The organism is Shewanella sp. SM87 (assembly GCF_025653705.1).
GTDB lineage: Bacteria > Pseudomonadota > Gammaproteobacteria > Enterobacterales > Shewanellaceae > Shewanella > Shewanella oncorhynchi.
In genome coordinates this window covers 173,015-230,685 of sequence record NZ_JAKKSC010000005.1, presented here as the reverse complement: position 1 = coordinate 230,685, position 57,671 = coordinate 173,015, and the positions used below count along the sequence as shown (strand labels likewise).

Annotated in this window: 44 protein-coding genes (1 of these 44 cut by a window edge); 17 read left to right on the top strand and 27 right to left on the bottom strand. The window is 45.3% G+C overall.

Annotation, left to right across the window (positions count from 1 at the left end; genetic code table 11):
* Positions 1-136, bottom strand: part of the annotated coding region (locus L5M11_RS06255; RefSeq protein WP_263191658.1) for a GGDEF domain-containing protein (this coding region is incomplete at its 3' end). 693 nt of the annotated region lie to the left of the window's left edge; 136 of its 829 annotated nt are in view.
* Positions 137-1,193: 1,057 nt separating this feature from the next.
* Here L5M11_RS06255 and hisG point away from each other — a divergent pair.
* The 12 genes from hisG (at position 1,194) to L5M11_RS06195 (ending at position 15,419) form a co-directional block, all read left to right on the top strand.
* Positions 1,194-2,093, top strand: a complete 900-nt coding sequence (hisG, locus tag L5M11_RS06250; RefSeq protein ID WP_041408375.1) for an ATP phosphoribosyltransferase — start codon at positions 1,194-1,196, stop codon at positions 2,091-2,093.
* A gap of 3 nt (positions 2,094-2,096) precedes the next feature.
* Complete coding sequence (gene hisD, locus L5M11_RS06245) at positions 2,097-3,419, top strand: histidinol dehydrogenase (protein ID WP_263191656.1); 1,323 nt, start codon at positions 2,097-2,099, stop codon at positions 3,417-3,419.
* Positions 3,420-3,494: 75 nt separating this feature from the next.
* Positions 3,495-4,697 carry a histidinol-phosphate transaminase gene (gene hisC, locus L5M11_RS06240; RefSeq protein WP_263186877.1) on the top strand — a complete coding sequence of 401 codons (1,203 nt, stop codon included), beginning with the start codon at positions 3,495-3,497 and terminating at the stop codon, positions 4,695-4,697.
* A 101-nt stretch (positions 4,698-4,798) separates the two neighbouring features.
* Positions 4,799-5,890 (top strand): bifunctional histidinol-phosphatase/imidazoleglycerol-phosphate dehydratase HisB, encoded by a 1,092-nt coding sequence (gene hisB, locus L5M11_RS06235; RefSeq protein ID WP_263186878.1) that lies wholly within the window; start codon positions 4,799-4,801, stop codon positions 5,888-5,890.
* Positions 5,891-5,921: 31 nt separating this feature from the next.
* A complete protein-coding gene (gene hisH / locus L5M11_RS06230) occupies positions 5,922-6,716 on the top strand; it encodes an imidazole glycerol phosphate synthase subunit HisH (protein ID WP_263186879.1) in 795 nt (264 codons plus the stop codon).
* A 70-nt stretch (positions 6,717-6,786) separates the two neighbouring features.
* The gene (gene hisA / locus L5M11_RS06225) at positions 6,787-7,524 is read left to right on the top strand and encodes a 1-(5-phosphoribosyl)-5-[(5-phosphoribosylamino)methylideneamino]imidazole-4-carboxamide isomerase (protein ID WP_263191653.1); all 738 of its coding nucleotides are present in this window, start codon (positions 6,787-6,789) and stop codon (positions 7,522-7,524) included.
* A complete protein-coding gene (hisF, locus tag L5M11_RS06220; protein ID WP_263191652.1) occupies positions 7,506-8,279 on the top strand; it encodes an imidazole glycerol phosphate synthase subunit HisF in 774 nt (257 codons plus the stop codon). Before hisA ends, hisF begins: the two co-directional genes overlap by 19 nt.
* A 127-nt stretch (positions 8,280-8,406) precedes the next feature.
* On the top strand, positions 8,407-9,048 hold the full coding sequence (gene hisIE / locus L5M11_RS06215) for a bifunctional phosphoribosyl-AMP cyclohydrolase/phosphoribosyl-ATP diphosphatase HisIE (protein WP_263181522.1): 642 nt from the start codon (positions 8,407-8,409) through the stop codon (positions 9,046-9,048).
* Positions 9,049-9,843: 795 nt separating this feature from the next.
* Entirely contained in the window at positions 9,844-11,031 is a 1,188-nt protein-coding gene (locus L5M11_RS06210) for an aromatic amino acid transport family protein (RefSeq protein ID WP_219252537.1), read from the top strand.
* Between the two features lie 346 nt (positions 11,032-11,377).
* Positions 11,378-14,827 (top strand): YdbH domain-containing protein, encoded by a 3,450-nt coding sequence (locus tag L5M11_RS06205; protein WP_263191651.1) that lies wholly within the window; start codon positions 11,378-11,380, stop codon positions 14,825-14,827.
* Between the two features lie 13 nt (positions 14,828-14,840).
* Positions 14,841-15,059 carry a YnbE family lipoprotein gene (locus L5M11_RS06200; protein WP_028759774.1) on the top strand — a complete coding sequence of 73 codons (219 nt, stop codon included), beginning with the start codon at positions 14,841-14,843 and terminating at the stop codon, positions 15,057-15,059.
* 24 nt (positions 15,060-15,083) lie between these two features.
* Complete coding sequence (locus L5M11_RS06195) at positions 15,084-15,419, top strand: YdbL family protein (RefSeq protein ID WP_263186886.1); 336 nt, start codon at positions 15,084-15,086, stop codon at positions 15,417-15,419.
* 426 nt (positions 15,420-15,845) lie between these two features.
* Here L5M11_RS06195 and L5M11_RS06190 read toward each other — a convergent pair whose 3' ends face one another.
* The 16 genes from L5M11_RS06190 to L5M11_RS06115 form a co-directional block, all read right to left on the bottom strand.
* Positions 15,846-16,865 carry a hypothetical protein gene (locus tag L5M11_RS06190; protein WP_263191648.1) on the bottom strand — a complete coding sequence of 340 codons (1,020 nt, stop codon included), beginning with the start codon at positions 16,863-16,865 and terminating at the stop codon, positions 15,846-15,848.
* Between the two features lie 288 nt (positions 16,866-17,153).
* Complete coding sequence (locus L5M11_RS06185) at positions 17,154-17,843, bottom strand: RloB family protein (RefSeq protein ID WP_263191646.1); 690 nt, start codon at positions 17,841-17,843, stop codon at positions 17,154-17,156.
* A gap of 2 nt (positions 17,844-17,845) precedes the next feature.
* The gene (locus L5M11_RS06180; protein ID WP_259562902.1) at positions 17,846-19,105 is read right to left on the bottom strand and encodes an AAA family ATPase; all 1,260 of its coding nucleotides are present in this window, start codon (positions 19,103-19,105) and stop codon (positions 17,846-17,848) included.
* An 867-nt stretch (positions 19,106-19,972) separates the two neighbouring features.
* Positions 19,973-20,506, bottom strand: coding sequence for a cell division protein ZapC (locus L5M11_RS06175; RefSeq protein ID WP_106650701.1), 534 nt, complete (start codon positions 20,504-20,506; stop codon positions 19,973-19,975).
* A gap of 200 nt (positions 20,507-20,706) precedes the next feature.
* Positions 20,707-21,726 carry a quinone-dependent dihydroorotate dehydrogenase gene (gene pyrD / locus L5M11_RS06170; protein ID WP_263191644.1) on the bottom strand — a complete coding sequence of 340 codons (1,020 nt, stop codon included), beginning with the start codon at positions 21,724-21,726 and terminating at the stop codon, positions 20,707-20,709.
* Positions 21,727-21,789: 63 nt separating this feature from the next.
* Positions 21,790-26,634 carry an NAD-glutamate dehydrogenase gene (locus L5M11_RS06165; protein WP_263191643.1) on the bottom strand — a complete coding sequence of 1,615 codons (4,845 nt, stop codon included), beginning with the start codon at positions 26,632-26,634 and terminating at the stop codon, positions 21,790-21,792.
* Between the two features lie 264 nt (positions 26,635-26,898).
* Positions 26,899-29,214, bottom strand: a complete 2,316-nt coding sequence (locus tag L5M11_RS06160; protein ID WP_113940560.1) for an efflux RND transporter permease subunit — start codon at positions 29,212-29,214, stop codon at positions 26,899-26,901.
* Between the two features lie 36 nt (positions 29,215-29,250).
* Entirely contained in the window at positions 29,251-30,267 is a 1,017-nt protein-coding gene (locus tag L5M11_RS06155; protein WP_263185379.1) for a WD40/YVTN/BNR-like repeat-containing protein, read from the bottom strand.
* 54 nt (positions 30,268-30,321) lie between these two features.
* Positions 30,322-31,686, bottom strand: a complete 1,365-nt coding sequence (locus L5M11_RS06150) for a DUF1329 domain-containing protein (protein ID WP_105252650.1) — start codon at positions 31,684-31,686, stop codon at positions 30,322-30,324.
* 13 nt (positions 31,687-31,699) lie between these two features.
* Positions 31,700-33,742, bottom strand: coding sequence for a DUF1302 domain-containing protein (locus tag L5M11_RS06145; RefSeq protein ID WP_105252651.1), 2,043 nt, complete (start codon positions 33,740-33,742; stop codon positions 31,700-31,702).
* Between the two features lie 338 nt (positions 33,743-34,080).
* Positions 34,081-34,296 (bottom strand): DUF2835 domain-containing protein, encoded by a 216-nt coding sequence (locus tag L5M11_RS06140; RefSeq protein ID WP_028759764.1) that lies wholly within the window; start codon positions 34,294-34,296, stop codon positions 34,081-34,083.
* Between the two features lie 46 nt (positions 34,297-34,342).
* A complete protein-coding gene (pepN, locus tag L5M11_RS06135) occupies positions 34,343-36,892 on the bottom strand; it encodes an aminopeptidase N (RefSeq protein ID WP_263185380.1) in 2,550 nt (849 codons plus the stop codon).
* An 84-nt stretch (positions 36,893-36,976) separates the two neighbouring features.
* Positions 36,977-39,022, bottom strand: coding sequence for a carboxy terminal-processing peptidase (gene prc, locus L5M11_RS06130; protein WP_028759762.1), 2,046 nt, complete (start codon positions 39,020-39,022; stop codon positions 36,977-36,979).
* Positions 39,023-39,050: 28 nt separating this feature from the next.
* Positions 39,051-39,680, bottom strand: coding sequence for an RNA chaperone ProQ (gene proQ, locus L5M11_RS06125; RefSeq protein ID WP_028759761.1), 630 nt, complete (start codon positions 39,678-39,680; stop codon positions 39,051-39,053).
* Positions 39,681-39,960: 280 nt separating this feature from the next.
* The gene (locus tag L5M11_RS06120) at positions 39,961-40,419 is read right to left on the bottom strand and encodes a GAF domain-containing protein (RefSeq protein WP_263191641.1); all 459 of its coding nucleotides are present in this window, start codon (positions 40,417-40,419) and stop codon (positions 39,961-39,963) included.
* Positions 40,420-40,436: 17 nt separating this feature from the next.
* Entirely contained in the window at positions 40,437-40,736 is a 300-nt protein-coding gene (locus L5M11_RS06115) for a YebG family protein (protein WP_105252655.1), read from the bottom strand.
* Positions 40,737-40,943: 207 nt separating this feature from the next.
* Here L5M11_RS06115 and L5M11_RS06110 point away from each other — a divergent pair, with 207 nt between their 5' ends.
* From L5M11_RS06110 to L5M11_RS06100, 3 genes are read left to right on the top strand one after another with little or no spacing between them, the layout of a single operon-like run.
* Complete coding sequence (locus L5M11_RS06110; RefSeq protein ID WP_263185381.1) at positions 40,944-41,576, top strand: paraquat-inducible protein A; 633 nt, start codon at positions 40,944-40,946, stop codon at positions 41,574-41,576.
* A gap of 1 nt (position 41,577) precedes the next feature.
* Complete coding sequence (locus tag L5M11_RS06105; protein WP_028759757.1) at positions 41,578-42,195, top strand: paraquat-inducible protein A; 618 nt, start codon at positions 41,578-41,580, stop codon at positions 42,193-42,195.
* Complete coding sequence (locus L5M11_RS06100; RefSeq protein WP_263185382.1) at positions 42,182-44,821, top strand: PqiB family protein; 2,640 nt, start codon at positions 42,182-42,184, stop codon at positions 44,819-44,821. Before L5M11_RS06105 ends, L5M11_RS06100 begins: the two co-directional genes overlap by 14 nt.
* Before the next feature lie 140 nt (positions 44,822-44,961).
* Here the strand turns inward: L5M11_RS06100 and L5M11_RS06095 are convergent, their stop codons facing one another.
* Entirely contained in the window at positions 44,962-46,188 is a 1,227-nt protein-coding gene (locus L5M11_RS06095; protein ID WP_263185383.1) for a nucleoside recognition domain-containing protein, read from the bottom strand.
* Positions 46,189-46,412: 224 nt separating this feature from the next.
* On the opposite strand from L5M11_RS06095, the gene rsmF reads away from it, so the two are divergent.
* Positions 46,413-47,858, top strand: coding sequence for a 16S rRNA (cytosine(1407)-C(5))-methyltransferase RsmF (rsmF, locus tag L5M11_RS06090; RefSeq protein ID WP_263191640.1), 1,446 nt, complete (start codon positions 46,413-46,415; stop codon positions 47,856-47,858).
* A 241-nt stretch (positions 47,859-48,099) separates the two neighbouring features.
* On the opposite strand, the gene L5M11_RS06085 is transcribed toward rsmF, so the two are convergent.
* From L5M11_RS06085 to apbC, 9 genes are all read right to left on the bottom strand, one after another.
* Positions 48,100-48,888: a TatD family hydrolase gene (locus tag L5M11_RS06085; protein WP_263191639.1), complete on the bottom strand. Its 789-nt coding sequence runs from the start codon at positions 48,886-48,888 to the stop codon at positions 48,100-48,102.
* Positions 48,889-49,021: 133 nt separating this feature from the next.
* Positions 49,022-49,348, bottom strand: a complete 327-nt coding sequence (locus L5M11_RS06080) for a PilZ domain-containing protein (protein ID WP_028759752.1) — start codon at positions 49,346-49,348, stop codon at positions 49,022-49,024.
* Between the two features lie 6 nt (positions 49,349-49,354).
* Positions 49,355-50,311, bottom strand: coding sequence for a DNA polymerase III subunit delta' (gene holB / locus L5M11_RS06075; RefSeq protein ID WP_113940548.1), 957 nt, complete (start codon positions 50,309-50,311; stop codon positions 49,355-49,357).
* A complete protein-coding gene (gene tmk / locus L5M11_RS06070; RefSeq protein WP_028759750.1) occupies positions 50,305-50,931 on the bottom strand; it encodes a dTMP kinase in 627 nt (208 codons plus the stop codon). Before tmk ends, holB begins: the two co-directional genes overlap by 7 nt.
* A gap of 22 nt (positions 50,932-50,953) precedes the next feature.
* A complete protein-coding gene (gene mltG, locus L5M11_RS06065) occupies positions 50,954-51,991 on the bottom strand; it encodes an endolytic transglycosylase MltG (RefSeq protein ID WP_263191637.1) in 1,038 nt (345 codons plus the stop codon).
* Positions 51,988-52,797, bottom strand: coding sequence for an aminodeoxychorismate lyase (gene pabC / locus L5M11_RS06060; RefSeq protein WP_263191634.1), 810 nt, complete (start codon positions 52,795-52,797; stop codon positions 51,988-51,990). The genes mltG and pabC overlap by 4 nt, the downstream gene beginning before the upstream one ends.
* Before the next feature lie 5 nt (positions 52,798-52,802).
* On the bottom strand, positions 52,803-53,384 hold the full coding sequence (gene dcd, locus L5M11_RS06055) for a dCTP deaminase (protein ID WP_028759747.1): 582 nt from the start codon (positions 53,382-53,384) through the stop codon (positions 52,803-52,805).
* A 31-nt stretch (positions 53,385-53,415) separates the two neighbouring features.
* Positions 53,416-54,054 carry a uridine kinase gene (gene udk / locus L5M11_RS06050; protein WP_028759746.1) on the bottom strand — a complete coding sequence of 213 codons (639 nt, stop codon included), beginning with the start codon at positions 54,052-54,054 and terminating at the stop codon, positions 53,416-53,418.
* Between the two features lie 11 nt (positions 54,055-54,065).
* A complete protein-coding gene (gene apbC / locus L5M11_RS06045) occupies positions 54,066-55,181 on the bottom strand; it encodes an iron-sulfur cluster carrier protein ApbC (RefSeq protein ID WP_263185389.1) in 1,116 nt (371 codons plus the stop codon).
* A 160-nt stretch (positions 55,182-55,341) separates the two neighbouring features.
* Between apbC and metG the strand changes: the two genes are divergently transcribed.
* A complete protein-coding gene (gene metG / locus L5M11_RS06040; RefSeq protein ID WP_263162756.1) occupies positions 55,342-57,411 on the top strand; it encodes a methionine--tRNA ligase in 2,070 nt (689 codons plus the stop codon).
* The last annotated feature ends 260 nt before the right edge of the window (positions 57,412-57,671 follow it).

Sequence of the window (57,671 nt, the reverse complement as noted above, 5' to 3'; positions counted from 1 at the left end):
AACCAAACATTTTCGCAAAGGTATGGTTATAAAAGATAAAATGATTGTGCTTGTCCAAAACAGCGAGGCCATTCTCGCTTAGCCGTAARGCTTCGGTTAAAAAGGGGTAAACAGACTCAAGAGATTCTTTTTCCATCGATTATTCCTAGCAATGACGCTTTTAGAGAAGATCTCCGACATGTTTAGATTAGCAGCGTTCTACACTAATCACAGCGTCTTTGTCTTTACCCCCATATTACCGCAACGGGATTGGCTCTACCGCGATATAAATCCCACACATTCGGCAAATAAGCTTTAAAAATCAGATCCAATACTTTGATAATTTACGATTTTACGGCCAATTTACTGAGTTACAGTGGCGCGCGCATTTTTCACCAGAGGTATACGACAAAACATTAGATGCAGTCATGAAGCTTGAGCCCTGAAGAAGTTAGCCATGTTCATAAACTTAGAAACCCTAGGTTTCTACTCAACGTATCGGAGAGTAAATACCATCATGCTAAGCATGTGTGAGTCGTATCAGCAAACGCTAGATCCAAATAATTGAAGTGATAAGCTCTCAATAGTTGAAGTAAAATGTCAGCCTGTGTAATTTTCAAATACACTTTTATCCACTTTCAACATCCCACCAACAAAAATGCTCAATAACTTTATTTAACGATAACCCTCTGCCTTTCACAAAAACGCATAAATATTCTCATTTAATTCAAATTGGCTGTTGCAAAGGCTCATAAAAGCGGTTAGTTTAAATCCACTAATACGGATAGACGTCCGTAACAACGCATTCAAGGCTTAACTGTATTTCGACTGCACTTTATTTCGAACAGTTGGGCCAATAACGTTAAATACCGAGAGAGTAAAATGAGCCCACTACTGAACGCTATCCACCACCATCACCACCATATGCGGTAGCCTTCGGACGCTCACTGCCGGAGGACTATATCCTTCTGGCGGACTGATTCAAGATGATCATAAACCCCTGGAAGGAATTCCGGGGGTTTTTGCATTTAGGCGTTAATTTGGGTTTTAATTTACATAAGCAACTTTAGATATTTAATAAATTATCAATACGTTAGCTAGAGCACTTAGCTAGATTCCTTAGCTAGGACCCGTTGAATAGCAAGGCGTATTAAACCGATTGAACAACACTTTTTGAATCTTTTAATTTTGATACTTTTGAGCGAGATAACACTATGACCGAATCGAACCGTTTACGCATCGCCATCCAAAAATCTGGCCGTCTTTCTACTGACTCTCAGCAACTGCTAAAAAGCTGTGGTGTTAAATTTTCCATTAATGAACAACGCCTTATCGCTCATGCCGACAATATGCCTATCGATTTACTGCGCGTTCGTGATGACGATATCCCAGGATTGGTGATGGACGGCGTGGTTGATATGGGGATCATCGGTGAAAACGTACTCGAAGAAGAACAAATCGAGCGTCAAACCCTGAACAAACCCGCAGATTGTCTCAAACTGCGTCAGTTAGATTTCGGATCATGTCGCCTCTCGTTAGCCGTACCGACAGAATTCAGTTACGCCGATGCCTCCTCGTTAGAAGGATTACGCATTGCCACTTCTTACCCGAACCTGCTGCGCCGTTTTATGCAACAAAAAGGCATAACTTATCGCGACTGTATGTTAAAAGGTTCGGTTGAAGTCGCCCCACGCGCTGGCCTTGCCGATGGGATTTGTGATCTCGTGTCGACAGGCGCTACCTTAGAGGCCAACGGCTTATACGAAACCGAAGTGATTTACCGCTCAATGGCCTGCATCATTCAATCGACCCAAACCCAATCGCCGACTAAACAAGCACTCATCGACAAAATTCTGTCCCGCGTCAACGGCGTTATCCGCGCCCGTGAGAGCAAGTACATACTGCTACACGCGCCAACCGAAACCTTAGATCAGATCGTCGCCCTGCTGCCCGGCGCTGAAAACCCAACCGTATTACCATTAAATGATGATACTAACCGCGTTGCTATCCACGCCGTCAGTACCGAAGATTTGTTCTGGGATACCATGGAACAGTTGACCGCACTCGGTGCCAGCTCGATTCTGGTGATGCCAATCGAAAAAATGATGGGGTGATCTATGGAAATCCTAACTTGGTCCACCTTATCAACCGCCGAGCAAAAAACGGCGCTGAAACGCTCGCCTTTAATTGGTGACAGCGGCTTAGAGCAAAGCGTTCGCGCCATTATCGATGCGGTGGCGACGCGGGGTGATGCCGCCATTGCCGAATTTAATCAAAAGTTTGATGGCTTCAATAGCGCGACCAAAGATTTAAATGGACAAGGAAGTGGTGAGCTGCGCATGGGTGAAGCCGAGATTACTGCAGCAAGCGCACGAGTATCACCAGAGCTGAAAGCGGCGATAGCCAAAGCCATGGCGAATATAGATGTGTTTCACAGCGCCCAGCAATTTCGCCCGATTGATATGGAGACCGAGGCGGGAGTACGCTGCGAGCTACGTAGCGAACCGATTGAAAAAGTGGGTTTATATATCCCCGGTGGCAGCGCACCATTAATTTCTACCGTGATGATGCTTGCCCTCCCCGCCAAGATCGCCGGCTGCGAACAAAGAGTATTGGTCAGCCCACCGCCGATCAACGATGCCATTATCTATGCAGCCAATGCCTGCGGGATCACTGAAATCTATCAAGTGGGCGGCGCACAAGCCATTGCGGCACTGGCCTTTGGCACAGAAACGATTCCGGCGGTCGATAAGATTTTTGGCCCAGGTAATCGCTATGTTACTGAAGCTAAACGTTTAGTGTCACAAGATGGTCGCTGCACTGTGTGTATCGATATGCCGGCTGGTCCTTCTGAGGTGTTGGTGATTGCCGATAGCGACGCGAATTGCGAATTTATCGCCGCCGATTTGCTTTCACAAGCTGAGCACGGCCCTGATTCACAAGTGATTTTAGTGACGGATTCGCAAGCTATCGCGGACGGCGTGAATGACGCACTGACAAGACAACTCGCCGTCCTGCCGCGTTGTGATATCGCGGCAACGGCGCTATTGAGCAGTCGTACTTTGGTTGTGGACGATATGCTGCAAGCCGCGCAGGTTTCTAATCAATATGGGCCTGAGCACTTAATCATTCAAACGCGCTTTCCCCGTGAGTTGCTGAAAAACATTCGCGCCGCTGGCTCGGTATTTTTAGGCGCCTATACGCCTGAATCAGTTGGTGATTATGCCAGTGGCACCAACCACGTGCTGCCGACTTACGGTTACAGCCGCGCCGTGTCGAGCCTGTCATTAGCCGATTTTAGCCGCCGCTTTACCGTGCAGGAACTCAGTGCTAAGGGCTTAATCGGATTGGGGCAAGCGGTCATGAAGTTAGCCAGTAACGAATTGCTCGATGCGCACAAAAATGCCGTCGCAGTACGTTTAGCTAGCCTAGAGAAATGATCCGCTTAAACCTTAAGTGAACAACTCTTAAGTGATTAGTCCTTAAGTCTATAAAAATAGAGCTGAGTGAAGAAAATGAGCCAAATGATCAGCATGGAAAAGACAGCAGAACCCACAGTATTAACGGCATCAAAGTTAGCACCATCAACGTTAGCGCAATCGGCGTCGCTAAATTTAGCCGAGCGCCTAGCGCGCCCTGAGTTACTGGATTTAACGCCCTACCAAAGTGCCCGCAGACTGGGCGGTCGTGGTGATATTTGGATCAATGCCAACGAATCCCCCTTCAATAATGTCGATACGGCAGCACTCGATTTATCGAAATTGAATCGTTACCCAGAATGCCAACCGCCGCAGCTTATCAATGCCTACAGCGAATACAGCGGCGTGAGCACCAGCAAGATAGTCGCCAGCCGCGGCGCCGATGAAGCGATTGAACTGTTAATTCGCGCCTTTTGTATACCAGGCGTCGACAGCATTGCCTGCTTTGGCCCGACGTACGGCATGTATGCCATCAGCGCGAACACCTTTAATGTAGGCGTTAAAGCGTTAAATCTCAGCGCGGAATATGGCTTGCCGACAAGCTATGCCGAGGACGTTCGCGGCGCAAAACTGGTGTTTATCTGCAATCCCAATAATCCGACCGGGACTGTGATCGACAAAGCCATTATCGAGCAAGCAATCAAAGCCCTGCCCGACGCGCTTGTAGTGATCGATGAGGCCTATATTGAGTTTTGCCCTGAATACAGTGTGGCGGATTTGCTGGAAAGCTATCCGAATCTGGTGGTACTGCGCACCCTGTCAAAAGCCTTTGCTCTCGCCGGAGCACGCTGTGGTTTTATGCTGGCAAATGAGGCCGTAGTCGACATCATTATACGCGTAATTGCGCCCTATCCTGTGCCGCTACCCGTGAGTGAAATCGCCACCCAAGCGCTATCAAGCGCTGGCGTTGCGCGGATGAAAGTGCAAGTTGCACAATTAAATGAGCAAGGCGCCAGGCTCACCGCGGCGATCAGCGCTTATTGTTCAAAATCGAATAGTTCAGATTCGCGCGCCCGCGTGCTTAAGCCTAACGGCAATTATGTGCTGGCTGAATTTGATGATGTCGCCAAGGTCGCGGCGTTACTGCAAGGCAGCGGCGTTGTCGCCCGCGCCTACAAAGACCCAAGGCTTGCCAAGGCTATCCGCTTTAGCTTTAGTTCAAAGGCGGATACCGATGTGTTAGTGAATTTATTTGAATCGCAACACACTGAGCAGTCACCAGAAACGAATAATAAGTAACTGAACATAAAAACTAATAAAACCAATAAAAAGCGAATGCAACGCTGAAAGTTAAATCAGCTTAAGCATTAGCTAAACGAATTGAATTTAAAGGTAGAGCCATGAACCCACAATTTGTCCCGAACGTTGCACAAAAAATTCTGTTTATCGACCGCGATGGCACCTTGATTGAAGAGCCCATCACCGACAAACAGGTCGATAGTCTAGCGAAATTAGTGTTCGAGCCACAGGTGATCCCAGCTTTGCTACGTCTGCAAAAGGCAGGATTTCGTTTAGTCATGGTCAGCAATCAAGACGGCCTTGGCACACCGTCTTTCCCGCAGGAAGATTTCGATGCGCCCCACAATATGATGATGCAAATCCTCAAAAGCCAAGGGGTGAACTTCGAAGATGTGGTGATTTGCCCACACTTTAACGATGAAAATTGCAGCTGCCGTAAACCTAAGCTTGGGCTAGTAAAAGACTACCTCACCCAAGGCTGCATCAATTTCACCCAATCAGCTGTAATTGGTGATCGCGAAACCGATGTGGAACTCGGCAATGCCATGGGCATTAAAAGCCTGAAATATCAACGCGAAACTTTGGGCTGGAATGCCATCGCTGATGCGCTGCTCAATAAAGGCCGCACAGCCACGGTCGTACGTACCACCAAAGAAACCGACATTCGTGTGACTGTTGATCTCGACAGCCCCGTTAAAGGCAACATCGACACAGGCATTGGCTTTTTCGACCACATGCTCGATCAAATTGCTACCCACGGTAATTTTAGAATGGATGTGAAAGTCGATGGCGATCTGGAAATCGACGATCACCACAGCATCGAAGACACGGCACTAGCCATAGGTGATGCCCTGCGCCAAGCGCTCGGTGACAAACGCGGCATTGCCCGTTTCGGCTTTAGCCTGCCGATGGACGAAGCTAAGGGTGAGTGTCTGCTGGATATCTCTGGCCGCCCTTTTATCAAGTTCTCGGCCGATTTTGAGCGCGAGCATGTGGGCGAAATGGCCACTGAAATGGTGCCGCACTTCTTCCGCTCCTTTGCCGATGGCCTGCGCTGTACGCTGCATGTGTCGACGCAGGGCGATAACGATCACCACAAGGTTGAAGCCCTGTTTAAAGTGCTCGGCCGCGCGCTACGCCAAGCAGTTAAAGTTGAAGGCGATATTCTGCCATCGAGCAAAGGCGTGCTTTAAGGCATCAGCATAAATCGTTTAAGAGGTTAGGATGCAACAAGACACTCTATTAACAGCTGGCCAGCAATTAACAGCAAATGAATCATCAGATGCTGAAACCGTCATCATAGATACGGGCTGTGCCAATTTAAACTCAGTACGTTTCGCCTTCGAGCGTTTAGGCGCTAAGGTGTTGGTCACAGACGATAAAGCCAAAATCAAAGCGGCAAAACGTGTGGTGCTGCCAGGTGTGGGCACAGCGGGTGCCGCCATGGCATCCTTGCATGAAAAAGGCTTGGTCGAACTCATTCAAGGCCTGACTCAACCTTTGCTGGGCGTGTGCCTTGGAATGCAAATGTTGGCAGCGATTTCTAAGGAGCGCGGCGGAAAAGGTCAAGATTGCGAGTGCTTAGGCATAATCCCCACCGACATTTGCGAGCTGGATACTGAACTACTCAAAGCTGAAGGCTTGCCTTTACCGCACATGGGCTGGAACCAACTTAAGCTAACAACAAACTCACAAGGCGCCAACAGCCCTAGCGTTCACCCACTGTTTGCGGGCATTGAAGATGGCAGTTATGTTTATTTCGTCCACAGTTACCGCGCGCCGTTGAGTGAATTTACCTTAGCCCAATGTTCCTATGGTGAAGGCTTTAGCGCCGCCATCGGCAAAGGCAACTTTATGGGCGTGCAGTTCCACCCCGAAAAAAGTGCCGCCGTGGGCGCGCAAATTCTGTGTAACTTTTTACTGATGGACGAGTTGCAAATGAACGAAGCGCTGATGAACGAAGCGCAGCAAGGCAGCTCTGCTAATGGCCAAGCGGGTTTAAAGAAGGCTGACCAATGAATAAATTACTCATTAAAAAACTAGTTATTAATAAATTACTTATAAATAAATCAATTAAGGATCTGAGCTTATGATTATTCCTGCGATTGATTTAATTGATGGCAATGTCGTCCGCCTTTATCAAGGCGATTACGGCCAGCAGACCACCTTTGATTTAAGTCCTTTGGCGCAGCTGCAATCCTACGAGGCTCAAGGCGCTAACTGGTTGCATATCGTTGATTTAACAGGCGCGAAAGATCCCGCTAAACGCCAAACTCGCCTTATCAGTGAACTCGTGGCGGGACTAAACGCTAACATTCAAGTGGGCGGCGGCATTCGTACAGAAGAGCAAGTCACTGAATTATTAGCTATCGGCGTAAAACGTGTGGTGATTGGCTCGCTGGCGGTGAAAGAACCTGAGTTAGTTAAACAATGGTTTATCAAGTACGGCAGCGAGGCAATTTGCCTCGCTCTTGATGTGAATATCAACCAGAGCGGTGAGAAAATGGTCGCCGTATCCGGTTGGCAAAGTGGCGGCGGTAAGAGTTTAGAATCCCTTGTAGAAACCTTTAGCGCTGTCGGCTTAAAGCACGCGCTAGTGACTGACATTAGCCGTGACGGCACCTTAACGGGCGCAAATACCGCGCTTTATCAAGAAATTGCTGCAAGTTATCCCGATATCGATTGGCAAGCCTCCGGCGGTATTGCGACCCTTGATGATGTTGCCGCCGTGCGTGATAGCGGTGCTGCGGGCATCATTATAGGCAAAGCCTTGCTTATCAATCAGTTTAACATGGTGGAGGCAATCCAATGCTGGCCAAACGACTAGTCCCCTGTTTAGATGTGAAAGACGGTAAAGTAGTGAAAGGCGTACAGTTTCGTAACCACGAAATTGTCGGTGATATCGTGCCCTTAGCCGCGCGTTATGCCGAAGAAGGCGCCGATGAGCTGGTGTTTTATGACATTACCGCCAGCGCCCACGAACGTGTGGTCGATAAATCTTGGGTGAGCCGCGTGGCGGAGCAGATTGATATTCCCTTCTGCGTGGCAGGTGGCATTAAAACCATTAGCCAAGCCCGTGAATTATTAGCCTTTGGGGCGGATAAGATTTCGATTAACTCGCCCGCCTTAACCGATCCGAGTTTGATCTCACGCCTGCAGGACGAGTTCGGCCGCCAGTGTATCGTGATTGGCATCGACTCCTTTTTCGATGACACCAGCAACAGCTATAAGGTAAAGCAATTTACTGGCGATGAAGCGGCGACTAAGGATACGGCGTGGTTCACCCAAGACTGGGTTGAAGAAGTGCAAAAAAGAGGTTGTGGTGAAATAGTGCTCAATGTGATGAACCAAGACGGCGTGCGCGGCGGCTATGATATCAAGCAGTTAAGTCTTGTTCGCGCCATCTGCGACGTGCCTTTAATTGCCTCGGGCGGCGCTGGGACTATGGCACATTTCCGCGATGTATTTATTGAAGCCAAGGTCGATGCGGCGCTGGCAGCGAGCGTATTCCACAAGGCGATTATCAACATTGGTGCGTTAAAAGCCTATTTAGCGGCCGAAGGCATTGCGATTAGGCGCTAGCTATTGCAATTAGACGCTCGCGGTCAATCGTTTATAGCGAGCTAATGCGCCTGCCGCTACAGTAAGAGCATGAGCAAGCAACCCGAATATGCCGCTAAAAAGCATCAATAAATTAAGAGTGAATACTATGTCAACGCAAACAAACACTAAGTCAGATTTTAGCGAGCTGGATTGGGACAAACAGGATGGACTTATTCCTGCCGTGATCCAAAATCACTTATCGGGCAAGGTATTAATGCTCGGTTATATGGATAAGGCCGCGCTGGAAAAAACCTTAAGCACAGGTGATGTGACCTTTTTCAGCCGCTCAAAACAGCGCTTGTGGACTAAGGGTGAAACCTCGGGCAATACCTTAAAGTTGGTGGCCATCGATAAAGACTGCGATAACGACAGCCTGTTAGTGCAAGTGATCCCCAACGGCCCAACCTGCCACAAAGGCACCGAAAGTTGCTGGTTAGATGACAATGCGCATCCATTTTTGAACAACCTCGCCAGCTTAATCACCTCGCGCAAAGGGCAAAGTGCCGATTCCAGCTATACAGCGTCTTTGTTTGCGCGCGGCACGAAACGTATCGCCCAAAAGGTCGGGGAAGAAGGTCTTGAAACCGCCCTTGCCGCTGCGACCCACGATAAAGAAGAGCTGGTTAACGAAGCCTCAGATCTTATCTATCACTTGCTGGTATTGCTTGAAGATCAAAACTTAAGCCTCAGTGACATCACAGCAAACTTGCTGGCAAGACATGAAAAGGCGCTGCAGAACAAAGCATAATCTGCTTACTGATTCTGATTTCACACTAGTCACTGACATCTAGAAATGCCGCACACTTGAGCCAAGTCTGCGGCATTTTTTATTGCGCGATTCCCTCAAGTGCCATTGCCGCAATGTGAACAATGAATATCTTGCGCCTTAATCCTGTGACAAAAAATAATCAAAATACTGTTGTAATGGTTGACAAGTACATTTCAGTTCCCTATGGTTACCTCCGTTGCCGTTAGGTTATTAAGGCAAAGCATCAAAACACTTATCCGTTTTTACTCAACACACGCTAAGGCAAGTTTTATGTGTTTCACACCCTTTTATTATCCCTATCTGTAGCCGCAATGGATATACCCAAGCTACCTGAAGATACGAGTTTCAGAGCGCCTAGGGGGCTTCAATTCAAGGCGCATCAATGACAGAATGTCGACCACCTTTTGAATTGATGCAACACGGGAGTGGAGTACCCTAGACGCTCCGTCCCGGCGGGTTTTAACGCACTTTATGCGGTGTTGGTTATTTTTAACTTAGCCCGCTAGGTCTGCAAATAACCGCCTTGCCTAAAGTGCGTTAAACTCCCGCTGAATCCTGCATCTTCAGGTTGTTTGGGTATAAAATAGGCACCTTGCCTGACCTTCCATTGTGGCCATATCCTTTCGGATCCGCTGAGCGCCACTGTCTCATTTGCTTAAATTATTTTGTGCTTGAATCATTTCATTATTGAATCGCATCAAAATACTTTAAGGCAGTTGCTTTAGGATCAAGTCTTTATCTCTTTTTCTTGCAACACGCTTTTGAGATCATGTTATGACACAGAATAAAATTTTCGGCAGTTTACTGCTTATCGCAGGCACCACAATCGGCGCGGGTATGCTGGCTTTACCTATCGCTTCGGCGGGACTCGGTTTTGGCACGTCATCCGCCATTATGCTCATCCTATGGGCGCTGATGGCCTACACGGCACTGCTTATGGTGGAAATCCATCAATTCGCCCCCAGCGATGCCAGCCTTAATCACTTAGCGCAGCGCTTATTAGGTCGTAAGGGCCAGTTGATCGCCAATAGCGCCCTGATGTTTTTACTGTACGCCCTCTGCGCCGCCTACATTGCTGGCGGCGGCGAGCAAGTGAACCAAAAACTGAGCACTTGGCTAGGACTAAATTTGCCACCGCAGGCGGGTGCCATCCTATTCACCCTGCTGGTTGGCGCCATTGTGGGCATGGGAACCCACTGTGTGGATCTCATCAATCGCGGTTTATTTGCCCTTAAGCTATTAGCATTATTGCTTATGTTGGCCTTGTTACTGCCGCAGGTTGAAAGCCCACATTTACTCGAGCTTCCACTTAACCAAGGGCTGATTATCACGGCTATCCCGGTAATATTTACCTCCTTTGGTTTCCACGGTTCGATTCCCTCAGTGGTGCGCTACTTGGGCGTTGAGGTCAAAGCCCTGCGCAGGATCATGTTGTTTGGCTCGGCTTTGCCATTAGTGATTTACCTTTTGTGGCAACTGGGCAGTCAAGGCGTATTGAGCCAAAGTCAATTGCTCGAAAACCAGAGTTTATCGAGTTTTATCAATCAACTGGCGAGCGTACTACACAGCGAATACTTAAGTAGTGCTATTAGTCTATTTGCCGATCTCGCCCTTGCGACCTCGTTTTTAGGGGTGAGTTTAGGTTTGTTCGATTTTATGGCCTCAAGCTTAAGGCAAGAAGATAATGCAACAGGTCGAAGCTTAACCGCGGCTATCACCTTTTTACCGCCCTTAGGTTTTGCCCTCTTCTACCCTCAAGGTTTTATCACAGCGCTGGGTTACGCGGCGATTGCGCTGGTGATCCTCGCCATCTTTTTACCTGTGGCCATGGTGTGGACACAACGCCAGATGCGAGACGCTGCCAATATGCCGACAGGTTACCGAGTTGCGGGCGGCAAGTTAGCCTTAATGCTCGCCACACTTTGCGGAATTGTGGTGATCGCCGCCCAGATATTTAGCTAGCCGCAATTAACTCACCAAGAGTGAGTGAACTAAAAGTTAGCTAGCCCGAATAAAAGATGAAGTACAAGAGCCTGTAAAACCTCAACTATTGACAGCAGGCGCTTGTCTATTCAATGATCCTTTCACATTAGTCAGCTAAGCCCTTGAGTGTTAAACTGCCTCAAGTGCTCGTGCGCGATATAAGAGCTCCGATGCGATAACTCCGGAGCAACAGCCCCGAATCAAACGCTCCGAAGTAACCGAACAAAGTAAAAGTGCCAATGAAATATACACATTCGTGTATTTTTGCACTGCTAAGGCACGAGTTTGATCAGGGCTCAGTCAATAAGGATAAATATCAAACCCAATGCCAATCCACAACAAGCCAAGCCGTGGCAATGCCTCTGATAGCAAGGCACCTCAACACGAGGCAACGCAGATATCCGCTGGCCCTCGCAGTGGTGCTTTAGGTTCTGGAACGGATACTCATGTTGCTGCACAAAATCGCCGTAAATTCCCCCTAAAAAAAACCTTATGGCCGACCAGCTTAACGGGCATCTTGGCGGGCGTGGCGTTAACTGTTTGGATTGTGAATACTCAGGCTGAAAAACTGATTATGCAGGCGGCAAATTTTGCCCTCACAGGTATGGACAGCGAACTGATTAACATTGAATTAGGGCAAAGTCAGTTAGAACATTGGCGAATTACCTCTGCCAATCTGAGGGTACATGATAGCCATATCAGACTTAATGATTTGAATATTCAGCTAAAACTTGACTGGCCACAGAGTTTTGCCGAACTTAAACAGTTCAGCCAAGCCTCTTACCTCACTCAAAAAATCACCCAAATATCCACAGGTGATATTGAGGTCGAGTTAGGGCAATCACTATTTTTACCCAATCGAAATGCCATTGATGAACAAGGCCCCGCATTGGCCTTAGATATCAAATCATTACCACTCATCGATATCGGAAAAACCAGTCTTATTCTCAACTCCCACCATCTCAACACCCATAATGATTTACCCGCCTATCGTTTGGTAATGGGTAAGTTGAGCCTTAACGGCGCAGGGGAAATCAACAGCGAGTTTAGCCACGAAGGTGAAAGCATCGCCAAGCTCAAAGCCACACTCGCAGCCCAACAGTGGCAACTGGCAAGTCAAATTGCACTCGCGCCGCTGCTTGCGAGCTTGCATCAAATAAGCCTGAGGCAAGCGCAGGACAGTGTACTGAGTCCGTTAACTGAGCTTGATAAAGAGTGGCAAGCGTTAGCGATTGATCTACAAGGTCAATTGGTGTCCAACAGCAGTATCACTTTAACCTCAGGCGAACTTATCAGTGAGCATCAATTAATCGATCCAAAGCTGACCTTTAATCAACTAGCTGCACTAGAGCTTGCGCCTAAACCCGAGCTTGCACCTAAGTCTGAGTTAGCATTTAAAATTGCCGGACATTTAGCTGAACTTGACCTAAAACTAGAGCCCTTTAGCTTAGCGCTGAGTCCAAATACAGAGCAGCAACAGCGATTGATGCAGCTACTCGATAAGTCGCTGGCTAAGCCTTTAACTCAACCTTCGTCTCAATCTTTAACCCATCCGGCAGCCAAGACTGCTTCAGAGCAAGTGCCTGATCCGCTAGCGAGTCAAATCGCTAAGCTACTATCGGGGCTCAAAAGTACAGATACACCTGTGGGGATCGCACTGACATTGCCTGAAGCCCTGCACTATCCGCTGACTCAAATTCCGCAAGATGTGCACTTAGCTAATCCCCTTGCGATTAAACTTCCTCGAGTGAAGCTTAAGACCTTAGGCAGTAAGCTAGATACCCAAGTCGATTTGGCCAATGTTGAAATAACAAAATCAACCAAAGCACTGGCCTTCAAAACAGATTGGCGCCTTAATACGAGGCAAACAGGCTCAATGCAATTATCTGAATTGTGGGCAAATCCGCCGCATGACTTTAGCTGGAATAATAGTCAGTTAACGACAGCAGGCACATTTAACTTAGTTCAGACGCCAAGTTCAACCGATTGGCAATTCATCACTGCCACTACCGAGTCGACTGAACTGACTCAATCAACAAAACAAAATACTGGCAACACGCTACAGTTCGCCGTGGGTGAGCTTAAGCGTATTAGCATGCAAAATAAAAATGCGGCTAAACATGCAGAGTTTAGCCTTGGTAGTATCGCGATAAATGCCCTCGCGCCGCTGAACATAAGCTCGCAGCAAAGCACTCATACTCAGAGTTCTGGTATTCAAAACGCTAGCATTCAGAAAGTCAGTCCAGCGCAAAGCTCAGTGCCCACATCTGATACCGCAAACAGGTTAACCCTTGCCATACCACCTTTAACCTTAGCACTGGAGCAACTGTATTTTTCGCAGACCAAACAGACTTTAGTGACAGATGATGTAGTCACTGAGGCTAATGCTGATAAAAATGCTAGCACTAGCATCATAACGAAAACCGATATGAATGCGGGCAGTTTCTCGATTGCATTACAAAAAAACATGTCATTTGAGCTTAAACCCGATATCGAAGCGCTGTTCGATTCACTACTCGCTACCACTTGGCGTAATCAACTCGCATGGCAAGCCAGTCAGCTAAATATCGAAAAACAGCTCAGCAGCAAAGGCCGCAGCCGCAAAGAAACCGTACTCAAGCTGGACAAGTTAACGCTGGTACAAAGCTTAGATTGGAAAAATAATACGCTCTTTGGTGATGAGCACTGGCAAGTGGGCACGGTTGAGCTGCAAAGCCAACACAAGCTGAACCTTGCCACCGCGAGCAAACCTCTAGTGCTGACGGGGCAATGGGTTGTCGACACTAGCATGACCGAGGCGCTAGCCTTGCTCAATCAAACCCAACCCTTACCATCTGAGCTTAATGTCACAGGTAATAACCAATTACAGGCGCAGTTTAACCTAACGCAAAGACGCGATCAGACCCAATTTGCCATGCAAATAACTCAATCGATGACAGAACTTGAAGGCTTTTATAAAGACATCATTTTTGAAGGGGGAAAACTGCAAGCGCAATGTGAGTTCACTTGGGGGCAATCTTATAAAAAAGAGTCTCATAACAAGCCGCAGGACAAAGGCTATTTTAGCAGCCTCAGTAAGCTCAATTGCCCGCAGACGCTGATGACCTTTAACTTATTTGATCCTGGCTTTCCACTGACCGATATCGAAGTGGAAGCCGATATCGCCCTTGGCAAAGATGCCGAGAAATTGCCCGACAATTGGATACAACAACTCACAGGCTTAAGTGACACCGATGTTTCCATGACCGCCAAAGGCAAAGTGCTCAGCGGACAGTTTCTGCTGCCAGAATTTAGTCTTAAATTGCAGGATAAATCCCATGCCTATCTGCTGCTGCAGGCCATGAGTCTGGAAGAGGTCCTGCGCATTCAACCACAAATTGGCATCTATGCCGACGGCATATTCGATGGCGTATTGCCCGTCGATTTAATCAACGGCAAAGTGTCGATCACTGGCGGGCAATTAGCCGCGCGCGCACCCGGCGGCCTCATCGCTATCTCAGGCAACCCCGCCGTTGAGCAGATGCGCCAATCCCAACCGTATCTAGACTTTGTCTTTTCCACGTTAGAACACTTACAATATAGCCAATTATCAAGCAGCTTTGATATGGACCAAGCCGGTGATGCTAAACTGCTCGTCGAAGTAAAAGGCCGCGGTGAAGGGATTGAACGCCCTATCCACTTGAATTACTCCCACGAAGAGAACATGCTGCAATTATTTAGAAGTCTGCAAATTGGTAATGACTTGCAGGACAGAATCGAAAAATCAGTGAAGTAACAAGGAAACCTCAGTGAAGATAATTCAATTACAACAAATTAGCATAGGTACCCGAAGCGCGCTTATCGCATTGGTAGCCCTAGCCTCATTGCAGGGCTGTACGCCCACAGTCAAAATAGAACCGCCGGATAAACCTATCGTTATCAATCTCAATGTGAAAATTGAACATGAGATACGGATCAAAGTAGATAAGGAATTAGACCAACTCCTGTCAGACGATAAGCTGTTCTAATTAAATAAGAATTGAGGAATCACCATGAAATCAATCCGACTAAAAACAAAGTTATTATTGCTATTAACCCTCAGCTTTTTAAGCCTAAGTGCCTTTGCCATGTCACTTCAAGAAGCTAAGTCACAGGGCTATTTAGGCGAACAAGCCAACGGCTACTTAGGATTAGTGCAAGCCAATCCCGAAGCCAAAGCCGTAATGGACGACGTGAATAACAAACGCCGCGCCCACTACGAAACCATCGCCAAGAAGAACAAACTCTCCCCAGCCGACGTTGCTAAACTCGCTGGCGAAAAAGCCATAGCCGCCACAGATAAAGGCAACTATGTGCAAGATGCCAAAGGTAAATGGACTAAAAAGTAGTCCGCTTTCTAAAGCTCTAGCGCGTAAAAGCAAAACGAATAAACATAAACAAAACGCCTGCAATTGCAGGCGTTTTCATTGGTGGTCGATAAAGGGAATGATTTGCTGGCCAATACCTTTGAACGAGGATCTAGATTTTAGATTGTTTGATGGAGTTTGGTTAAGCACTGTCATTCCAGTGACTCGCCGTCCTGTTACCCCAAATCAACAAAGGGAATCAGTAAGATACTGATTCCCTTTGCTTTAATTTGGCGAGAGAGAGAGTCGAACCCTCGATTCACAATTCATTCTAACAAATCCTATAAAATCATAGTGTTATGCACCTTAATTTTTCAGATTGTACCAGCTTTTTGTACCACTTGAAACACCGAAGGAGTACGACGGGTAAGTCGACTCCTGATAAAACATCTAAATTATAGTATGAAGTTACACAGAATCATGAATGTGTCCAGAGAACAAAAACTCGCTATTACCAATAACTTTGATAAACTTCTTATCCGATTTTTCGTCGAAAACCCAAACGGAAAACTGTTTATCAACTTTCTGGCATATATTCTCAAGGTAAACTCTTAAATCATCAGGAAGTTGATTAACAACAAACCACCTTTCTAATAAATCAAAAGAGTCAATCCCATGGTTAAAGCTATAGTCTAGAAGTTGACCATATGCATATCTTGCTTTGGAGCGAGAACCTGCGGTGTCGTTAAGATATAAATATTTAAGCTCTAAAATTACACTTGTATGACCAGATTCTTTAATCAAAATGTCTGGCCTTATAAGTTGCTCTTCAAGAGATGTCTCGGAAACTATTTGGCAGTTAGAAAGATTCTGTTGTAAAAATTTAACTAATGGCTTTTGTAGCTGAGACTTTTCATTGAGCCATTTTATATGGTCTTGACTTCCTGTCGCACACACCGCATCAGGAGACTGCTCTTCACCATTATGTGCTTTAGAGCTTGATAGAGCAGCACCTGTTAACGCGATATCGTTAGCACCAGTACCAGTCACTATCTTAATAAACTTAGCCTCGTCTCTTTGACCAATGAGGAATTGCTTCCATATATTTATTTCTGAGTCTGTTATGCTCGCAAGGCTTACAAGTTTATCAACTGAAAAAATAACATCTTTTTCCGTGAGTGCCCTCATAGTTTTAGCTTTACGCTTATCAGTCCCATATTTTACAGTCGCATCTTCACCTTTTTGACGAGGATTAATCGAGAGCATAGCTCTGTTCTTTCCAACATCTGTCTTAGATTTCCGTCCAAGTCGAATCCTCAGATTTTCTTTGCTCCATAGTTTCTCCAAATTTGTAACAATGACATCAACATCAGGAAAAACAGAACGTAAGGTAACAACTAACTTTTCAAAAACGATAGCTTCCTCTTTTGTTAATAGCTCCTCAGCAACCCACCAATCCAAGTTATTTCCCTGCTTATATTTGAACATAGCGTATCACATCCTTAAAATTTAACGGTCTCTAGTAGCAATAGAGACATTAAAAATAACCATAAAATCAGCTAAATTGTACGTTCATCCTTTGTGATAAACACAATTCTCATACATCCGCCCCCACTGCAAACAACCAATTGAATTTAAAAATAATTCATACTCTTAACTTCGCAAGTTAAGATATTATAGTGAATACGGCACATGTTGAGTTAACCTCTCGAATTTACTGATTCTTAACTATGCCTGATGATATTCATAAAACACAGTATGTAGCCCAAAAATCCGTTATCTCTTATGCATACTTTTATGTTGCTCAATAATGAAATCTATAAGGTTGTCGAAATCAGTCTTAGGTGAAAAAGAATAATTTTCATCACAATATATCCTCAACCGCTTAGCATTATCTAACGCCTTGTTTATTGATTGTGGAGTATTACGAAAAGCAGAGAGTGCATTTTTCTCATAATCAGGCAATAACTTCTTTAAATCATCAACCACCAAATTTGCAGCAGACTTCCGGCCGGACTTCTCGTACAACTTAGTAGTGAATCTAAAATGAAGAATTAGCCAAATTTCAAAACAAGGATCGCTAGGTATTGCGATGAAAACCTTCTTTTTTAATTTATTGTTAACCATGTCAATTTTTTTTATCGCGTTAAAAAAACTTGCATGGTCATCTCGATCGAAAACACAAAATACTTGGTCAAAATCGGGTTTGCATGACTCTTCTTCCTCATCAAAACGCTTTTGGGCATGCTCTACTATGTTCAGTGGAGATTGTCCTAATCCAACTATAGAGACGTTGGCGGTTGACAACCTATAGTGGTTAACTACATCTTTTATATAGCGATAACCAGAAACCGTATCTTCACAAACAATCAAAAACTTCTTGTATGAATCTTTTTGTGTAGAAGCTCTTTTCGTTTGAGCTTTAGACTTTGCCTTAAGCTTATGGAAAATGTCATCTGAACCCATAACTAAATGCCCAAAGAAATGAAAGGTAATGCCCCATACGAACCTGATAAATAGCGTTCCTCGAGATTTTCATAACCTTTCCTTGGTTTATTAAAATTACTTAATGAGTAAAACTCACTCTGATTTCCATCTTTTTGCATGAACCAAATTTGATCTCTTCTAAATACATCCTGATTTAGAATTGACGTTTCGTGAGTAGTGAAAACTAACTGAGCATTGTTTGGATTGTTTTTTGGGTTCTGAAAAAGCTTAACCATGTGTTTAACTAGCAACGGATGTAAATTTGAGTTCAACTCATCAACAAATAAAACATTTCCGCACGCTAAAGCATCAAGCCAAGGCCCTGCAAATGAGAAAAAACGTTGAGTTCCGTCTGATTCCTCATTGAGATCAAATTCAACGGTTTTGCCATCATCATCTAAGCGTAAAAACTTAGTCGAGAATAAGGTTTCACCTTTCATCTTCTCGATAATTGTCTTTTTTAACTCTTTAGGCATATCGCTTGGGAGATTGTTCTCATCAAACTCCTCTTTTTCAATGAGAATGTCTTCAATTGAAATATCAACATCTCTCAACAACTTAAGGATATGATTTTTTTCATCAAGTTTGTCACACTGATAAGCTGAAAAACCGACTCCCCATCCATGAATTCCTGCAATTGCCAATTCTGAATTAAACCACTCAAAAATAGGTTTCAGTTGTTCACTATTAAGTTGGACTGCTGTAGATAAAAATAATGAGTTCTTCTTGGTTGAGTTTACCCACGTTTGCTTTTCACCTGTAAGATTACGCCCTAGGTCCCACTGATATTGTTCGCCATCCCAAGCTCTTAGAAACCATTTTTGAGGTTTTTTCTTCGGGAAGGCAAATAGCCATTCTGTAACAATTCTGTTTTCAACATAACTAAAACCATATAAATATCTGATATTGTTACATATTAACTCAAGCTCGAACTCGGTTTCAGCATTTTTAGTTTCTGCGGAAAGTCGATACGGGTTGTATGGAAGATGTTCATCTACTTGCCATTGAGCAGATTTAGTGATGATAGTCATCATTGTGGACAAGCCAGAAATCATATTAGATTTTCCGCTAGCATTTGCACCGTAGATTGCAGCAGTATTAAGAAGGCGTTGCGAGTCAAACTCAGCTTTCCACTCGAATAGATTAGAGTCTGCCATATCAGTATAGGCCTCTGCTCTCATATCAAGAGTTTGTGCTGAACGAATAGAAGCAAAATTCTTAATAGTGAATTTTACTAACATTTTAATTGTCCTGTTCATTATCCATTTACCTGATGACTATTACACCCAAGGTACGGTTATGTCCAGTTATTTGTCAAAATTCGTCAAATATGCGCTAAAGATTACACTTTAACAGCCCGAGTATTCTTCTTTGATAATACTCAAATACGTTTTCCCTGAGTAGACCCCTTTAGTTGATAGTAACCAGAAGTCGTTCGTATCTAATATTTACAGGTTAAGGAAGACGGGACGGTCGAGCATCCACGGACGGCTTGAACAACCTCCATGCTTAACTGCCAGTTCGCCTTCCATGGCTCTCGTTCATGAACTTAGAACCCCTCACGAGTCGACGAGTGAATGCCATGGCAAATCGCTTTACAACCAAAAGACCACACAACCACAACTATTTTTGCTTTTAGCACTCCGCAAATGACACCAAAAAATCAAAGCAAATCACCGTTAAACGTAGTATCTAATCTTTTGAACCTCCAGACTACGCAAATGCCAAAAAGGTGCGCCATGGTGATTGGCGAGACGGCCGTCCGCCCCATGGACGGGGCGGTCGAGCATCCAAGGACGGACTGGCTGCGAGTCGTCGAGTGAATGCCATGGCAAACCAGACTGTGTAGTGAGCTTGGTGGCAAAAGCTGAACCGAATTAAGAGTAGCAAGGATCACGAGTTAACATTCAGTGGCATTTAATAGCAAGGAGTTGGAAATTAATATGGAGATAGAAAAAGATTTTCTTGGGAAAAATACTATCGATAGCACATCAGCGCCATAGGGATTTGAGCAAATAATCAGCTAGTGGTGTCTATCAAAAACAATAGTAATTGATGCCTAATAGTAAATATTAAAAATCAACAATGACTATTGATCTACAACCCCATTATGCCGCAACCACGTGGCGCTGCGCACGCAGTGGGTGTAAGCGATTATGCATCACTTTGATGGTTTCAAACTGCGCCATAGTTTTCGCGCCAGACAAAACACATTCGGGTGACAATAACATCACTAGCGCGGACTGTAGGGTATTTTCAACCACGAGGGCGAGCACTCTTTGCTTTTGGCATTTTAGCTCAAAGACTTTACCTACATCGCTATAAACACAGACATCACTGGTATCAAAAAACCATGATTTAGGCATTTGCGGTGTCAGCATAAAATGGGCTGCGGTGGCATTGAGGGCAATTTGAACAATAGCGGCATCGGATAAAGACAGGGTTTTAGGTAATCTATCGAGTAAGTTCATATAGAATTTGGCGTGCGCAATATTAAACTCCATGCTTGATAAGGCATCTGGAATGAGTAATTTTGCTTTATAAGACGTCAGAAATTCTATCTCGGAACCTAACGATACGCCTAATACACCATACGAATCGTTATATTTCCATTGCCAATCTTTTTGCGGCATTAATAACATAACGGTGACCCAATATTTGAACACTGGGACATAATAGTAGATATTTTATCCAATATCAAAATAAAAATAATAAAATACAAATTATTTAACAGTTACTTAGTCGATCTATTGTAAGATCTTAACAGCGATCTATGGATCATTTTAGATCGCTGTTAAAGAATAAGATCTTATTTTAGATCGTTATATTAATCCTAAGATCATTATTTCAAGCGGTATGCATTCACTATTTCTTTAATTAACTTCGGACCTTGATAAATAAAACCTGAATAAATCTGAATCATAGTGGCGCCCGCATCAAATTTGGCTAAGGCATCTTCAGCGCTATTAATACCGCCCACACCGATGATCGGGATCTGCCCTTTCAAACAAATCGCCAATTGCTTAATCACTTTAGTAGACAGCTCAGTTAAGGGTTTGCCACTTAAGCCGCCGCTTTCATTGGCGTTGGCAAGACCGCTAACACCATCACGTGTTAAAGTAGTATTGGTCGCAATTGCGCCATCAAATTTGTTTTTAATCAAAGCTTGCGCGATATTTTCAATTTCTTCGATGGTTAAATCTGGAGCAATTTTAAGCGCGATGGGCACGTATTTTTTATGCTTTTCGGCCAGCTCAAGTTGCTTGGTTTTAATTGCGCTCAATAATTCATCTAATAGATCGCCATATTGTAGCGATCGTAATCCTGGGGTATTGGGTGATGAAATATTCACCGCAATATAAGCCGCATGGAGATAAACTTTATCCATGCAGATCAAATAATCGTCTTTACCTTGTTCTACTGGCGTGTCTTTATTTTTGCCAATATTGACGCCAACCATGATATTGGTCTTTTTAGCGATCAAATTTTTGACCAGATTATCGACACCCTTATTATTAAACCCCATGCGATTAATGATGCCTTTGGCAGGCTTTAATCTAAATAGACGGGGTAAATCGTTACCAGGCTGTGGTCTTGGGGTAACTGTACCCACTTCAATATGACCAAATCCCATCGCATGAAAGGCATCAATCGATTCGCCGTCCTTGTCCATACCGGCAGCGAGTCCCACTGGGTTAGGAAAGGTCAACCCCATAAAGCTGACAGGAGCGGGTGCAATCGTTTGTCCATATAGACATGTTAACGGGCTATTGGCGGTCACTTTTAAACTGCCTATAGCAAGATGGTGAGCTCGCTCAGGATCCATCTGAAACATGACTTTCTGTGCGATTTTATAAAACATGTACTTTCCTCGACCTAAAAAAAGCCCCGGCGATCGCCAGGGCTTCTGATTGTTATAATAAGTTTACTTTTGGCCTTCGCAATGAAGGATCAGAAGGTTAAGTTCACGTAGGGCGACAGAGAACTTAGCAAACTCATGGATTTGCGACGTTTTAAAGTCAGCTAGCATATGGAACCATCTTTCCAATAAGCCTTGATTTATCTCAATCCACTGAGAAATCACACTTTCGGCATCACAGGTTGCACTGCAGGTTCTTAAGACCACTGAACTCAATGCACGTTGTTGCCAATCTAACTCTTCCCTAAAGGCGGCACGAGCCAGTGCTTGCCAATGGTTCGCTACAGGTTGAGCGCTGATCTGTTCTAAGAACCAGTGCAGCTCAACGCGGGCGCCGAGTTTGAAGTAAGTTTCAGCCACTAATGCCACTGTCTTATCTTCTGTTTGCGCAATTTGGGCAATGTCTAAGGCAGAGAACAAGGTGCTCATGTTAGCCACAATCGTTGCCACAGCTTGTGGTACGTTTTCTTTGACCAAGGCATTGATCTCAGATTGGATACCTTTAGCTTCTTCTTCGACCAGATATAAATGAACATTATCTTTAATTTGTTCAAATACCGGTTTGAAGAAGGCAACGGTTTGTTCGATGCTCCAAGAGCGGTTACGGTGACGGAGGAACCAGCGGCTAGCACGACGCATATTGCGGCGTAACTGATGCAGCATTTCACCTTGAACCACAGCCGGAACTATGCCGTTTAAGTCAGTGATCGATTTAGTTAATTCAGCTAAACCAAATACTTCGCGAGCCATAGTGTAACAAATTGCCGCGTCGGCAACTGAGGCACCAGTCTCATCTTGCATACGTTGAACAAAATTCAAACCCATGTCGTTGACGAGTTCATTGGCGAGTGAGGTCGCAATGATTTCGCCACGCAGTGGATGGGTTGCCATTTTGTCGCTGTATTTTTCCTGAAGTTTTTTCGGGAAATACGCGATAAGCAGTTGGCTTAACAAAGTATCTTCAGTGATTTCTGGCGTCACTAATTGCTCTTTCAGCACCATTTTTGCATAGGCAACCAGTACTGATAGCTCTGGACGCGTTAATGCACGACCACTGGCTAAACGTTCAGCTAGCTCATCGTCAGACGGTAAGAACTCTAACGCTCTGTCTAACTTGCCTTCTTTTTCCAGGTACTGGATAAAGCGGATCTGCTCTTTTAACTGCTCAGCACCACGCACTTGGGTGACGGAGATAGTGCGAGTTTGATCTTTACAGTCTTGTAGTACGATTTGGCCGACTTCTTCAGTCATTTCTTCCAGTAAACGGTTACGCTGCTTAAGCGTCAGCTCACCTTCAGTCACCATAGCGTTCAGCAAAATCTTGATGTTCACTTCGTTGTCTGAACAGTCCACACCACCAACGTTATCCACGAAGTCAGTGTTGATGCGACCGCCATTAGACGCATATTCAATACGACCTAACTGAGTACAACCTAAGTTACCACCCTCGCCGACTATCTTAGCGCGTAGTTCGCCACCGTTGACACGTAGAGCATCGTTGGCACGATCGCCGACTTCAGCATGGGTTTCGCGTGCAGATTTCACATAGGTACCGATACCGCCGTTCCAGATCAAATCAACTGGCATTTTCAGCAGTTCTTTCATCAGCTCAGTTGGGGTCATAGAGGTTTTCTCTGTGGCCAACATTTGCTTAATTTCTGCCGATAATGGAATTGATTTAGATGAACGTAGGAAAATACCGCCACCTTTAGAAATCAACTTGCTGTTGTAATCTTCCCAGCTTGAACGTGGCAGAGCGAATAAACGCGCCCGTTCATCATAACTTAATGCCGTATCCGGATTTGGATCGATAAAGATATGCATGTGGTTAAAGGCTGCAACCAGTTTAGTGTGCTTAGACAACAACATACCGTTACCGAATACGTCGCCCGCCATGTCACCTATACCTAAACAGGTAAAGTCTGTGGTTTGGCAATCAATACCGACTTCGCGGAAATGACGCTTAACAGATTCCCAGCCGCCTTTGGCCGTGATACCCATTTTCTTATGGTCATAACCGTTACTGCCACCTGATGCGAATGCATCACCGAGCCAAAAGCGGTATTCGAGGGAAATCGAGTTCGCGATATCAGAGAATGTCGCTGTGCCTTTATCGGCTGCTACCACTAAATATGGGTCATCTTCATCGTGACGAACCACATCCAATGGATGGACGATTTCACCGTTCAAAATGTTATCGGTAATATCGAGCAATGCACGGATAAAGATGCGGTAACATTCTTGACCTTCGGTGAAGAAAGCTTCACGGCCGCCTTCAGTTGGCAATTGTTTACAAACAAAGCCACCTTTAGCACCCACAGGCACAATCACAGTGTTTTTCACTTGCTGTGCTTTTACCAAACCTAATACTTCGGTACGGAAATCTTCACGGCGATCTGACCAACGCAGACCACCACGAGCCACTTTACCGTAACGTAAATGCACACCTTCAACCCGTGGCGAATAAACGAATATTTCGAATTTCGGCAGTGGACGTGGCATTTCAGGGATCAGTGAAGGCATGAATTTAAACGAGATATAACTCTTAGATTCGCCTTTGGCATCCAGTTGGTAGAAGTTGGTACGCAGAGTGGCGTTAATCAAGTCTAAATAACGACGAATAATACGGTCATCATCTAAGCTAGACACTTCGTCTAAACGTAAATTGATCTGCTCCAAAAACTTGCCCAGAGTACGGGTTTTCAGTTTAGGGTTAAATTTACGGATGAACATCTTCACCAACAAATCAGCGATTTGTGGGTAACGACCGAAGGTTTCTTCAATATATGACTGACTGAAAGTTGCATCGATTTGACGCATGTATTTCGCATACGCGCGCAATACAGAGACTTCACGGCCGGTTAAACCTGACGCCAGAATAATGCGGTTGAAGCCGTCATCTTCTAACTTCTTTTGCCACACTTGTGACAGTGCAGTTTGGAATCTATCTTGGCTATCAGCGATGTTATCTGTGTTGACGACTTTAACTGTCATCAAGAAGTCTAAGATCCAGAAGGTAGAACCGTCTGAAGTCGTGACTTCATATGGACGCTCGTTGATCACGCGCAGACCAAAGTTTTCGAGCATTGGCAACACGTCAGATAGATGAATAGGCTCATCTTTATGGAATAGTTTTAAACGCACTTTGTTGTCGTTCAGCGCCGCTTCCTGCGGTTGATAGAACAACATGCCGAGCTTGTGTTCATCATCCAGTGCTTCGAGCTGTTGCATGTCAACGACGGCAGAACTTGGTAATACGTCTTCTTTATAGCTTTGTTCAAACGCATTGAAATAACGCTTAGTCAGATGAGTGCCAGCTTCTTCGCCGAGTGCACTGTTAAGCGCAGTGCTTAACTTATCTTCCCACGAACGTGCCGCTTCTATTAAGTTGTTCTCTATGGCAGCCACATCTACATCCATATTATTGTTATCAACTTTGACTATGTAGTGAGTGCGGGCTAGCGTCGACTCGGAAAAATAAGTCGTAAACTCTACATCTTCTTTGCTGTTAAAGTGCTGGGCCAGAATACGTTGAGTATCTTGGCGGAGTTTAGTGTTGTAACGATCCTTAGAAACGTACACTAAACAGGATAAGAAACGGCCAAAGCCATCTTTGCGTACAAAGAGTTTCAGCTTGTCTCTGTCTTGCATTTCTAACACGCCATGAGCCATGTGCGATAAATCATCAACATTGGCTTGAATTAGCTCGTCACGAGGTAAATTCTCAAGGATGTTTAGCAGGGCTTTATAGTCGTGTGAACGTGGGGTCAAGCCTGAACGATCTAACACACGCTGCACTTTTTCATTCAGCAGTGGGATTTCACGTGGGCTACGGTTATACAGGTTTGACGCATATAAACCGATAAATCTATCTTCGCCAATCACATTGCCTTTCTTATCGAAACGCTTAATACCGATATAATCGACATAAGCTGGGCGATGCACGCGGCTCTTAGCACTGCTCTTAGTGAGGATCAGTAAGCTGTGGTCTAAGGCTTCTTTGCGGGCACTATCGGAGAAGCTAGATAACAACAAACCTTGCTCAGGTTGCGCTTTAGTGTGCTTGTTCATCAAACCTAAGCTAGAGGCGATATTAGGCACTAACTCAACGTCACCTTCGACACGTTTCAAATCGTATTGACGGTAACCTAATAGCGTAAAGTGATGATTATTCAAGTAAGTCAGGAAGTTAATCGCTTCTTCTAACTCTTGCTTATCGCCCGGGAACGGACGTTTTGGCAATTCCTTGATCATCTCAGCCAACTTGGCAGACATGACTTCCCAGTCGTTAACTGATGAAGCGACATCGGCAAGCACAGACTGAATTTCGCGCTCTAATGCTTTGATATCGACCGTGCTGCTTTGACGGTCAATTTCAATCAAAAATACGGCGACATGCTCAGTGCTTTCAGGGCTCTGATTAAGATAAGTGACATTCGTCACACCACTTTCTGAACGCTCAATCGCCAGTGGAGTGTGCAACATCATGTGAGCAGTAATACCCATTCGCTTCAATGCCATACCAACTGAATCGACCAAGAATGGCATGTCAGGTTGGATAACTTCAATGATCGAGTGAGTCGATTGCCAGCCGTGTTTGGCTTGGCTAGGATTGAACACTCTTAGATGAGTGTTACCTTTTGGCGTTTTGTTCAGGGCGTTCCATAAACTGAGAACCGCACCGTATAAATCACTGTCATTACGCGCATTGAGATCGTCTTTCGACATGTGGGCATAAAGGCAGGTGGCGAACTGTTCAACTTGCTTGGCTTGTGAATTAGGGACTTTAGCGTGAATTAAACTGACTACATTTTCAAGTAGTACTGAAGGCATTGCATCTTTCAAGGCCATGTTGCTGTTTCCTTAAGCGTCTATGGCAGCGCTTTTTTCATTATTTGGATGCTTCGGCTTAACAATCGCAGATAAATTAATGTGATCTAGATCGTCGCGCGAAGTTTATTACTAAAACCGCTGTATTTCGAGGAAAATTTTAGTGGTACATCCTCTTGAAATCCAGTATTGGCGTAAACAAGGAATGACAAATGACCAAACAATCGATAAAGCAGACTAAGTATTCAAAAGTAAATGGGGAGCTTAGCTCCCCATTTGTAGACTCTACTTAGGCTGGCGCCAGAAAATGGCGGCCAATGCAGGTAGGATAATTATGGCACCGAGCATATTTACCACAAACATGAATGTTAACAATATTCCCATGTCCATTTGGAATTTAAGCGCCGAGAAGAACCAAGTACTGACACCAATCGCCAATGTAAGGCCAGTAAAGATCACCGCACTACCCCGTTCGACCAACGCCTCATAGTAAGCCTGCTGTACTGGCATACCATTCGATAGCTTAGACGACATAGTCGAGAGGATATAAATACCATAGTCCACGCCAATACCAACCCCCAGCGCAATGACAGGTAACGTACTAACAGCTAAGCCAATATCGAGCTGAGTCATCAAAGCCTGTGCCAGTGTCGACACGACATATAACGGAATAATAACCGCCACAGTGGCTTTAAAAGATTTAAAGCTGATTAAGCAGAGTACAAACACAGCACCATAGACGTATATCATCATAGGTAACTGCGCTTCGGCCACCGCTTCGTTAGTCGCTGCCATTACACCCACAGGACCCGACGCCAGTTTAAACTGCAACTTCTCGTTGTCCATTTTCGCGGCGACGGCTTTAACCTTAGCGACCACAGTTTCTATGGTTTCGGCCTTGTGATCTTTCATAAACAGATACACAGGCATGACAGAACAATCGCCATTTAATAAACCTGAAGTCGTGGGAATTTGGCCAATGGCCTGTACTAAGCTCGCCGTTGTACGCGGCAACACTTCCCATCTTGGATTGCCTTCGTTGAAGCCTGCATTCACTTTTTTAGCGACTGACGCCAGACTCACAGTCGACTCCACCCCTGGGGTATTGCGTACTAACCACTCAAACTGATCAATTTGAGTGAGCACATCGTGGTAAGTACAGGCTTCAGGTGCTGCCTCAACAATCACAGTCATCACATCTGTGGTGATAGAGAAATGATCTGTGATGAAGAAGGTATCGAGGTTATAACGCGAATCTTGATGTAACGCTGGCGCGCCGCCCTGTAAGTCACCAATCTTCATCTGATTAGCTTGTTGCAGACCCACAAAATACAACACCACAGTGGCAATAATGACTACCACAGCATATTTAGGTGTTGCAAAACGCGCCATGAAGCGCCAAATAGCCTCAGTTCGCACTTCTTCAGCGGTCGGTTCTGCGTGTTTATTGACTTTGATTTCAGTAAAAGAAATCACCAAAGGCAACAGGATAAGGTTAGTGAAAATGATCACGCCCACACCGAGCGAGGCAGAAATCGCCAACTCGCGAATAATCCCAATATCGATAAATAACAGGGTAATAAAACCAACAGTATCGGACAGTAATGCCACACCACCCGGCACTAATAAACTACGAAATGCCGACGCCGAAGCCGCTTTTGTCGTTTGCCCGTCGAGCACTCGGCGCCGTACAGCATTGATGATCTGCACCCCGTGGCTCACACCGATGGCGAAGACTAAAAACGGTACCAGAATCGACATAGGATCGAGACCGAAACCTATCACAGTCAATAAACCAAGCTGCCAGACCACAGCCGTTAAACTGCAGACCAGTGGCAGCATGGTCAAGATGATGGATTTAGAAAAGAGGTAAACCATAATGGCAGTGACCAAAATCGCGATCACGAAGAACAGCAACACGCCCTTAGCGCCATCAGCCACATCTCCGGCCATTTTGGCGAAACCTATGATGTGAATTTTAACCTTATCGGTTTCGAACTTGCCCCTAAGCTCTTTTTCTAATTGTGCAGCAAAAGCAATGGTATCAAGCGGTTTACCCGTCTGTGGATCAAAATCCATTAATTGAGCCGACACCATAGCCGCACTGTAATCGTTGGCAATTAATCGGCCGACAATCCCTGCTTTTTCAATATTATCGCGAACCGTTTCTAACCCAGACACTGAAGTTGAAAAATCCGCTGGAATAACAGGCCCACCAGCAAAACCATCCTCAACGACTTCAGTAAAACGAGTGGAAGGCGAAAAAATTGATTTCACCTGCGCACGGTCAACCCCTGGAATAAAAAACAGCTGATCATGCACGTTTTTTAAGGTATCAAAATAGTTAGCATTAAAAATATTACCGCTGGTATCCTCAACGGCCACCATGATGCTGTTGGCACCACCAAAATCTTTTTGGTGTTTCAGGTAGGTCTGCATATAACTGTGCTGCAGTGGAATATTTTTGATAAAAGCCGCATCCATTTTGAGTTGACTGGCCTGATAGCCAAAAAACAACGTCAAAAACACAAAAATGCCGACGACCCATGCGCGATTGCGAAACAAAAATGACTCAAATCCGTTGACCAGTTTTTCTAACATCTTCTCGGCCCTGTTATTTATTGTAGTTTTAAAATTTTATGGCTTAAGAATAAACAGCCCTTGGCTGCCGGATAACCACACATTCCCTTGATTATCCTTCGCAATAGACACTAAGTTTTCCCCTTGGCGACGAGTCACGATACTGCTACTGTCGTCCTCATTTAGCTTGATCACTATCCCCGCATTTCCCACTAAATATAGCGCGTCGTCAGAAACAACCATGGCACCGTTGATTGAGGATTGCACCGGCAATTCTATTTGATTCCATTGGCTTAAACTCACATCAGCTTTGAATATATGACCGCGAAGGCCCATCACATACACAGCATTTTTCGTTTCTACGGCGTTAAACATAGAACCATCGTAATCAAAATTGGTACGCGTAAATGTTTTACCTTGATCGCCAGAAACAGCGACTAAGCCCAGCTCGCCAACCAATAATAAACGTCCATCGGTTAAGGTTAAAATACGATTAAAGTGCGGCAATAATGAAGCGCGCGCACTCAAATAGGCCGATTGATCGCTGCCTTTTAACTCCGCCAAATAAGCCACATCTTCTTCAGCTAAAAGCTCCTCATGGAACTTCTCGCGCCATTGGGCACCGCCATCATTAGTGCGATAAAACAAACCGTAAGCACCAATGGCAATACCATTGTTTTCGTCTAAAAACACCACATCGAGGAAAGGCTTTTCAATCTCGGGCGAATGCATTTGTAACTGCCAAGTTTGACCGCCATCCTGAGTCTGTAAAATGGTTGCATCATGACCTACAGCCCAACCGCGTTTTTCATTGAGGAAAAAGACTTTGGTCAGCTGTGAACTCACGGGCGTTACCACTTGATGCCAACTGCCGTCATACACCAGAGCATGACCACGTTCACCCACAGCCACTAAACCTGCGCCTACGTTGGCAATATCTAAAATCAAAGATGAAACAGCAAGAGGTTGAACTTGAGAAAAAATCGGATCAGAGGGCGTTGCAGATAACGTAGAAGGAAAAAAAGCGCCACCGAAACTTAATACAGCGACACACTGAAGGATGCGAAACGACATACAAACTTCCTTAAACTAATGAGGGGCGCTAAGCGCCCCTTTGTACGTGGCCTATTAACGGATACCTTCACGACGCAATGCATCGGGGGTAAAGTTAGCTTCAGTCAGTTTGGCATCGAAGTTATACATGCCACTTTGGTTGTCTAAGCCCATGGCGAGATAACGACGGGATTGCAAATCATGGAAGACTTCTAAAGTATCCCACTGTGCTGGCACTTCGTAGTAATTCAAGCCATGTGCAACGGCCACACGATACAACTGATCACGGTTGTCGTAGAGATCGGCGATTGACACTTGCCATGAATCTTCATCAAGGTACATATCGCGCACTTTATAAATGTGGCGCATACCGTCTTTCAGCGTCGCCCTCACTTGCCATACGCGGTGTTTTTCCCAACGAACGTATTCAGGATTCACATGACCAGGTTTCAATATTTGGTCATATTTCAGCTTATCCGAATGCAGTTTGTAATCATTGTACGGGATATAAATTTCTTTTTTGCCAACCAGTTCCCAGTTGTAACGCACAGGAGAGCCGTTAAACATATCGAAATCATCTGTCGTACGCAGACCATCTGACACTGTACCCGGTGTATCAAAAGCCACGTTCGGCGCTTTACGTACTCGACGTTGACCTGTGTTATAGGTCCAAGCTTGGCGGGGAAGCGCCTCTTGATCCATGGTTTCTTTAACCAATAAGGCTGTACCAGCTAAACGTGCAGGCTGAGTCACCACTTGCTTAAAGTAGAACAGCGTATTGCTGGCTTTAAGCTGATCTAAGGTAATTTCTGGACGAGAATATTCGAAGCGAATTTCCTCAGCCGTTTCGACTAAGCTATAGCTACCATCGGCTGTCGGTGCAGCTTGGCTACGGGAAGTTTCGATATCTATACCACGAAAACGCAAAATGTGGTTCCAAATTGCTTCTAAACCATTTGCAGGGATCGGGAATGGAATACCAATAGCCGCGCCAGAAATACCATTGCCCTGTGCAATCAGTTCAGCACGAGTCGCGTTAACTTTAGTCGCATCGTAAACGAACTGTGGTACAGAGGCGCTACGGCGAGTCTTGTAAACATTCATCTTGTAGGTATCAGGATAAAGTTCGAACAACTTCATCTGACCCGGCGTTAAAAAATCTTTATATTGCGCTTTGTTAGCATTGGTAATAGTAAATTCAATCTTATCCTCAGGGAAAGGATCTGGGTGATGCATCCCTTTGGTATAACCCGCCACAGGCTGAGTGATACCACCATCCCACGCAGGAATAGAACCATCAGCATTACCTGCTTTTTCAGCACCTAAAGGGGTAAGTTCATTGCCAAGTTTTGCCGCATCAGCTTCTGATATCTTAGCCATAGCGACTGGCGCTGCGAAAGCCAGCATGACTGCACTCGCCAATATCGTCAGTTTCTTCATTGTTTGAGTCCTTTTAGATCGAATACTTGATATTGAATGAAACATAATCACGATCTGCCATCGCATTCGTCGTACCGACACCGCCAAAGAAATTGTTATAGGAGATATCTGCACCCCAACGGTTTTGATAGTCGAAGTTAACGCCTAGCGCGACAGACTTACGTCCTTCCGTGAACAGGAACATAGGATCAGGTGTAATACCATCAACGTCATGGGAGAAAATCACCCGTGGAGACATATTGACCCCAGCAAATACGTTGTTGAAATCCGCCTTTCCAACTAAACGATATCCCCAAGCAAAGTCGGTTGGGAACGGGTTAGTTTCAGGACCATTGTGCAAGGCTTGAATGATGCCGGGCATATCTGGGTTGCCGCCAGAACGTGACGTACCAGGACCATTGAGACGTAGCTCATCAAAACCTGGCATATCATGGATCCACACGCCACCCACTTCGGCCAACATGGTCAAGTTATCTAAACCTAACGTTGGACCAAATAAATGGGTGAAAGTCATCTGCGCCTGAGTGGTATCAAGACGGATAAAGCCATCCACGGTTTCACCCGGCTTAACATCTTTAATCTGTGAAATACCATCGAGATCTGGACGAAGACCAGCGTTAGCTAACTGCTGTGGCATACCGGCAAACAATAATTCTACGTCATCGATTTGCAGTGGTTCATCCTGACGATGGGCAATTTCAGCCGCGACAGAGGTATCACCAACCAAGGTATTGAAACTGAAACCGTAAAGCTTGATATCTTCTGGATAAACGATTTGCGCCTTAGAGAAACTCTTCAAATTGAGCAGCAATTCACGATCAATATTACCCGAGTTTTGACCTATGGTCGCCAGATCAGACAAAAGTGCACCCGTGCTAAAATCGGCGGCTGTACCACTGATAAGAGGACGACGGCTATGGTAATTCATGAAATAAAAACCAAATTCGGTTTCACCCAGTGAAGGCGCGTAATAACCCAGCTTAATACCATATTGGCCATCATTGCTTGGCTCTGCCTCATCCTGCACTAGCGTCACTTTTGTTGGGTAGGCTAAGGCCATAGAAACCAATTGCTGTGTCGGAATAGATTGGCCGCTGGCAATCATGCCCGCTAAACGCTCGTATTCTTGCATTACGAAGTCTAAATTGATGTCAGGGTTAGCATTAAACCCAAGCTGAGCGTTTTGAGCGTAACCACCGAAACCCGCAAAATCGTTAGTCGCAAAAATAGAACCCGGTGTCGGTACCCAAATAGGTTGCCAATCATATTGATAGAATGCTTCTACCGTTAATGAATCAGTCAAACCAAGGGAAGCCCACACCATACCTTGCGGTCTGAACGCTTCTTTGAGTTCAGCACCTGGCGCATTAAGTATGTTCAAATCAACGGCGTTGATTTCACTGATCCCATGGGCAATCAGTGTACTTTCACCCCATGACACCACTTGATTACCTACACGAATAGATAATGGATTCGCACCATCGTTAAGATCAAAGTTGCCATACACAAACGCATCGAGTAGGCGAATATCTTTACATTGAACTTCTGAAGCACGGTTATCTTCGCAAGGGTCAAACTCTTTGCCCGTTATCGGATCATTAAAATCATAATTACCGTCATTGAGTTTACGATCATAGAAATACATACCACGGGCAAATAAACCGTAGTTTTTGTATTTCAATGACAATTCATGCAAACCTTTAACGATTTCGGACGTAGTATCGCCTTGAGAATAAAGTAAATTACTTAAGTCATTGTTACTTGAATACGATCCGGGCTGGGCCCAAATCTCAGCAGAAGTGTATTTAGTATTGCCAAATGCGCTGTAATTAGACCAATCGAATTGGGGTTGATTAACCTTACCAATTTGACCTTCCCAATCGCGCTCCCCTACACGCCAGCTCGCACCAGCAGTCCAAGTTGAGTCAAATGTGCCCTCAACCTCTCCCCAATTAAAAGATACTGCATTAACGCTTGGGATCATTAACAAACTCAATGCCGACGCCACCCCCAAAGCAAGCGCCGATTTGTTAAAACTATTTTTAACAATTTTCATTTTAGCTCTCCGTACCCTGCTGGATTCTTTGTTTTAGGAATTACAACCAACATCTTGTTAGCTCACAGGTAACATCATTGTTACAGCAATTAATCCCCTTGAGCAAGGCGCAGTTAGAGAAAATTTTCTAAAGAATTAAGCATGTAGGTACATTAGTACCGTTAACTAAAAAGGAGAGATTTAAATTAGCGAAAAGCGGAATAGGAATGAAACATAAAAACACATTAAAAAATCATATAATTCATTAACATATTTAAAAATAAAATATCACAAAGCGAGCTTAGTAATCAGCCGACCGTTTAAAGTAATTGCTCTAAGTAAAGATAAACAAATTAAGACTAAACTCGATTTAATGAAACAAATTGTCCCTTGTCATCTAAAACCAATTTGAAATAGCCTTGAATGCCATTTTCGGTTAAAAAACGCCTAAAATGACGGCCATTAATCCACAAAATCCGCCCTTGAGTTTCACGAACCTCGACTTTATCGGCAAGCCCTTGATAATAAGGTAAGAAATCTCGATAGCTGATCGATAGTTTGAAATACAGTTCCATAATATCAGGGCAGCACAGACTGCTGCCCTCCTCCTCCTACAAACTGCTATTTTGCCAATGCTTTAGAGACTTTTTCGTACATATCCTTAGATAAGTCAGGCAAAGCCAAAAGTTGTCCTAAACAGGCTTTTATCAAGGTTTGGCGGTCTAAGTCGAATTTATGATACTGGATCAATGGCGTCACCATACGGGCCGCAACCTGCGGATTGAGCTTATTAAGGGTCATTAAGCATTCGGTTAAGAATGCATAACCCTTACCGTCTCTACGGTGGAATTGATAAATATTACCGGCAGCAAAACTGCCCACTAAAGCACGCACTCGGTTTGGATTGCTCATACTAAAACACTTGTGTTGCTGCAACTGACGCAAACACTCAATCACATCATCTGCATCACGGGTCGCTTGCAACATAAACCATTTATCCATCACCAATGGCGTATCCTGCCAACGTAGCTCAAATGTCGTCATCAGTTCATCACGACAAGGTAAATTCCCAACATTGGCTGCCGTCAACGCACCAAGAGAATCCGTCATATTACTGGCGTTATCGAACTGAGAAATCACTAACCCCTCAGCCTCATCCGACACCCGAGCTAACCAAGTTAAACACTGATTTTTAAGGGCTCTTGCCTGCGTACTCTCTACTGCGACTAAAGAACGATATAGCGCAATCAATTCATCTTCACTATGTGATGCGAGCTCTATTAGTACAAATTCACGTGCTAAAGCTAACGCATCTAGATCAACACTCTCTGTTTGCTCAATCAAAGCCGAAGCCGTAGGTATCGCTAATATTTCGGCGATCAATGCCGGATCAAGCTCAGTGTCTAACAACACACCTTTAAAACTATCGCGCACACGGGGATCGAGAGCCATAGCTTGTTGCTGTTGTAAACTCGCCACATTTTGCCAAATAGCTTGGCTCACTAGGGTCACAGAGGCTTCCCAACGCGCCACTTCGCTGCTAGCAAAACGCATCAAGTGGACGAGTTGATCCACATTGAATCGATATTGTAATTTGACGGGCGCGGAAAAGTTTTGCAATAACGAAGCGACAGGTTTATGAGTGAGTCTATCAAAGCTAAACACTTGTTCAGCTTGAGTAAAATCGAGGATCTCATTCACTAAAGAATGGCCCTTCGCATCTAAGAGCTCTAAGCTAAACGGAATATGCAGCGGTGATGCACAGTTCGCTAGACTTTGTTTAAGGGTCAATTGATAAACACCCATTTGCGCATCAAAACTGTCCATCGCAGTCACAATCGGCGTACCGGCTTGGCTATACCATAAACGGAATTGGGTTAAATCCACGCTGCTGGCATCTTCCATTGCCGCCACAAAATCATCACAGGTGACAGCTTGGCCGTCGTGGCGTTTAAAATACAGTTTCATTCCCGCCTGAAACTTTTCTTCGCCGAGCAAAGTGTGCATCATGCGGATGACTTCAGCGCCCTTATTATACACAGTCACAGTGTAGAAATTATTCATCTCAATGACTGATTCTGGACGAATAGGATGGGACATAGGGCCAGAATCTTCTGCAAATTGCTGATTCTTGATCACTTTAATTGCGTGAATTCTATTCACAGCACGAGAGCCTAAATCTGAGCTAAATTCTTGATCGCGAAAAACCGTTAATCCCTCTTTCAAACTTAGCTGGAACCAATCGCGGCACGTTATGCGGTTTCCTGTCCAATTATGGAAATACTCATGGCCTACAACCGATTCAATGCCGTGATAATCCTCGTCGGTGGCCGTTAAGGTATCTGCAAGCACATATTTAGTGTTAAAGATATTTAAGCCTTTGTTTTCCATCGCACCCATATTGAAAAAGTCGACGGCCACTATCATGTAAATATCTAAATCATACTCAAGATCAAAACGGCTCTCATCCCATGCCATGGATTTCTTAAGTGATGCCATCGCATGGTGTGCTTTATGTAAATTACCTTTATCAACGAACACTTGCAGGATCACTTTACGACGACTGCGAGTAATGAACTCATCTTGCAATAGATCAAAATCGCCAGCGACTAAGGCAAATAAATACGCTGGTTTTGGAAATGGATCTTGCCAGCAAACATAATGGCGTCCGCCATCTAACTCACCTTGATCAATCAAATTACCGTTACTCAGTAAAAACGGGAATGCGGCGCTATCGGCTTCGATACGAACTGTGTATTTAGCTAATACATCAGGGCGATCAAGGAAATAAGTGATACGTCGAAAGCCCTCTGCTTCGCATTGCGTGCAGTAGGCACCATCGGACATATAGAGCCCTTCAAGGCTCGAATTAGCTTCAGGATCGAGCTTAGTGGTAATGTTCAGTTCAAACTCATCAAGCTCAGTTTCTAGAACTAATTGACCCGCACTAACATGGTAAGGCACAGCATCACCATTAACTGCCAGTGAAACAATGGTCAAATCTTCGCCATCCAACACTAAGGCTTGTGCATGTTTTGAAGTGCGTTTTATACGACTGATCGCCTGCACTTGGGTTTCATTGCCAGCCAAATTAAAAGCTAAATCGATAGTCTCTATCGTAAAAAGTGGCGCTTGATAATCTTTTAAGTATTTTGCTTGAGCTTGTGTCATTTCGATCCCTTTAACGCTGATCTAAATAAGAAAAAACGCGCCATAAGCGCGTTTTGATATCGGATAAATCGACTCGACTAGCGCCTACTTAGCACTAGTTTTAGCCATTTTTTGCACATCAGCCATATCTAAAGTGATATAAGCGGTTTCGTCTAAAAATGCATCTGGCAATTCAGCGTCGTCTTTAATGTCTTCCATTGATTTAACCGGTGCTAAACCATTGGCGACTCGACGCTCGTTTGTTCTGTCGAGGACTTTTTTCTCATCGGCTTCACGGGAAGCAATACGCTCACTTTCAACCAGAGACACAGTTTTCTCTTTGTGATGCTTTTTAAAATCGGCAATATCTTGATTGATATAGGCAAACTCTACGCTGTTTTTTATACGGTTAAGGTGCTTAGATTCAAGGCTAGTCACTAACTCAGGCGTAACATCATTAAGCGTGCCATATTGCGCCATAGGCACTTTATCCCAAGGTAAAGCATTTTTCTCTTCAGCTTCACCGTACTCGCCCGGCTCCAACGCACTTGGGTAAGCAATGTTGGGGGTCACACCTTTAATCTGTGTACTACCACCATTAATACGGTAGAACTTTTGAATCGTATACTGCACATGGCCAATTGGCTTCTCATACATGTCGTAGATACGGCCTAGGCTCTTATGCTGCTGCACTGTGCCTTTCCCAAAACTCGACTCACCGACGATCAGTGCACGGTCATAATCTTGCAATGCGGCAGCAAAAATTTCAGAGGCTGAAGCACTGTAACGGTCAACCATCACAGTCAATGGTCCTGCATAACTGGTTTTACCGTCGTTATCACGATGCGCAGACACTCGTCCATCGGCATCACGAATTTGCACTACAGGGCCCATATCGATAAAGAGTCCCGTCAGCAGCACGGCTTCCGTTAATGCACCCCCACCGTTACCTCTAAGGTCGATGACTATGCCTTCGACTTTGGCGTCGTTTAACTTCACTAGCTCTTTTTCAACGTCCTGCGACAAATTCATATAGAAACCAGGAATTTGGATCACACCGACTTTGCGATTTGCGTACTCGCCGTCTTTAGGTTCAATCACCTTAGAGGTTGCCGCTCTGTCTTCAAGACGAATTTTGTCGCGAACTAAGGTAACGTCGAATGGCTTAGCATTGGAACCGCCTTTCTTCGGTAAAATTTGCAGAACAACTTTACTGCCCTTAGGCCCTTTAATCAGGTCGACCACGTCGTCTAAACGCCAACCAATCACATCAACAATCTCGCCGCCTTCTTGACCGACACCGACAATCTTGTCTTCCGGTGACAGTTTTTCACTGCCCGCAGCAGGGCCGCCAGTAATTAAACTTTTAATGACAGTGTAATCGTCTTCAAGTTGCAGTTGAGCACCAATGCCTTCAAGGCTCAAGTTCATTTCCATTTGGAAACGTTCAGCATTGCGTGGTGAAAGGTAACTTGTATGTGGCTCAATGCTACGGGAGAAGGCATTCATCACGCCTTGGAACACGTCTTCACTGTTAGTTTGAATCAACCGTTTAATAGCATTGTTGTAACGCTTTTGGAGGATATCAACAATCTCAGGCCATTTCTTACCTGTGAGTTTAAGATTTAGTGCATCGTATTTAACACGTTGACGCCATAACTCATTAATTTCTGTCTGGTCTTTTGGCCATGCGGCCTCATCGCGGTCGTACTCATAGGCATCACCGGGCGCAGAAAAATCCATCTCTTTATCTAATAGAGATAAAGCATAGACAAAGCCTTCATAGCGGCGCTTTTGGACAATATCAAACATTTTATAGGCAGGCTCAAGTTCACCAGAACTGAGCATGTCATCGAATTGGGTTGCATAAGGTTTAAAACTATCGACATCCGCTTGGGTTAACACATTGCGGCGATAGTCTAACTGCTGTAGATAACGATCAAAAATTTGCGCAGAAAAGGCGTCATCAAGATTGAATCTATGATAGTGCGAACGAGTGTATAAGTCCGTTACCCTTTTGCTCGCAACCTTATGTTGCGCTTCCTGCTTGAGAGTGGGTAACTCGCTGATTTGAATCGTGGGTGGTACGGCCCAAGCCGAGAATCCGACAAAAACAGTGGCGATCGAGGTAGCCAAAGTGAGTTTTCGCATCAACAAGTTACTCCGTTTTAATAAATGATTACAGCAGGATATGTTCTGCTCTAACTTTAATCGTTAGGCCACTATCAAGCTGAACATGAATATCTTCCTTGTTAATGTCAGTAATCACACCGGCTACGGGTGTCATACCTAATTTAACATTGACGCGTTGTTTTTTCGTTAAATCAGTCAATTGTGCTTGGACATAATTGACGACTGGCGCTGCAGCTTTTGGCGCAGGCTTAGCAGGACGCTCAGTTTTAGGACGTTGAGGAACAGCCACCTTTTTAGGTGCTTTCTTCGCCGCAGGCTTAGGTGCAAGTGCTGCACGTTTCGCTTTGGCCTTATCCTGACTCTCTTTCAACATGGCTTGAGCATGATCAATGTGCTCTTGCTCTAACTCGCCGCAAGGTTCGCCATCCAGGTTTACGCGTTGTGCGCCCGCTTTAACGCACTTTAAATAGCGCCAACTGCTGGTATAACGTCTCAAGGCAACTCTGAGCTGAGTTTTACTGACTTTAGAATCATCAGCCAACCTTTCAGCCAAATCTTGAAACAATCCGATTTTTAATGGCTTAGTTTCACCTTCAGCAATAAAGCACAAAGGAAATGTTTCATACAAATACGCCAAAATTGCATTGGTGTCGGTCAACTTTTCTGTTGATTCCATCATTACTTCCACAGTCAAAAAGGGACATCGATTCGAGGTGATATATATCAGCTTCTTACATGTCGTTTATCTTCGTTAAACTCAATATTGAGTCAACGTACAAATTAGCATCCTAGCCGCGTTTACTAAAGTTAAAAAATATACCTTAACAAATTTTGACAGCTCAAAACACTAAGCTTATTCATTGCATGCCAATCAAACCAGCTTAATGCGTGCAGGCGCATATTATAAGGCGCACGCCACCGATTGCGACTATGAATTATGCGTTATTGTACGCAAATTAATCAAATAGGCAGTTTTCAAAACTTTTAACCAGTAATTCCAGCCCCTTTTGGTCTTCTTCATCGAAACGATCGAAGATAGGACTGTCAATATCGAGCACCGCAACCACGTTACCTTGCGCACGAACTGGCACAACGATTTCAGAATTACTGGCAGAATCACAGGCAATATGACCATCAAATTGATGGACATCAGCCACTCGCTGAGTTTGATTAGTGAATGCTGCTGTACCACACACACCTTTTCCTAACGGAATGCGTGTACAAGCCACTTTACCTTGAAACGGGCCAAGTACCAGTTGTTCGCCACGCATGACGTAGAATCCCACCCAGTTCAGCTCAGTTAAATTATCATTGAGCAAGGCTGAAAAATTCGCCATCGCCGCAACAAGGTCATCTTCCCCTTCCAACAAGGCCAAGGCTTTACGGTTAAGTGACTCATAAAATTTCGATTTCATTACATTTCCTAACAATTTTATTCTGCTGCTTCGGTCTTTTTAGCCGCTTTTTTCGCTGCAGGCGGATTCGTTGGCGTACTATTAACCTGAACGGCGCCTTTAAGCAAGTTCGTCAGCTCATCTTTATTGTTAGCAAAATAGAATGCGAGCTTTTCGCCCACACTTTCATCTATACCCAAATCAGCTTTTTGAATGAAGGGGATAAGGTTATCGGCGATATCGAGCATCTTATCGTAGGCATCAGCCTCCTTCTTAGATGTGAATGTCATCTTTTCAACCCCTTCTCTGACCACGACAAACTGTGTTATTACTGCCATGACTGCCCTCGCACTGTTTTTATATACAGTAACTAGAGTGACATAGATTGAACTTGTGATGCAAGTGTTCTGATTAATCTGATATTATTAGCGTACTTTCGTTGCCAAGATTATAAAAGCGCTAGACGTGGCTGAACAGCTAACTAGCACGACACTTTGCACCGTTCTCGCTGTTATTACTCCTATTAGGCTAATATATATTTTTATATGCATGAAAACGCAGCAGAAAATTCAGTAACCCTATGCCGCTCCTGCGATTTAGCAGTCCGCAAACGTGCCTTGCCTAGCGGCGTTAGAGCAATCTGTCCTCGTTGCAGCACTGCACTTTATGACACGCCATACTGCTCTGTGAATGGTATGTTAGCCCTATGTATTTCGGCATTAGTGTTTTATTTCCCTGCTAATTTTTTACCCGTACTCGAGATCCACTTTTTCGGCAGTATTCGTACTACCACGGTTTTCCAAGGGGCATTTGCAGTATTTGACCAAGGCTATTGGGTTGTAGGTGTCGCCGTACTTGCCGCAGCTGTGATAGGTCCAGGCTTATTACTGTTATCGATATTGACACAGATTTTAATTGTGAAATGGGGATTGAGTAGCTTTTTTTGGCGTAACTCATTGAAGCAGTTGTTAAAATTTCATGGCGTCTTATCGCAGCTCACTATGCTGGAAATTTATGTGATCAGCTTCTTAGTTTCATCATTTCAGCTATCTGATTTTTCGGACATTTATTTTGGTATGGGCACATTTTGCTTCACTATGCTGTTTCTCGTGACCTTGTTTCTACAAAGAGAATACGACTTAGAACATATGTGGACGTTATTGGAAGGTCATAGCTGATATGAAACAACAAGGTAAAGATATCGGCCTATGTCTCTGTAAAGTGTGTCGCCAACTCAACAGCAGTGAACTCACGCACTGTCAGCGCTGTGAAACTGAGTTGCAAGTCAGAGACTATTCCAGCCTGCAAAAAAGTTGGGCTTTGTTGATTACCGCTGCCATCTTACTGGTGCCAGCCAACATTTACCCTATCACTATGCTGACCAATCAAGGGCAAGTGCGGCACGACACCATTTTTTCAGGCATTTTGCATTTAGTGCATTCAGATATGTTGCCTATTGCCATCATAGTGTTTACCGCCAGTATTTTAGTACCATGGATTAAAATCATCGGCTTATCCATTTATCTGTGTGCGATCAGCTTTGACATTCCGATTTCAAAAAAGAAATTGATGGTGGGTTTTCACATCATCGAATGGATTGGCCGCTGGTCAATGCTCGATTTATTTGTCATCTCAATCACAGTGGCATTAGTGAACATGGGACAATTACTCGACGCGAAACCCGCGCCTGCGGCTACCGCATTTGCCTTGGTTATTCTGTTAACTCAGTTAGCCGCAAAAGTTTTAGACACTCGTTTACTCTGGGATCGATTGGAACCTCAAGATGACACAAATTGAATCGCCGAAAGTTGTAAAGAAAAAACTCTTTTCGCCCATTTGGCTGCTTCCTATTGTCGCGTTGGCATTAGGTGCTTGGCTGGGCATTAAGAGCATTAAAGAATCGGGGGTTGAAATTCAAATTCACTTTCCGAGCGCCACTGGGATTGATGTAGGTAAAACCTTAGTCAAATACCAAGGTTTAACTGTCGGTAAAGTTAAAGACATTGGCATAGATGAAGATCTCAAAGGTGTGAACGTCAAGGTCATGATGGACTACCGCGCTAAACCTTTCTTGAATAAAGAAACCCTCTTCTGGCTTGTCACACCTAAAGCAAGTATTACAGGTGTTGAAGGCTTAGATGCGCTGTTTTCGGGTAACTATATTGCTATCCAACCAGGGAAAGGTAATGCCTCGACCTTTTTTGAAGCAGAACGCCAACCGCCGCCGATGCAAATCGGCTCAGAAGGTGTGATGGTCGAATTGACCTCCGATAAACTGGGTTCGCTCGATGTTGGCTCGCCAATATTTTTTCGCCAAATCCCCGTGGGTAGCGTGGTCAGCTATCGTTTAGATGGCAATCAAAGAGTCATTATCAGCGCTTTCATTCAAGAGCAATACGCGCGGTTAGTGAAGAAAAATTCTCACTTTTGGAATGTTTCTGGCGTCAAAATTGATGCTTCACTAACTGGGGTTAAAGTCAGTTCAGAGAGTTTGGCGTCCATTCTGGCTGGCGGCGTGAGTTTCAGCTCTGACGATAAAGCAGACATAGCTAAAAACGGTGACGTTTTTTCGCTTTATGATTCAGAAACCACCGCCCTTGGCGGCATAGAAATAAGCTTGACCATGGCTGACGCTAACGGTGTCGACAAAGGTACCCGCATCGTTTATCGCGGCATCAATATTGGCAGTATTTTAAGTAAACAACTCACGTCCAATGGTGTTACAGCCGTGGCTAAATTTGAATCTCAATACGGTTCACTGTTAACTAACGACGGCGTGTTTTGGCTTGAAGGTGCTGATATTTCCCTCTCAGGCATTAAGAATCCAGAACGCTTACTGACAGGTAGCGTGATCAACTTCCTGCCAGGCATCAACACCAAAAGCGCGATACCAAGCAGCTTTGCCTTACAAGCCAAAGCGCCTGATTTACTGCAATCGAAGAAGCGTTTCTTGACCTTAACCTCAGCCGAAAACATGGGCATTTCAGCGGGCGCTCAAGTTCGCTTCAAGCAAATCCCCATTGGTTCCGTGCTTACAGTTAAGTTAACCAAAGATTTATCGGCGGTGGAATACCAACTCGAGCTACAACCTGAGTTTGCCAGTCTAATACGCAGCGACAGCTATTTTGTGCCTGAGTCGGCATTAACGGTAAACGCATCGTTAGACGGGGTCTCAGTCAAAGCAAGGGATTTTACAACGCTCACTCAAGGTGCAGTTAGCTTGATCCAAGGTCATAGCGACACACCTTTAGCTGCTAACAGCGCTCTGACCCTCTTTAGCTCTGTGGATGCCGCGACAGTTTTTTATGATCGTCAGCAGCAAGTGCATTTAACGTTAATCAGTCAAGATGGCGCCGATGTCAGCCAAGGCTCACCGATTTACTATAAAAAAATGCAAATTGGCACAGTTGACTCAGTGAACTGGCAAAGCAAAACCGAAGACTTCGCTATCAAGCTCGCCATAGACAAACAATTTCAACCCTTGCTGAAAAAGCCAAAAGTATTCTGGCGTAACAGCGCCGTTGATATCAGTGCCAGTCTTGCCGGTATTGATGTCGCTGTTGCCCCGCTACAGGGGGCATTAAAGGGCAGTATCAGTCTGGGACTGCTTGATAGCAATGACAAAGCCAGCAATGCAGCTAACTTAAAACTCTATGAGAGCAAGCAGTTGGCATTAACTCAGGCGCAGGCGATTCGCCTCACATTACCCGCCTCCAGCAAACTGACGGCCAAGGCCGCGATTCGCTATCAAGGTCATCAAGTGGGTGAAGTGTCGCAGGTGAAGCTAAATGCGGATCTCAATACACTCACAGCTAGCGCATATCTCTACGGGGAGTATGCCGAACATTTCAGCCGCAGTGACTGTGAATATCATTTAGTGGATGCACAAATTTCTCTGGCGGGGATCAAAGCGCCAGAAACGCTGATCACAGGTCCTTACATAGGAGTCTTACCGGGTAAGGGCAGTCAAAAAGCGACCCAGTTTGTTGCCAACCTCGCCGCCAGCAGTTATGCCAATGTTGCCGAAGATGCGCTGAAATTCATTCTAGAAGATACTAGCCTAGGCTCAATGAAAGTCGGCACACCTATCTTCTTCCGAGGGATTAAAGTCGGTCAAATCGACGGTTATAGCCTATCGACACAGGGGAATAGTGTATTGATGCAGGCCCATATTGAGCCGCAGTACAGTCACTTAGTGAATCAAAGCAGTCAGTTCTGGGATGCCTCGGGGATTAAAGTCGATGTCGGCCTCTTCTCTGGTGCCCAAATCGAAGCGGGCTCGCTGGAAACCTTACTCGCTGGCGGCATCAATGTGGCGACTAAGAACACGACTCAAGGGGATAATCGTTTAGCGACTGGCACAGTATTAAGATTGCAACACAAAGCCGAAAACGAATGGCAGCAATGGGCACCCGCCCAGTAATTCTTTTCATCAAAATACTTACACCAACGCACTAATATTAAAGCTCTTACAAATAAATCAGGCGCATAATGCGCCTGATTTATTTTTAGCTTCTCGCAATATTATTGACACATTCTAAGTCGCTCAACACTCTAGCCCCCTTATCCATAAAACCAATAACAAACGGCAATCGCGGCACTGATCCCCGCAAAGTCCGCAGTTAAACCGCAAGCCAAGGCGTGGCGTCCATGGCGAATACCCACAGAACCAAAATACACAGCGAGAACATAGAAAGTGGTTTCAGTACTACCCTGAAAAATCGCCGCTAATCGACCCGCAAAGGAATCTACTCCGTGGTGATCCATTGTCTCAAGCATCATAGCTCTAGCGCCTGAGCCACTAAAAGGTTTCATCAGCGCGGTCGGCATAGCATCGACAAAACGCGTATCGAAACCTAATATCCGCACACCAGTGGCAATCAACTGCAACAGATAATCCAAGGCGCCGGATGCGCGCAGTAAACCAATCGCTAATAACATGGCGAGCAAATAAGGGATCAGCCGGATAGATTGGGCAAAACCCGCCTTCGCGCCTTCAATAAACTCATCATAAACCGCCACCTTGCGAATGCCCGCAACAATCACGAAGGTAAATACCAATAACAGCAAGATACCATTGCCCATTGCCGTCGACACTGTGCCAATGGCATCAGCACTTAAAGTCATCAGATAAAAACCACTCGCCACTAACCCTGAGAGCATCAAGGCGCCATAACCGAGCACCACTGAGTTTAATAATGAAATTCGCTGCACTAACGCCACAACCAGCAAACCCGACAATGTCGATGCAGAAGTGGCCAGTAAAATCGGCAAAAAAATATCCGCAGGCGCAGCGGCACCTTGCTGGGCACGGTAAAGGAATACCGTCACAGGCACTAAGGTCACAGAGGAAGTATTGAGTACTAAAAATAAGATTTGCGCATTGGTCGCCACGGTTTTTAGCGGATTTAAACTCTGCAAATCATGCATCGCCTTTAAACCAAGTGGTGTGGCGGCATTATCTAACCCAAAGATATTCGCTGTTAAATTCATCGTGATACTGCCAAAGGCGGGATGCCCCTTGGGCACTTCAGGCATCAAACGGCGCAGTAATGGCTCAAACACAAAGGCAATAGCGCCGACAACGCCAGCCTTTTCCCCTACCTGCATCAATCCCATCCACAGAGAAAGCACGCCAATCAGCCCAAGAGAAATTTCAGCGGCAAGCTTAGCACTCGCAAATAATGCGGCGACTGAAGCCGATAATACTTCTATATGTCCATTGAATAACTGCACTGCTATTGCAAGCAATGCCGTGATAAAAAAAGCCAACCACACGCGATTCAGCACGCTAATCCCCTTATTTTTATTTGTTTTTATTCTATTAGCTCATGGCTACTGAGTGCTAGCTTTATGGCGACTCATTCCAATATCGCTCAAATCGTCAGAGCATAAACATTAAATCACAATAGCAGCCTTGGCTGCTCGGGAGAAAATCTCAGACCCAATAAGGGATTATGATATACTCGCGCCAGTTGATACACAGTCTATTTTCCTATGGTTCAATGAAATCAATGGTCCAATTAAATCAAAATTTTATCGATACAATCACCCAAGAACTCCCCGCCCATTTATCCATGGACGAGTTTATTGCCGCCTGCGACAGGCCGCTTAGACGTTCAATTCGGGTCAATACCTTAAAAATCAGCAGCGACGACTTTAAGACCTTGATGCAACCTAAGGGCTGGACGTTCGATCCTATTCCTTGGTGTGAAGACGGATTTTGGATCAGTTACGACGAAGAAGAACAACTCGGCAATGCCTTAGAGCACATTCAGGGCCTATTCTACATTCAAGAAGCCAGCTCTATGTTGCCGCCGACCGCACTTTTTACACCGAATGCACATTGGCAGTGCGTTCTCGATCTTGCCTCCGCGCCGGGTTCAAAAACCACTCAAATGGCCGCATTAATGCAAAACCAAGGCTTATTAGTGGCAAATGAGTATTCGGCAAGCCGCGTAAAAGTATTACACGCCAATGTGCTACGCATGGGCGCGAGCCACTGCGCCCTCACCCATTTCGATGGCCGTGTATTTGGCGAATACCTATACGAAAGTTTTGATGCCGTGCTTATCGATGCGCCCTGTGGCGGTGAAGGCACAGTGCGTAAAGACGCCGATGCACTAAAACACTGGAGCCTAGACGATGTGCTGGCGATTAGCGAAACCCAAAAAGCCTTAATCGAATCGGCGTTTCTCGCCCTGAAACCCGGCGGTACTTTAGTCTACTCAACCTGCACCTTAAACCGCCTCGAAAACCAAGGCGTGTGCGAGTATTTAAAGCAAGTCTACGGCGATGCGGTGCAATTTGAATCCTTAAGCGATTTATTTGATGGCGCAGATCGAGCTACAACGCCCGAAGGCTTCTTACATGTCTGGCCACAGATTTACGACAGTGAAGGTTTCTTTGTCGCTAAATTGAAAAAAACCGCCTCAGTGCCGCGTTTACAGCCTGAGCCTAAACTGCAGAAAAACTTCCCCTTCACGCCCGCATCAGCGAAACAAGCCCAAGGGATCAAAGACTATTTTCAGCAGGATTTAGGCATCAGCTTACCGGACGAACTCATCATGGTTCGCGATGATGAATTCTGGCTATTCCCGCATGAATTCAACGCTTTTATCGGCCGTATGCGCTTTCAGCGTATTGGCATTAAACTCGCCGATAACAGTAAACACGGCTTTAAAGTCCGCCATGAAGCGATTATTGCATTAGCAGGAAAACAGCTCAGCCCAACCGCAAAAACGGTCGATGTGAGCGATGTTGAAGCGAAAGAGTATTTGATGGGGCGAGATATTGCCCTAAACACCGCAGTGAAAGCTCAAGGTGAAGTGATCGTCTGTTATGGCGGTGCACCATTAGGCATGGCGAAACATTTAGGCAATAAGTTAAAAAACAACCTATCCAGAGACTTAGTGAAAGATAAAGTGTTACTGCTACCAGAACAGACAAAATCGTTATAATTTCGCTGTTTTTTAGCGATAAATAACCTAAAAAAGGGGAAAGTGAGCGCGACTATAAGACAAAAGCTCGACTACACTGAGTCTATTGTAAAGCGTACTGCATGGCGCTTTCACCTGTAGCGCACGGCTCTTCAATGAGCCATTCCCCTAGGCCCAAACAGCTTTAATCGTTTTGGGCCTTTTTTTATGCCTGTACGCTAACAATCACGCTATCGCATAAAGTGATTCAAAGCACTTACTGCTAACGGCCAACTAAACGCGCTGCATCTTTGAATAAATTAAAAAAGTTATTGCTGGTGTATTCAGCAAGATCTTCATAACGCTCACCTCTAAGCTCTGCCACAAACTCAGCCACATCACGCACATAGGCAGGCTGATTCTCTTGTCCACGGTGTGGGATCGGCGCCAAATAGGGCGAGTCCGTTTCAACCAACAGGCGATCCTGAGGCACTTTGCGGATAACGGTTCGTAGATCACCCGCATTTTTAAAAGTGACGATGCCAGAAACCGAAATATAAAAGCCGAGATCAATCGCCGCTTTCGCCATCTCCCAGTTCTCGGTAAAGCAATGCAGCACGCCGCCAACGTTATCCGCGTTGCCCTGCTTAAGCATATTGATCGTATCTTCACGTGCATCACGGGTATGGACAATTAAAGGTTTATTCACTTCGACCGCAAGGGTAATCTGCTGCTCAAAACATTGCTGTTGCAACAGCTTAGTGTCGTCTGCATAAAAATAATCTAACCCCGTTTCACCAATCGCGACCACTTTAGGATCGGTGGCAAAGCGGCGGATTTGCTCAACATCGAGGCCTTCTTTAACGTCTAATGGATGCACACCCGATGACAAAAATACCTGTTCGAAGGCTGCAACTTTATCTCGCATCGATTCAAATCCTTGCTGGCGTACATTCACGCACAACATATAGTCCACACCACGGGCTTTAGCATTAGCAAGAATCTGTTCTAAGGTTTGTTGATCAGGCGCCGCTTTGAGGCGATCGAGATGGCAGTGTGAATCAATAAGCACAAGGATTTCCAAGCAGAGTAACAAAGGACGACAAGGATACCCAGCCAAGGGATCGAGGTCAAATTCAACAGAAGTAAATAGCCAGTTTAGGCAATGAGCAAACGTTTAAACCAGATCAATAATGCAGGCTAACCTACATAGTGCAGGTTAGATCGCCAGAGGCGAGTTCGCGGGACAGTAACTTTTCGATATGGTGTTTATGGCTATCTGGCTCAGAAATAATTTTAATGCCAATCCCCACAGGGCGGCCACCCGACGCTCCTAAGGGATTAATCCACACCACAACACCACGAAATTCATTAGTGAGGGTTGCGCCGGGTAAACGATACGCAATCGTCAGCGGTTGGCCAAGATAATGACTTTCACTGGTCGCAATAAATAATCCTGCCGGCTTAATAAAAGGCATATAGGCACGATATAACTGATGTAAGGTATCAAAATTAACGACGAGATCTACCATGGCATATTACTTATTTGTTATCTCTCTATATTCTAAGACATAACTTTGACACAGGGCCAGATAATTGACGCTTGGCATTGTGCTTAAGCTATGACACATTCCCATGATCTTAGCCGCCAAATTCCCGAGCTGCGCATGAACAAACGCATCTTGATGGCTATTTTTCAGTAAAACCTGTCGTATAAGTAGGTACAAAACCTTAAGAACATCAATTATTTGTTGTTCACTTATTATTAACAAACTAGCACACAGATGACCAGACGACAAACTTTGTGCCCAATCTTTGCGAAATTGTAGCAAGGATTGATACCGACTCTGTTGGCTACTCTCAGACAGCAAGCTCTCAGCCAACTTTAACGGTCCACCCACCACACTCAAACACCAAGTTACATCCTCTTGAATACCACATCGCTGGGCAAGCCAGTTTTTGATGACCTCTCGACTAGGAACGACAAAAGGAATGCGTTGACAACGACTGCTAACCGTCGCCATCAAACGTGCAGGCGTATCCGACTGCAAAATAAGTAAGGTGTCTTTACCTGGCTCCTCAAGGGTTTTAAGGAGTGCGTTCGCGGCAGCGGAGTTAAGACGCTCGCTGTGGTGGATAATCGCTACACGCCTGCCACTTTGCTGTGCGGTGGCTGTCAGACGCGTACACAGCTCACGAATTTGATCGACTTTAATTTGATTGCCATCGGCGGCGATATGATAAAAATCAGGATGATTGCCCGCATCATAGAGCTGACAAGACTTACAAAAACCGCACGCGCCCACAGGCGTTGGCTGCACACACATAGCCGCGCGCGCCATAAACACACTCAGCAACTCACCACCATAGGCTGAATCAATGCCCACGAGTTGTGCGTGAGGTATTTTTTGACGCGCTAATTGAGCTAAAAATGCCTGCCTTGGCCCTTCGAGCCAAGGTAATTGCTCAGCCGTAAATCCGGACTCGGCTACCATACCATCGCCTGAAGCACGGCTAAGATATCTTTGTGCACTTCGGCCATAGTTTGGCTCGCGTCTATAACCACGATACTGTCATCTTCGCTGGCAAGTTTGAGATATGTAGCGCGTGCTCGCTCAAAGAAATCAATCGCTTGTTGCTCAATTCTATCAAGCTCACCACGTTTAGCTGCACGGGTAAGCCCAAGCTTAGGATCTAAATCTAAGTACAAAGTAAGATCGGGTTTAAATCCCTTTAGTGTTGCAGTGCTCACCGCTTCCACTAGCGGCATTAACCCTCTACCACCACCTTGATAAGCTAATGACGATAGATTGTGTCTATCACCCAATACCCATTGCCCTTGCGCAAGCGCGGGCTTTATGACATTAGCAACTAACTGAGCTCTGGCAGCATAAATGAGTAAACACTCGGCCTCATCACACAGGGGATCGTTCGCATCGGCAATCTTAACTAAATCACGGATACGTTCAGCCAATGGTGTACCGCCCGGTTCGCGGGTGCAAATCGGTGCTTTACCCGTATGCTTTTCAATAAAGTCGCGAATAAGGTTAATCGCACTCGACTTACCCGCGCCTTCTAAACCTTCAATAACGATAAATTTTGCAAAAACTGACATTGGATTTTCTTTCTCTGCATTTTTACTTTGGTGATTTTTCTGGCGTCGCTGGTTTTGTCTTACGCTGATAGACGTCTACAGCATGATTGTGTTCTTCAAGCGTGGTTGAAAACACATGGGTGCCATCGTTGCGCGATACAAAATAAAGGTAACTCACACTGGCGGGCTTAGACACGGCCATCAATGAGGCTTTACTCGGTGCAGCTATCGGCGTTGGCGGCAATCCAAAGATACGATAAGTATTAAAAGGCGTCTCTTCGACTAAATCTTTGCGGGTGATATTACCCTTATAGCGATCACCCATGCCGTAAATAACGGTCGGATCGGTTTGCAGACGCATACCTAGGTTAAGACGATTAACAAATACACCGGCGATTTGCTCACGCTCATGGGCTTGGCCGGTTTCCTTCTCAACTATCGATGCCAAAATCAGCATTTCATAGGGCGATTTTAACGGCAAATTTGGCGCCCGTTCTGCCCACGCTTTGGCAAGCTCCTGCTCCATCATTTTATAGCTTTGAGTCAGCATGACTTTAGCATCCGCCTCGGCGGTATAATGATAAGTGTCGGGGAAGAATTTTCCTTCAGGCAAACCAGAATCATCGCCTTCTGCCATCAATACCGCTGCAAATGCTTCTGGTGACATTTGTAAATGCGGAGCACTGGTAAGCTGTTGTTCCCATTCCACAATAGTTTTACCTTCAACTAAGGTCAAACTGAAGGTTTTTACTTTCCCAGCGATCAAATCATTGAGTAAATCAGTAATCGTTTGTGAAGGTGATATTTCATAAAGTCCCGTGCGAATTTTGGCAAGCTCAGGACGGAACTTAAGTAGCCACTTGAGTTTCCACGTATCTTGAATAACGCCGTCATCGGCAAGTTGCTGCGCCAGTTGATTTACACTGGTGCCGCGTTCAACCTTCAACTCTTTAGGCTCGCTGAGACTCAGCGGCGTTTGACTGTATTCGACAACCGTTTGATAGCCCCAAAAGGCACCCAAACAGACTAAGGTTAGCAAGGTCAACAGGGTTGAACTGGCGATAATAATGATTTTTTTCATAGAGTGAGTGAAAGTGTCTGTCTAAGTTGCGCGGTAATCGGAGCACGGGTGAACTTGAGCGAGTCTATCGCCAGTACATCCACAATCCCTAAAACGCTGTTAGTGATAAACGCTGAGTCAAATTCGATTAAACGCTCGGCGCCAACGGGCAAACATTCGATATTCATGTTCTGTTCAAGCAAGGCCAACATTATCTGTTCGCGCATCACACCCGCCACGCCACACAGGGCTAATGAAGGCGTGATAATGCGATTATCTTTGATAAAAAACACATTCGCCATCGAAGATTCAATCACATTCTCCTCGATATCTTTGACTAACCAGTCATCAAATCCCTGCGGTAAAGAGTGTGATTTAATCAAAACTTGTTCGAGTCGATTTAAATGCTTTATCCCTGCCAACAGAGGCTGCAAACCCAATCGTACCGACGAAGTTTTAAGGCTAATACCCTGTTGCTGCCACTGAGCATAATGGCCGGGGATAGTGTGAACTGAGACGATTTCAGTAGGATTAACCGTTTCTGGCGGTGTATAGCCACGGCCACCAGCACCACGGGAAACGATTAACTTAATGCAATGATGAGGATATTCAATAGCTAAGGTATTCAGTTGCTGTTGCAATGCTTTACTCATTTGCCATTGAAATCCAAGCCTTGCGGCGCCTGCGGTTAAACGGGCTTGATGGGCTTCAAAAAACATAATCCCCTCAGCGTCCGTTCGCATCGTTGCAAACAGACCATCACCGTAGGCAAGCCCTCGATCGGAAGGGTCGACACTTGCCTGCGATGCGCCATTCACCCAGAACACGCGTGTTAGTCCTGACTGATACGGCTAGCCACCGCTTCTTGCTGATCTTTGTACTTGGCACTTTTACGGGTGTTATAAGGACGTGCAACCGCATGATTTAAGCGTTCAAAGTTAAGCGCACCTATAGTCATGCGTGGACGCAAAGCTAAAGGCAACTTGCCGCTGTTATAAAACTCGAGCACAATTTTACCTTGCCAACCCGGATCGATACGGTGCGCCGTTACGTGTACCATCAGGCCTAAACGCGCTAGAGACGAACGGCCATCAAGCCAACCGACGATGTCGGCAGGTAAAGTTACGCTCTCGTAAGTCACAGCCAAAGCCAATTCGCCAGGATGCAAGAAAAATGCTTCGCCATCGGGGATTTCGATAATCTCACTCATCACCCGATCGAGCGCCGCTTGCATCTCAGCACTTGGACCACTCAAGTCGATAAAAGGCGCGGTATGATCTTTAAAGACGCGAAACTGTCCACCTAAGCGCACATCAACACTGACGCCTGAAATAGCTTCTATGCCTGGGCGAGGTTCTATTACGATAGTGCCGTTATCAAGGGCCTGTTCAATTTCGATATCGGTTAAGCGCATCTTGCCTATTACTCCTTGAGTTTTTATGTCGTTATTTTGCCAATAAATGTTGGATACGAGTCTTTAAAATATCGGTCGCAATACGATTTTTGCCGCCACGGGGAACGATAATATCGGCGTATTGTTTCGAGGGTTCGATAAACTGTAAGAACATAGGACGCACGGTTTTCTTGTACTGTGAAATCACAGATTCCATCGTACGGCCGCGCTCGGCCACATCACGAGTTAAGCGACGTAGGAAACAAATGTCCAGCGGTGTGTCCATAAACACACTCGCGTCCATCAGGGCACGTAACTTAGGATCGGTCAGCAATAAGATACCTTCTAAAATGATCACCTTTTTCGGTGTCATCTTTAAGGTTTCTGCAGTGCGTGTATGTTCTGTATAGCTATAACAAGGGATATCAACAGCTTCGCCAGACTTGAGCAACTGTAAATGCGTGCACAACAGTTGATGGTCCAGCGCTTTTGGATGATCGTAATTCGTTAATACCCGTTCATCCATGGATAAATGACTCTGATCGCGATAGTACGCGTCTTCATTAATTACCCCAATTTGATCTGTGCCTAAATCGCGGCGTAATTCGTCAAAAATCGTTTTGGCAATTAAACTTTTGCCCGATGCTGACGCGCCAGCAATTGCAATAATGACACACTGCTGAGAATTCATACCCTTAAACCTTACTCGTCATCTGAAACACTAATAGAAACTGTTTTCTGGCTTTGCTTTAAAGCCAATTCTGCGCCCACTTTACGGGCAATTTCCCGATAAAGAGCTGCGACTTCACTGTCAGGATCGGCAACGACGGTCGGCGCACCATTATCCATGGCTTCACGGATATTAATGTGCAACGGTAAAGCGCCTAACAGTGGAACTTGATAGCGTTCAGCGATTTTACTGCCGCCGAGAGTTCCAAATGGATGTTCTTTATGACCACACTCAGGACATAAATGGAAACTCATGTTCTCGACAATACCCAGCACAGGAATGTTCACTTTCTGGAACATATTGATGCCCTTCTTGGCATCGGCCAGCGCGATATCCTGCGGTGTAGTTACGATAACAGCGCCGCTCACAGGGACTTTTTGCGATAACGTGAGCTGAATATCCCCTGTGCCTGGTGGCATATCAACGACTAAATAATCCAGTTCTGGCCATTGGGTTTCATTCAGTAACTGGGCCAACGCGCCCGCGGCCATTGGGCCACGCCACACGGCAGCTTCATCACCACTGAGCATAAAACCAATCGACTGCGCGGCAATACCATGGGCACTGGCGGCTGTCATATGTTTGCCATCGGGGGAAAGCGGTCTGAAATTAGGGATACCTAACATCATAGGCACTGACGGGCCGTAAATATCCGCATCGAGAATACCCACCTGCGCACCTTCGGCCGCTAATGCCAAAGCTAAGTTCACCGCTGTGGTTGACTTACCCACGCCGCCCTTACCTGAGGCTACGGCAATCACTTGCTTCACATTGGCAATCGGCGCAATAGAAGATAACGCTGAGTAGGCTTTAGGTTGAAAATCGATTTCACACTCGACTTCATCAATAGCATCGAGCACCGCTAACTTATTCGTCAGCGCCATGACAGTGTCGCGATACTGAGTCATACAAGGGTATGGATAGACTAAGCCAAGCTGCAAACGCTTACCTTCCAATGCCAGCTTATTTACGCATCCTGCGCTCACTAACCCTTTCGCGAGATACGGGTCAACAAATGAATCGAGAATAGCCAGAACTGGCCCGAGAAGATCGTCATTCAGACGATAATCAGTTTGAGTTGAAGACAAAAGAATTACCCCCACCAATAAATTTGCCCAAGTGTACCAGATAATGCAGAAAACATTAGCGCAGATTTAGCTCAATTGGCTCAGGTTTTGATGAAAATCATCCTGTAATCGGTTAGTATCTCTACCAATATTTTTGGCCCACCACGATATTTGAGACAAGATGGCAACTTCACAACGTAAAATTCTCGTGACCAGCGCACTTCCCTATGCAAACGGACCGATACATTTAGGTCACATGCTGGAATACATACAGACAGATATCTGGTCGCGTTATCAAAAGCTTCGTGGACATGAGTGCCACTATATTTGTGCCGATGACGCCCATGGCACGCCAATCATGCTTAAAGCACAGCAATTAGGCATAGCGCCAGAAGACATGATTGCCCAAGTGAACAAAGAACATCAGCAGGATTTTGCCGATTTCAATATCGCCTTCGATAACTATCACAGCACCCACAGCGATGAAAACCGCGTACTGGCAAGTGATATTTATCTCAAGCTACGTGCGAATGGCTATATCAAGAGCAAGAGTATTTCTCAGCTGTTCGATCCTGAGAAATCCATGTTCCTGCCAGACCGCTTCGTAAAAGGCACTTGTCCTAAGTGTAAGTCACCGGATCAATACGGCGATAACTGTGATGCCTGCGGCGCGACTTACAGCCCAACTGAGCTCATCAATCCAAAATCAGCGGTATCGGGTGCGACACCAGTGATGAAAGACACTGAGCACTTTTTCTTCGACCTGCCCGCCTTCGAAGGCATGCTAAAAGAGTGGACTCGCTCTGGTGCCCTGCAAGTCGAAATGGCCAATAAACTCGACGAATGGTTCGAGCAAGGATTGCAGCAATGGGATATCACCCGTGATGCACCGTATTTTGGTTTCGAAATTCCCGATGCGCCAGGCAAGTATTTCTACGTTTGGCTAGATGCGCCTATCGGTTATATGGGTTCGTTCAAAAACCTCTGTGACAAACGCCCTGAGCTGAGCTTTGAGGAATTCTGGGGCAAAGATTCAACCGCCGAGGTGTATCACTTCATCGGTAAAGACATAGTCTACTTCCACAGTCTGTTTTGGCCTGCCATGTTACACGGCTCAGGTTACCGCCAGCCAAACAGCGTCTATGCCCACGGCTATGTGACGGTCAACGGCGCTAAGATGTCAAAATCCAAAGGCACTTTCATCAAGGCGCGAACTTATTTAGATCATTTAGATCCTGAATATTTACGTTACTACTACGCCGCCAAACTCAGCAGCCGTATCGACGATTTAGATTTAAATCTCGAAGATTTCGCCCAGCGCGTGAATTCAGACTTAGTCGGTAAGCTAGTGAACTTAGCCTCGCGCACCGCAGGTTTTATCACTAAACGTTTCGATGGCAAGCTAGCGAAAATTAACGACACCACACTGACTGAGGCGTTTCTAGCCAAGCAAGAGGTGATTGCCGAATTTTACGAGTCGCGCGAATACGGCAAAGCAATGCGCGAAATCATGGCACTGGCGGATATTGCTAACGGTTTTGTAGCCGATGCTGCGCCTTGGCAAATGGTAAAACACGATGATCAACAGGAAGCGGCCCATCAAGTGTGTTCAAATGCCTTGAATCTGTTCCGTATTCTAGTGACGTATCTCAAACCTGTATTGCCACGTTTAGCCCAAGATGTGGAAGCCTTTTTCCAACTACCGCTCACTTGGAGTGCATTGAACCAAGATTTAGCGGGTCATGAAATCGCGCCATTCAAAGCCATGATGCAACGTGTTGAGCTGGATAAAGTCAATGCTATGGTTGCCGACTCCAAGGATAACCTGCAAGTCACGGCCGATGCACCAAAGACGGCTGCGCCTGAAAAAACGGTTGAATCATCTAATGTCAGCAGTGAGCCTCTGGTTAACGATCCTATCAGTGAAACCATCAACTTTGATGATTTTGCGAAAATCGACCTGCGTATCGCTCGTATCGTGAAAGCCGAGCATGTTGCTGACGCAGACAAGTTACTGAAGTTGCAGCTCGACATAGGTGGCGAAACACGCCAAGTGTTTGCTGGGATCAAATCGGCCTATTCGCCAGAAGACCTTGAAGGCAAACTAACTGTGATGGTGGCTAACTTAGCACCACGTAAGATGCGTTTTGGCATGTCAGAAGGCATGGTTTTGGCCGCTGGCCCTGGTAGCAGCGATCTGTGGATTTTAGAACCCCATGAAGGCGCACAGCCTGGCATGCGGGTTAAGTAATCTGCGCTAGATAACGCTCGAAAAATCAATAAGGCCGCATTTTATGTGGCCTTATTTGTTGGTATCGATTGTTTGAGCCGATTCGTGGTCGCAAGTGTCACGCAGTCTTTTAAAAGACTGAGTTTAAGCCATTTAATTTTAACTGAGTGGTTTAAGAGACCGAGTTAAAACTCGTATTTCTATCGACAAGATATTCACGGCAATGTGACATTCATATCAGTGACAAGTCTAAAATCGACGCAGTGCTAAATGAATAATTC

Excerpts from the sequence above, each read along its gene's own strand:
- L5M11_RS06140 (WP_028759764.1), bottom strand. The coding sequence starts at position 34,296 with ATGGAACTGTATTTCAAACTATCGATCAGCTATCGAGATTTCTTACCT.
- hisF (WP_263191652.1), top strand. The coding sequence starts at position 7,506 with ATGCTGGCCAAACGACTAGTCCCCTGTTTAGATGTGAAAGACGGTAAA.
- L5M11_RS06160 (WP_113940560.1), bottom strand. The coding sequence starts at position 29,214 with ATGTTAGAAAAACTGGTCAACGGATTTGAGTCATTTTTGTTTCGCAAT.
- pyrD (WP_263191644.1), bottom strand. The coding sequence starts at position 21,726 with ATGTTTTATAAAATCGCACAGAAAGTCATGTTTCAGATGGATCCTGAG.
- L5M11_RS06150 (WP_105252650.1), bottom strand. The coding sequence starts at position 31,686 with ATGAAGAAACTGACGATATTGGCGAGTGCAGTCATGCTGGCTTTCGCA.
- L5M11_RS06110 (WP_263185381.1), top strand. The coding sequence starts at position 40,944 with ATGCATGAAAACGCAGCAGAAAATTCAGTAACCCTATGCCGCTCCTGC.
- udk (WP_028759746.1), bottom strand. The coding sequence starts at position 54,054 with ATGAATTCTCAGCAGTGTGTCATTATTGCAATTGCTGGCGCGTCAGCA.
- hisB (WP_263186878.1), top strand. The coding sequence starts at position 4,799 with ATGAACCCACAATTTGTCCCGAACGTTGCACAAAAAATTCTGTTTATC.
- pepN (WP_263185380.1), bottom strand. The coding sequence starts at position 36,892 with ATGACACAAGCTCAAGCAAAATACTTAAAAGATTATCAAGCGCCACTT.
- L5M11_RS06100 (WP_263185382.1), top strand. The coding sequence starts at position 42,182 with ATGACACAAATTGAATCGCCGAAAGTTGTAAAGAAAAAACTCTTTTCG.
- proQ (WP_028759761.1), bottom strand. The coding sequence starts at position 39,680 with ATGGAATCAACAGAAAAGTTGACCGACACCAATGCAATTTTGGCGTAT.
- L5M11_RS06115 (WP_105252655.1), bottom strand. The coding sequence starts at position 40,736 with ATGGCAGTAATAACACAGTTTGTCGTGGTCAGAGAAGGGGTTGAAAAG.
- L5M11_RS06155 (WP_263185379.1), bottom strand. The coding sequence starts at position 30,267 with ATGTCGTTTCGCATCCTTCAGTGTGTCGCTGTATTAAGTTTCGGTGGC.
- hisC (WP_263186877.1), top strand. The coding sequence starts at position 3,495 with ATGAGCCAAATGATCAGCATGGAAAAGACAGCAGAACCCACAGTATTA.
- L5M11_RS06210 (WP_219252537.1), top strand. The coding sequence starts at position 9,844 with ATGACACAGAATAAAATTTTCGGCAGTTTACTGCTTATCGCAGGCACC.
- L5M11_RS06165 (WP_263191643.1), bottom strand. The coding sequence starts at position 26,634 with ATGGCCTTGAAAGATGCAATGCCTTCAGTACTACTTGAAAATGTAGTC.
- hisIE (WP_263181522.1), top strand. The coding sequence starts at position 8,407 with ATGTCAACGCAAACAAACACTAAGTCAGATTTTAGCGAGCTGGATTGG.
- holB (WP_113940548.1), bottom strand. The coding sequence starts at position 50,311 with ATGGTAGCCGAGTCCGGATTTACGGCTGAGCAATTACCTTGGCTCGAA.
- L5M11_RS06185 (WP_263191646.1), bottom strand. The coding sequence starts at position 17,843 with ATGGGTTCAGATGACATTTTCCATAAGCTTAAGGCAAAGTCTAAAGCT.
- dcd (WP_028759747.1), bottom strand. The coding sequence starts at position 53,384 with ATGCGCTTAACCGATATCGAAATTGAACAGGCCCTTGATAACGGCACT.
- L5M11_RS06190 (WP_263191648.1), bottom strand. The coding sequence starts at position 16,865 with ATGTTCAAATATAAGCAGGGAAATAACTTGGATTGGTGGGTTGCTGAG.
- rsmF (WP_263191640.1), top strand. The coding sequence starts at position 46,413 with ATGGTCCAATTAAATCAAAATTTTATCGATACAATCACCCAAGAACTC.
- hisA (WP_263191653.1), top strand. The coding sequence starts at position 6,787 with ATGATTATTCCTGCGATTGATTTAATTGATGGCAATGTCGTCCGCCTT.
- L5M11_RS06145 (WP_105252651.1), bottom strand. The coding sequence starts at position 33,742 with ATGAAAATTGTTAAAAATAGTTTTAACAAATCGGCGCTTGCTTTGGGG.
- L5M11_RS06120 (WP_263191641.1), bottom strand. The coding sequence starts at position 40,419 with ATGAAATCGAAATTTTATGAGTCACTTAACCGTAAAGCCTTGGCCTTG.
- prc (WP_028759762.1), bottom strand. The coding sequence starts at position 39,022 with ATGCGAAAACTCACTTTGGCTACCTCGATCGCCACTGTTTTTGTCGGA.
- hisD (WP_263191656.1), top strand. The coding sequence starts at position 2,097 with ATGGAAATCCTAACTTGGTCCACCTTATCAACCGCCGAGCAAAAAACG.
- L5M11_RS06205 (WP_263191651.1), top strand. The coding sequence starts at position 11,378 with ATGCCAATCCACAACAAGCCAAGCCGTGGCAATGCCTCTGATAGCAAG.
- tmk (WP_028759750.1), bottom strand. The coding sequence starts at position 50,931 with ATGTCAGTTTTTGCAAAATTTATCGTTATTGAAGGTTTAGAAGGCGCG.
- metG (WP_263162756.1), top strand. The coding sequence starts at position 55,342 with ATGGCAACTTCACAACGTAAAATTCTCGTGACCAGCGCACTTCCCTAT.
- L5M11_RS06080 (WP_028759752.1), bottom strand. The coding sequence starts at position 49,348 with ATGGTAGATCTCGTCGTTAATTTTGATACCTTACATCAGTTATATCGT.
- L5M11_RS06105 (WP_028759757.1), top strand. The coding sequence starts at position 41,578 with ATGAAACAACAAGGTAAAGATATCGGCCTATGTCTCTGTAAAGTGTGT.
- L5M11_RS06195 (WP_263186886.1), top strand. The coding sequence starts at position 15,084 with ATGAAATCAATCCGACTAAAAACAAAGTTATTATTGCTATTAACCCTC.
- L5M11_RS06175 (WP_106650701.1), bottom strand. The coding sequence starts at position 20,506 with ATGTTATTAATGCCGCAAAAAGATTGGCAATGGAAATATAACGATTCG.
- hisG (WP_041408375.1), top strand. The coding sequence starts at position 1,194 with ATGACCGAATCGAACCGTTTACGCATCGCCATCCAAAAATCTGGCCGT.
- hisH (WP_263186879.1), top strand. The coding sequence starts at position 5,922 with ATGCAACAAGACACTCTATTAACAGCTGGCCAGCAATTAACAGCAAAT.
- L5M11_RS06180 (WP_259562902.1), bottom strand. The coding sequence starts at position 19,105 with ATGTTAGTAAAATTCACTATTAAGAATTTTGCTTCTATTCGTTCAGCA.
- mltG (WP_263191637.1), bottom strand. The coding sequence starts at position 51,991 with ATGAAAAAAATCATTATTATCGCCAGTTCAACCCTGTTGACCTTGCTA.